Here is a 55722-nt window from a genome sequence, read left to right as displayed (position 1 = left end):
AGGGGCTTGAAGTAAAGCGAAAGCGTGTCAGCTTAGTACTGCAGGCCGTTCACGTAGCCGCGCCAGTAGATGGGTTCTTCCGAGTGGCGGGCATTGTAGGCGGCGCGGTCAATGGCGGCATCGATGGCATCCTGATATTCTTGGGTGCCGCGACCATATACCGAGGCGTAGTAGGCTTCCTCATCCGCTCCGTCAGCCATGCCCTGCTCATAAGTGAGAGCAAAGGAGAAAGTAGCGGCCTGCTGGGTTGCTACGGTGTGGGGGGCACCCTGTACGGCCTGAGTGGTGCTCAGCAACAGAGTTGAGGCAGCGAGAACACGAAAGATCGATTTCATACGAATGAAAGAAATAGAGTGAATGGATGCCCACAAGCTAGGCTGTAGGAGTGGTCATGCTCAAGTCCTATTTGCTTCAAATTGTGACATAGGTTGCCGACCTAGGCAGCGTATCCCACTGCGAGCATCCTGTGGCGCTATCACGAAGTGCTACCGTAGACCCGGAGGCTCCTCATGGTCACAAATACCGCAAAAGTGCTCTTTAAGGGCGCCGAGCATTTAGGCACTTTGGGGCTCGATCCTACATCTATTCTGTATTTCTATGAAAAGTGTTGTGCGTAATCTCACTTTATCTATGCTGCTACTCGGCAGCTTTGGCTCAGCGGATGCGACCGACATTAATCCTACTCACCCCAAGCTTTGGTCGCTGGGGAGATTAATATAGTGGCCTAGCCACGGGCACGGAGCACAAGGATTATTACGCCAACCTGTATGAAGCCGGCACGTCTGCGTACAAGAAGGCCATCGACCAAGACTATAAAGTGACCATTCAGAATTTACGTAGCGCCGAGCAGGAGCACGGCCAGAATAACATTGATTTTTAGACCGGATTCATCGATGGTCTGGGCCGGCGGAGGAAGAATGCTAGCCGCGTGGCACGCAACTATTATTAACAAATAAGCCCTGTGCTCCATGGATAGGGCTATTTCCTATTCAATGCAGGGTAATTGAATATTTACGCTGTCCAGGGGTAATTGAGTGTACTCCGGATTGTCGGCCTCTCGACTATTAGTGTACGCACGGCCGTTGTAGCCACAATCTGGCACATAGCTAGCTGGCCTAGGGGCGATGCAGGACATATCTGGCTCGGCTGAGGCAGTGCCGCCGGCGCCTGGGTCTGATAGTAACAGCAGATAGAAGATGTGGCGGGCACGCATGGCTATGTGGGTAGCTCACAGCCAAGTGGAGCTGCCTTGTAATCAATAGGTAGCACTTCTAATAGGGTAGCCTGTCAGAGCTGGGCGGCCGCGGTTTCGTCCTCAAAGGAAGCGTGCCGGACTGAGCCTTCAGTTAGCTGGTGACCCTGCCAGTGCTGCAGAATCAAGGCCCGTTCTTCGTCCGTGAAGGGCGAGAGCTAGCGCAGGTCACTCAGAAACCTCGCCCAGCCGCGCTGTTTGAGCAACCTGCTCATGTGCATCAGGATGTGTTACACGTTCTGTATACTACGCGGCCCAGGGCGGTAGCGAAACAGTGCATATCCATCCGGGTGTGCATGGTGGCTAGTCATAAGGTTTTATGGTACAGCTTGGACGGGCGCACGGAGAAAAGGCATTGCTGGGAGCGCGCGGCTAGAGGGAGCGTAGCCAGGCGGTGGCCGGCTCAACCTGCGTAAACAAGTGGTAGGTCAGTTCACCCACGCGCATGGGGTGCGGCGTCTGCTGCTCGGCCGGTAACTGCGCGAGCGGCTCATCAGGAATCAGCACGGCTGAGAACATACCCTTTTGTACGGTGTGGGAAAGCAGCAGCCAGTGCTCGTGCAGAAAGGTTTGCTCTTCCTGAGTGAAGGGTGTCATCTGCCGATGGTCGGCCAGGATTTTGTTCCAGCCGTGGCGCTTAAGCAGGTTTTCTAAATGCTGCAGAAAGGCTTGGAAGGTGGCCAGCTGGCGAGGGGCGCGGTTGTATGTAAGGATGGCGTAGCCATCGGGGTGTTCGTACAAGCGCCCGGTGGGATTCTCAAAGTACAGGGGCAGGCCTGCAAGTTGTGGCATAGAGAGAGGAGAAGAGCGGAAAGGGGGATATAACTACCATATATGGGAGTTGTTCCGCAAAGTTGCCATCAGAATTGGTATTTGTGCAAATATGCGTAGCAACATGAGTAGAGCAATAGCCAGTTGGGCGAATCAGCGGAACAAAACGCGTTGCAGGCCCGCGCCACGATATGGGCCTTCTGGTGGTGGCGTCGTACGCGCCTGACAGCTATCTTGCTGCGTGCACAGAATTTTAATGCGGCTATGCTCACTGCCGTCTAGGACCGCGAAAAACCGTAAACCACCGCCGGCTAGCCTCCAACCTACAGCAACAGCCAGATCGGTATCGGTGTCAAGGTCTGGTAGAAACAGGAACTGTGTTTGAAGACCAGTACACGCAGGCCCTGCTATCCCCATGTGCCTTGTCCATTCGGGAAACCAGGCAACGAGCTGCATGTACAAGGATGACCCTACGCTTATGTTGGTGATTGAGGACCTGTGGGTGGAGCAAGTGCGCAGCTTGACCGAGGTCGAAGCCTAAGCGGAAGGTATCCGCTCCTAAGAGAAGGCGGGGCGGGTGTATGGGATAGAGCCCGACCAAGAGGGATGCTTCCGCTGGTATGACAGCCCCCAGGTTGCCTTTCAGAACCTACTTAACTCAATTTATCCAAGTGCCTGGGCCCGTAATGAATGGATGTGGGTCGTGTCCTTACACCTGGTATGAGTCATAAGCAGGAGGAAGGCAGAAAGGTGATGTATAAGCAAGAGGCCTAGTGGCCTAGAAAATACACAGCCCTGACCTACTAAAGACCAGGGCTGTGTTGTGGTAGCGAGACTACCGCGCTTCTGTTACTGCGCGGCGACTTCGGGGGAGGTCGGCTGCTCGAAAGTCCGGGTCCATATAAGGACTGTTTCAGAGGTGGCCTTCGATGTCCTGAAAGTTGCGGTCACACATGAGCTCCATCTCGTTTTGCGGCTGCTGAGGCACAGAGTGTCCGTCGGCGGCTAAGTCAAAAAAACCTAAGTGCGGGGGAACAATGCTGATATTTTTGCTTGGAACAAATCTGGTTATATGGAAGCAGAACGGATCCGTTTACACGGTGAAGTACGCACCAAGCGCTTTCAGAATGAGGGGCAGTTCGCAGTTCAATTCCCGGGGCAAACTGGCAACAGCAAGAAATGGGCAAGCCCCACTGAGCCAAACAATGAGACTGCTTGGAAAGCTGCTTGAAGCGCTTTGATTACAGATTTTATCAATAAACGCACCGCGTTTAATACTACTGGTATGCGAGGGAATGCAGCCTGGATAGATTGCTTCTATAAAGATATTTTAGCGGATGCTGAAGCCAATAGCCCCCTTGCTCAAGGCACCTATAAAGCTTATCTACTAGCCGAGCAGCAGATAAAACAGATTCTTTCGCCCAACTGGCCTGAGATGGACCAGGTGGAGGAAAATGCATTTATTAGAGAGAGCTTACAGGCCAATTTAGAAAGATACCTACAAGTGCGCTACCGGCAAGATGCCTATCGAAAGTATAAGGAAAGTCTAGCCGTTTATGATACTATTCAAGCCAAGCCCATTTGGTCGCATTGCTACCGCACTTGGTTTAGCTTAAAGGCTTCCTACAACAATGCTAAGCAACCCTTGTTCGACCCGACGCTACCGGATAAAGCCTATAAGCGCACGTATGACTATGAGGTAGGAGAGTTTCAGATAGCCATTAACCACCTAGACATTCATACCTAGAGCAAGAATTATGTTTCGGGGATTTGGCATCAGCAATCCACTTGACTTTATAAGAGTCAACCAGCGCACGTACCAGGTCACTACGCAGCAGCACAACTGCACGGGCTTCATCGAGGTCGTCAAGCAAAGCACGGCGCAACCGGAACTACTCAACGAGGTTGCCATCAAAACGGTGCAGTTGCAGGCTGCCACCTATTGGACGAAAACAATAGGAATCGACTTGAGCTACAAGCTCAAATTCGCAAAGGACTACACGGATAAGAACAAAGCCTACTTGGGGATATTTTTCCCGATCAATGCCCGTAAATCTATGTTGCTGTTCATGCCGCAGCTGAAGTGGACGGATGTTAAGTAAACGAAGCCATGGTCGTTCGGGTTCAACCTTTCGGCTTAGCTACCCGGTTTTGTGACAAAGGATAAGTAACCAATCACGCAGAAGGCATCATAAGTAAAGGCGCACGTAACATGGAAACCGCCCCGCCTGCAGTAGGTCGGGGCAATTATGTTGATGATGAGATGGTTCTACCGCAGCGCCCGCCGTTTCAGCTGCTCGAACTCCTGGCCGGACGTGGAAACCAAACAGAGAGTAACGGGCTTCTGAGTAGGAGATAGTTAGTGCACTTATTTGCTGGCTCCTGACGTTAGCTATTATATGTCTACATCAGTTAAACGTCCCCGTCCCCGGAAGCCCAGCGAAGAAGCGGTGCCCGTACTATCCCATGCCGATCAGCTCCAAGCTTTGCATAAGCGGGAGGAAGGCAAAACGGTGATGTACAAGCAAGATGCCTGGGGGCATATTGAAACGCGCTTCGTGCGCACCCAGAATGTAAAAGCGTGGGAAGAGAAAGGTTTTTTCGTGCGCTAACTCCGGAAAGCCCCGCCCACTGGCCTACTACAGAACTGCCCCGACCTACTTCAGGCCGGGGCAGTTGTGTGTTAACGGTGATATCGTGCTACTGCTTACTGTGCGGCGGCTTCAACAGAGGCCGGCTGTTCGGCGAAGGCGGGATCCATGTAGAGGATATTCCAGAGGTGGCCGTCGAGGTCCTGGAAGTTGCGGTCGTACATAAACTCCGCTTCGTTTTGCGGCTGCTGGGGTACGGATGTTCCGCCGGCGGCCAGGGCCGCGTCGGCAATGCGGTCCACCTCAGTGCGACTGTCAACCGAGAGGCAGAGGATGGCCTCGTTGGCTTGGTGAGCATTGACCAAGGGCTTCGACGTGAACGTCTGAAAAAACGGCTCTACCAGCAGCATCACGTAGATGGTTTCGCTGATGATCATACAGGTGCCTCGTTCGTCGGTCATCTGCGCGTTGAACTGAAAGCCGAGCTGGTTAAAGAATGCTACAGAAGCGCTTAATTCCTTAACGGGCAGGTCGATAAAAATGGAAGTTGCCATGTGCGGGTTGGGTTAGTGGGTACAAGGCAAAAATAGACGAGGGGCCAGCCCGAGAGGGTCGCTGAATGCGACAACCTGCGGGGGTGTCTGCGACAGATACCTAAAGGCCCTGACTACTTGGGGTAGCCAGGGCCTTCGGTGTCGTTATGGAAATAGGGAGAGCCGAATATACGAAGCTCGACATTGCCATTTGGGATACGCGTAGTATTGCCGCGGAGATGGTGGGAGAGGAGCTGGCTAGAGCTTCTCCCATCGAAGAAACTACCTACCAGCGGACCCTGCCCCTTGCAAGCATGAGAAGAAGGGCCGCCCCGCCGCCGGACCGGACGTCCCCCTGGCCGTGCTCACCGACGCCGAGCGCGCGGTCTGGGACCGGTTCCTGGCTTGGGAGGAGAACAACCCCTTGCCTAAGCTCTTCCGCATGAAGGAGCCGCTGACCCCAGTTCAGCTCGTGGCCCTGATCGACAAGCACGGGGCCGGCTCCGTCACCAGCGTGCTGCTGGACATGCAAAACAAGCCCAAGCTGCTCACCGACCACGATTCGGCCAACCTCACGGCCCAGAGCTGGCTGCGCCGCCGCCAGCAGCGCGAAGTCCCCGTCACCGCCTAACTCTCCCCGCCATGAACTACGAAGTCTGCCTCGGCGGCCCCCACGTATGGGGCACCGTCCAGCCCAAATCCGACATCCGCCGGGAGCCCACCGACGAGTAGTTCTACCTCTCCATGTTCGGCTTCGACAACACGATCTACGAGCACCTGCAGGTCAACCGCGACCCGCAAACCGGCAAGACCAGCGTAGCCGGCTTTCCCGGCAGCTACTACGCCGAGTACCTGCACTTCGACATTGACCGCCAGGGTGATTTGCCCGGCTCACTGGCCTCGTCCCGCGATCTAGTGCAGCGCCTCTACCGCTGCTTCCAGCTCTCGCCCTCCAATCTGCTGATCTGCTTTTCCGGCAGCAAGGGCTTTCACATCGGCCTGCACCAGAGCCACTTCGGCGGATCCGCCCCCTCGCCCCAGCTGCCCACGCAGATCAACGTGCTGGCCGCCCGCCTGCTGGCCGAGTGCTACGAGCTCTCGCAAGAGCAGCTGCAGGTGAAATCCCGCGAGGCCCGCGCTCAAAAGCCCGCCCAGGAGTTCGCCGACGTGGATTTGAGCATCTACAACAACCGCATTTTCTGGGTCCTGAACTCGCGCAACAAGAAGGGCCGCTATAAGGTGGGGCTCACCAGCACCGAGCTGCTGACCCTGCCGCTGGAAGACATCCTGGCCCAGGCCGACGCGCCCCGCCCGGACTACCGGCCCGAGGGGCGGCTGATCGTGGCGGCCCCGAGCCCCGAGCAGCAGGCCATGTGGGAATACGCCCGCACCTTCGACACGCAGGCATTCGACCGGGCCAACCGCCCGGGCAAGGGCAGTACCGGCACCACGGGCGGTATCGACCGAGACTTCTTCGCCCCGCCGCAGGAAGGATCCCGCGACAACACCCTCTTCAAGCAGACCTGCCACCTGTTCGACCACTCCGACCTCTACGAAACCCAGATCCTGCAACTGATCGATCTGATCAACCGCGGCAGCGAGCGGCCCCTGCCCGACGAGGACATCCGACGCATCGTGCGCTCGGCCTTCACCCGCACCCAGCGCAACAAAGCCCAGGCCGCCGCCTCCGTGCTAACCGACGGCAACTCGAAAGGCGAGGTAGAAATCTGGGGCGACTGGACCGAGGAGTGGCTGGACTATTACACCCAGAAGTCGGAGCCAATGACCTGCCTGCTGCCGGAAATCGACGCCGACCAGGAGGGCAGCCTCAAGGGCAAGCTCGGGGTTTTCATCGGCTCGGGCGGCACCCGCAAGAGCTTCTTCGTGCAGAACCTGATCGTGGCCAACGTACTCGGCTACTCCCACCGGTTCATCCCACCGGTTCATCTACTCCAGTATGGTGATGGGCAAGCCCGAGGCCGTGAACCGCTTTCTCGACATGTTCTTTCCGCCGCAGGAGAACGTGCCTGCCAGCCGCTTCCTGCAGCAGCAGGCCCGCCAGAGCAAGGAGCTCACCCGCCAGCTCCTGCAGCAAGCGCGCCCATCGGCGACCAGCGGTGCTGTGCAGCCGCGGGGGCAAAATCACCCAGGACTACGAGCAGGACATTCAGAACACCATCTGCCTCTACGGCTCGGTGGATGCGCTGGTCATCGACGGGCTGTCGGCAATTGGAGGGAAGGTTGAGGAAACCGAGAAGTTCAGCCGCAACACGCTTGAATTGAAAAAGCTGGTCAAGCGCTACAACATCTTCATCGCCCTGATCTGCCACACCACTAAGCAGTGCGCTGCCCACACCCGCGACGCCCGCCCCTTCGTGCGGGGCTCGGAGAAGATCCTCGACAACTCCGACTTCTCCATCAGCTTCTCCAACGTCATCGACGCGACCGAGTCCACGCCGAGCAACCTCGTCTACGTGAAGTTTTTGGCTCACATCAAATACTACAACAAGCGGGGCTCGGGGCTGATGCTCAACAAGCTGCTCGAATTCAACAGCCGCACCAGGCAGTTTACCGAATCATCCGTGCCCCTGCACACCTATCCCGACCACGACACCTTCGTGCGGGAGTACAACAAAAAGGCCCGCCAGGCCGCCCAGGACGACCCCTTCTAAGCCCATACTCCCATGAAAATCCTTCTCAATCGCACCGTCTACCAGTGCGAGCATTGTACGGCCAAGCGCTTGACCAAGCAGTCCATGGTGCGCCACGAGCAGTTCTGCAAGCGCAACCCCAAGAACCGCCACGCCTGCTTCGACTGCCAGCACCTCGTGCGCGCCACCGAGGAAGCGGCCGTGGACGAGCACGGAAACCTCGTCACGGCCAAACGCACGGTCTTCACCTGCGCCGCCCTCGGCAAAGACCTCTACAGCTACGTGGCCGAGCGCAAGAATATGCTCGCCTACGTCGGCGACGCCGAGCGCGTGCCCTTACAGTGTCCCAGCTACGAACTGGAAAATCTTTTCCCTGACGCGCCCTTCGGCACGCCCAGCCTTCCCGATTCCTTCGACTCTTCTCCCTTTTAAGCCATGCGTTTCATTACGGGCTTACGGGCCATCACGCCTCATCTAAAGTTCGTCAGCCACACCATCGTGCTGCGCGGCTGGCCCCCCAGGGCATTGGTATGGACACGGTCACCTACGAGCAGAACCTGCTGCAAGCCGGGCAGGTAGCCGTCTGAATTGCCGAGTTGGAAGACCACTTGTTCTACCTGAGCCAGCTGCTGCGGGCGGACGACCACGGCCAGCAGGGTACCGTGCCCACCTACGAGGACATGCGGTTGCTGCTAAGTACTACCGGTTCATTCGGCACGCTCTCGCTCAGCGCTGGCCTGCTGCACTACATCGAGCGCATGCCCGAGCAGCATCGGCGCACGACCGTGCAAGCCCAGGACGGAGAAATCCTGATGACCACAACCGAGAGCGGAGAGATTCGCCCCATGACGCCGGATGAAATCGGCGCCTCGGCGATACGGTATTCGTCGGGGCCGTGGAGGAGCTGCTGTTCGTGGAAAGCTACGCCCCGGACTTAGCCCGCCTGAAAGCTCTGGTAGAGCAGCGTGCCGACTGGCATCAGATCAACGCTTTAGAGTAGTCATGCCATCCAGTAGGCGAACGGCCGCTGACTGGAAATCCTCAGGCGTCATGTGGAGCCCGTAGTCAATTAGCTCCCTGGACGGGTCCAAGCCCAGCCGAACGAGTAGCCGCAGCTCCCGGTGGCGCCTGAGCCAGGCCTGACGGCCCTCGACCGGCAACCCGCGCCACCAGTTATCCCACTCCGCCAACTCTTCTACCGTGAAGTAGCAGGCATTTGCGTCCTGATCATCTCTAGGGTCCGCTTCCATAGCTCAACCGTACTGCGTCCTCCCATGTACGGTAAGCTCCACCATTCGGCTACAACAGTCCCATAACAGGCAACATGGCCACACTCCGCACGGCTTCCCGAGTCGATGCCAATCAGCCCGCAGTCGTGAAAGCGCTGCGTGCCATTGGTGCTTCTATCCTGCATGTACACCAGCTCAAGAATTGCTTTAATCTGCTCGTCGGCTACCGCGGCCGCACCTTCCTGATCGAGGTGAAGGACCCGAGCCAGCCCCCGAGCAAACGCCAGCTCACGGCAGGGAAGGAGCGCTTCCGGGCCCAGTAGCTGGGCTCCCCCTACCACTTGGTCGAAACGCCGGCCGAGGCAATCTGCATCGTCACCACACCCCCGCATTCCCTCTGCTGATGCTCACTGCCAGCCCACCATTTACCCCCATAGTGCCGGCCCACCACCGGGGAGCATAAAAGAAAACCCCTGGTCTTGCAAAAGACCAGGGGTTCCTCGACAACCATCCTTTGGAAAGCCAGCGCTTACAGGTCGCTTACTTTCAGCTCTTCCATAACGCTCACCTTGTTGCTGGACACAGTTGAAAACTTATCCAAACGTATCGTTCGGGCCACGTTGTTGTTGAGCAGGATCTCCACCGTTACCTGCGTATTGTCAGGCAATTGTTTGGCTTCCACCTGGGAGCTCACATTGGTAAAGCTCAAGTCCACCTTGATATTATCGGTGGGGACCAGCTCCGTAGCGCTATTTATGCCCGAATCAGTCTCCCGGCCTGTTAGCGTGGCCTCCAAACGACTCTTCACGGCTTCCTTCTTCGCATCGGTAATGAGTACGTTGATGGTGGCGCCTACGTCCTGCTTGTTGGGCATCAGGTTCGTCGCTGTGTACCGCACTTGCACTTCGTAATGCTTTGGAGTGGGGTCCGTGTGCTTTTCGTCATCCTCGCCGCACGCCGTTAGCAGACTGATGAAAAATAGAGAGCTAAGTAGTAAACGAATTACTCGTAAGGTGTTGAACATGTATGGTTTAATAAAAAGATTAAGTGGCAAATATACAGCACAACAGCACTCTTCTCTACATAGTTGCTTAGTCCTCAGCGCAACCTTCGAACCTGCGCCACCCCTATGCTTGGTTACGGCTTCGGGGCCTTGACGAAGACGAACGTACTGTTGGCGTATGCTTGGCTCGTCATACTCTGCAGCACAAAGCCTTGCTGCAGATAGGAGTCAATGAGCTGTTGGTATTTGGCCGTCACCTGCTCGGAGTAATTCTTGCCAGCAAATTTGAGCTCTTCCCTCGCGTGTGTTGCCCCACCCCGAGCGGTAATGATAATGAGATTCAGATTCGACTCTATTGCGCGCACTACTACCACATTCGGTTGATCACCCTGCGCCATCATGGGTGAGCTGCTTAATATCAGTAAGCAACCCATTAAATAGAATAGTCTTTTCATAAGGGTTATGGCTTTGGGGCCTTAATGAAGATAAGTGTGCTGTAGCTCTTGATCGACGGATCCTGATAGCCCTGCACCGTGCTTTGTAAGACATAGCCTTGGGCATAGAGGTTTGCAATCACCTTCTGGTACCCATCTGCAGCGCGGGTCAGATACTTATCATTGTCACCATTGTCAAATCGGGCCATTTCGGCTGGACCTGCACCCTTTGAAATGGCGATGGATATTCCGCCTGCGTGTTCGGATACGCGCACCACGACCACCGCCGGATCACCTACCACCGCCATCACCGGAGAACTGCTCAGCACCAGCAGGCAGCCCACCATATAGAATAGTTTTTTCATAGGCCCCCAAGATACGGGCCAACTTGACTTCCTATCTATGGCTCTCTCGTTACCTAGAAACAACAAGGCCCGCCACGGGGGCAGGCCTTGTACCGGTCAATTAGTTAGGATTGTAGGGCTCGGGCTCAAACGGCCCCGTGCCACCCCCGCCACCCCCACAGAGCGCAGGCAGATTGTAGCCTTCTTGCAGCCCATCATAGTAGCCACTCCAATACTCATAGGCCGCCGCATCACCCGTTCGGCTTGCCTCATCACGGTAATAGGCGGCGTACGAGCGCCAGCTGTAATACCAATCATTATAGCCGGCTTCGCTTCCTCTAAAGCTGCACTTGGCATCCCGTGCGTCATCCGACCCATCGGTATAGCCCGAGATATAATCGGGCGTCGACTGAGTTCGCGTTGCCTGCGCAGCCTGTGCACGCTGCGTGGCAGGCATTGCCGCCATCGAACCCAGGCTCAGTAGGCCCAGGCTTAGGTGTAAGAGTTTCTTCTTCATGTAGATGGAAAGGTGAAGTGGATATCCAAACAACGCCAATTCCTTTAAGCACGACCAGGAAACAACCACTGGTTTTGTGACCAGAATATAATCCTATCAGAATAGTCTAACATCCCCAAGCGACCTGCTTCCCCGCTATGTGTACGACTCCTGTCTTCTATCCCATTACCGCCCAGGCTCCCGCTAGCCCCGCCTGGCAATCCCATGCCGAAACCCTCCGGCAAGTGCTGGCCCAGCTCGACCCCAAGGAGCGCCGCAAGATTCTCGACTACATCAGCCTGCCACCCGAGCCGCAGAAGCCCAAGCCCTACCCGATTGGTGAGTGCATGCAAGCGGCCCGCCTCGTCGCCGAACTACTCCACAGCCACCCCAGTTGGCCCCAGGCCAGAGCCCGGGCAACCGTGGCCCGGCAGCTTGGGGTGAGCACGGTACAACTGCGGCGCATGCTACGCCACGTCAACCAGTAAACTGCGCGACGCTTTTTGCAGCTGCGCGACGTTTCCGCGCCTAGGCGGTTGCGGGCCTCTTCGCTGTGGGGCAACTTGCCTGCATGGACGTATTTACCCAGCCCTTTGTCTTGCAACTACAACCCGCTTGCCCAGGCCAGGGCGTGTACCTGCGCTGGCTGTCACCCCTAGGCAACTGGGAAGGCTGGTTGTTCGAAGGTGACACCGACCACACCACGACGCCCGAGGCGGGCAGCGTGTTCCGCCCCGCAGGCAGTGCGGCCCAGGTGCTGCAGCGGCCCGGCATACAGAAGCATCTGCTCCGGGCGGGCAACCTGCTGCCTGGTCAGTGGGATGGACTGAGTACGCTGCTCACCAGCCCGCAGGTGTACGTGCAAGATGAAGCCGGCACGCTGACACCCGTAACCGTCCTAGCGGGCCCTGCTACGCGCAGCTCAGCGGAGACGCGCACCGAGTTCGATGTAGAGCTTGACCTAGGAGCACTCAACCCGCTAACGCGCATCTGATGGCGGCTTCTTTGAAATTAGCCGATGGCCAGCGCTTGCCAGTTGCCGCGGATAGCCGGGTAGGCTTGACGGTGCAGGCCAATGATATTCTGAAAACTAGCTCGGTACAGTCGGACTACAGCAACACGCTCACCCTGGCTGACACGCCTGAAGTGCGCGCGGCAATGGAGCAAGCCCAGCACGGCATGAGCCTATCGGAGGTGCCCTATGCTCAACTGCCTTGTACCTTGGAAACCAGCGCCACCGAGGTGCTGCCCAACGCGGTGGCCATCGTGGAGCAGCATGAAACCGGCAAGGGCTTCGAAGCGCAGGTACTAGGGGGCAATAAGAATTTCTACGCGGCCATCGAGGGCAAGAAGCTGCGGGAGCTGGCTTTCAACTACAACACCGAGCATGACTGGGTGCTGAAAGTCGCGGTAGCCGGCGCTGGCCATAATGATTACAGCCAGGCCTACGTGTACGACCTCTACGACCGGGGCAAGGGTGGCACTGCCGACAGCGATACCGTGCGCCTGTGGGAGGATGAGTTGCTGCCCAGCGTGTACGTGCGGGCCGTGTGGCAGCAGATATTTGATGAAGCCCGCTTCAAATGGACTGGCCCGATGCCCAGCCTGTTTGATCGGCTGCTGCTGCCTACCAGCTCCGCACTAGGCTACAGTGAAGACTTCCGAAAGTCGCGTAGGCTGCTGGCGGGCATCGATCACGCCGGCGGCAAGAATACGGACAGCGGCCGGCCCTACGAAGGCCGGCCCGAGGTGCAACGGGTGGTGCCGTTTGATTACACGGCCGCCCGCTACGGCTACGTGGCGCCCACGGCTGCCTTAGTGTGGAATCCGGAAGCCCATAGTTGGAAGGCCTTGGAGCCCTGCTACGTGAACATGTCGGGCTCCGTGACGGTGAACCTGCAAAACCCCTATGGCAGCTCCCAGGCCCAGCTCTTTACCTACGTCAATGGCCAGGAGATTGGCGGCGTACCCATCGTGGAGAGCAAGAAGGGCGCGGACAGCACCTACGTCACGGCGACCACCAACGCCAGCAAGCTGCTACTCAAGGCGGGCGACACGATTACGCTCAAGATCAAGCTCAACAAAGCCAAAGCGGGCATCTACGGTACCCATAAGTGGGGCTACGAGATGTTTACGGGAGCCATTTACACGATTGAGGGCAATACGTTGCCACTTGATTCTTTCAGCGTAGAGGTGCTGGCTGACTTTCCACCTGGGGGCCGGGTGCGGGTGCAGAATTTGCTGCCCGATATGACCCAAAAGGACTTCGTGAAAGGCCTCATTGGCCTGTTTGGCCTGACCCAGCAGACCGACCCGTACACGCGCCTCATCACATTCACGCCTATGGGCCCCGCGTTGCAGCAGAATGCCGCTAATGCGCCCGACTGGAGCCATAAAGTAGACAGCAGTCAGCCCGCGCCGCGGCTGTTCCACCTTTCCGGACAGGCCCAGCAGAACTGGTTCCGCTGGAAAGAGGATGATACCAACCCCGAATCGGCCAAAGAGCTAGGTGATGGCATGCTGCCGTGTGCAGATAGTACTCTGGAAGCCAAGCGGGATGCGCTGGCACTGCCGTGGGCAGCTACCATCGTCGGCACCAATGGGCTGCTCTTGTTGCCCGTGTACAAAGCTCGGGCGGGCACTGTGTCGGTGGAGCAGCAATTCGATAAGCAGAGCCCGCGCCTCGGCTCGTGGTGCAGACTGGCCAAACCCGGCTGGTGAAGCTCACCGACGGGAAGACTACCGAAACCATCCGGCCGCTCATTACCACGTTCGGCGGGCTGGATTTTGCCACCTCACTGCTGCCCGCCTACTACACGCACTTGGCTGCGGCCTACCGTCGGCCCCTGGTGCTCAAGCCTTCCGTGCACCTACTGCCCACTGAGGTAACGGACTTCAACCAACTGCAGCCCGTGTGGCTGGAAGCCGAGGGTGCCATTTTTTACGCCAACAAACTCGATAACTGGGAGGAGGATCAACCCTCTACGGTGGTCGAACTCATTCGCCTTATTTTTTGAATGAAATATGCTTGTTTTAATAAATAATATGAATATATTGGTGTAAGCAATTCGCTTTATCTTGTAATACTCTATAGACTGTGGATAAACAACCTACTGTATGGCTAAAGCTGAAGACCTTAACAGTAATGATGGACAGCATCCTCAAACAGGTGCCGAGCCAAGGGTCGCATCTCTATATGACTATTTTGAAATTACACTAAAAACTATCTCAGCGGTAGTTCCAGCTCTTGTATTTCTATTTGGTATTATCCAATATAGAGCACAAAAAGAGGTGGAAGCGCGCCAAGCGGAAAAGGATTTTAGAAGAACAATATATGAAAAACAATTTGACTATTATACAGCGTTGTCTGATACAATATCTAGACTTATGGTAATTATCATGCGGCCACAGCGCGCCGTGGAATTATTTAATTCCAGAGATTATATACGCACAAAGGAAAATTTTTTCCATATGTATTATGGTAAAATAAATTTAATAGAGTCTCCTGAGGTAGAAAGAGCAATAATAAGATTTAGATATAACCTAGAAAAATATCAACAAGGTGATGACATACCCGAATCAAAGTTAAGGCAGATGGGGTTAGCGGTTTCAGCAGAATGCTCCAAATCTCTTCAAAAAACCTGGGGCCTTGATTCAACTCAATTTAAAGCAAAGATTATAAAGTAGGAGCAAATGGCACATCTACTGCTTTCACTTCTTTTACTGGCAAATAGGGCAATAATGCCAATTCAAGATGACAAATCAGTCAAGCTTGAAGTCTTCGTAGGAAATACCGCCTATACAAATAGAGTGTCGGTATCAGAAAAGGATACGCTGTTCTTTTTATTGCAAAAAGTAGATTGTGTTGATTGTACGTTTTATGTTATAAACAATGATAAGGCAAAGTTTAATTCATGGAATAGTGACCATGAGATTTCCAATAACGACACGAAGGCTACAACTAGGGGGTTATATCAAGTAAGAACTCACGAGAATGAGTTCGCGTTGCCAGTAGGCTCAAAAAAATATAATAAAAGAGACAAATACACTATTTTCTATATTCCGGTTAGATCAGTATTAGCATCTGTTAAGCCCGCTGATAATTGCTTTGCGTTAACGCTGCCTACTATATACAATTCCAAGTCGGATATTCCCTTAAGCATTCATCCGCGCGATAAGCATTTTGAGTTCGTTTTAAGACGAAATATGTAGCCCTGTCGTCGTAGCTGTTTGCTCGGTTCATTACTCCGCGACGCTTTTTACAGGTTCTCGACGTTTTCAAGTCTTGGCGTTTGCCAAGGCTTTTTTTGTAGGTCAACTTGCCTATATGGCACAAGACCAAACCGAAAAGCTACTGTTTCAGATAACTCTCAATGCTGAGCAGCTCAAAGCCGAGAGTGATGCCGTCCGGAAGAAACAAGCAGAGCTGGCTACGGCTATTGCCGCTACCCGTGCTGAGCAGAAGCAGCTGGTGCAAGACTTTAAGACGGGCACCAAGAGCGAACAGGAGTACGGCGTAGCTGCCCAGGCGCTGAGTGAGAAGCTACACGCCCAGACCAAAGAGCAGGCCGCCGCTACCAAGCAGCTCGAAAGCCTAACCAAGGTGGGTAGCGAAGCCGAGGGCTCAATCAACCAGCTTCGCGCCGAGTTGGCCCTTACGACGGCTGCCTATAATGCGCTGAGCAAAGAGGAACGCGAAAACTCCGAAGCCGGCAAAGCCCTGCAACTGCGCACCCGTGCCATCAGTGATGAGTTAAAAGCACTTGAGGGGCGCGTTTGCGACAATCGACGTTCAGTAGGCTCCTACAAAGAATCGTTTAGCGAACTGGTGAAGGAGATGGTCAAGCTCCAGGCTCAGGAAAAGAACCTAGCTGGTAGCACCGAGGCACTCGCTCAGAATCAACAGCGGCAAATCGGCTTCCAGATTGCCGCCCAGAAGGCAGCGGCTCAGGCGGGCCTGACCTATGAAGAGGCCACCGAAACTATTGAGAACTACGCCAAGAGCATTCAGCCCGTCGTAGAAAACCTAGTGGCCTTAGAGGCTGAGCAGGCGCGCATTGTCGAATCCGGAGAGGAAGCTACGGAGGCCTACCGCAAGATCGGCTTCCAGATTGCCGCTACATCGAAGGCCTTGAATGGTACGATCCGTCTCTGAGGATGACCACCCCATACAGTCAAGACATGAATTATGCAGTGGATGACATTCGGCTGGTGCCAGCAGCCCAGGAGCCTCTCGCCTGCGCGGAGCCTCAAGCAGAAGGGCCTTACTTTCTGTGCACGAATTCGGCAGAAACGAAGTATTTCAACGTTCTAAATCCGCAGAACAACGTTACTTACAACTGGAAAGTGTACAATCTCAATGGAACGTTACGTATGTCAGGCACTGGCGCTAGCTGGGGCGTGCGTGGTAGCCAATTCGTAGCAGGAACTTATTTGTTCAGGGTCACAGCCACCTATCCTTGGGGATGTACAAGTGGGTATCTCGAAATTGAGTATGATATAATTTATTGCGACGAAGGAGCTCGTACAGCCTCTACATTGAGCGCCTATCCGAACCCAGCTACGGACGAATTAATCCTACCCCAGGATGCTACTGACGCTACGCTGGTCAATAGCAAAGGAAAGAGCCTGCTGCAGCAAAGTTCGGGGCAGAGTCGCCTGGACGTGCGCAACTTGCCGGATGGGCTCTATGAGCTTCGGTGGAAGCAAAAAGACGCTGCCAAATCGCAACGTATCCAGATCAAGCACTAGGGTAGACGCCCTCCGTTCGTAAAACAAACCGCCCCAGCCTGCAGTAGGCCGGGGCGGTTTTCTATTCTAGGGCAGCGCTAGGTCTACTGTAGCTAGCACCCGCCGCATCTATATAACCTTGTTGAATTGCACTCGCTGTCGTATCATTCAGCATGAAACAATTAACTATCCCTCGTTATCAAGTATGCATGCTACTCCTTGTCACCGCTACGGCCTGTGGGAAGGAGGAAAAGCAAGATGATCCACAGCCTGCTCCGACCATGCATCAGGTCGAAGTACGCTACTCAGGGGCCGGCCTGACCGATTTAGGGGCCTTTATCAATGTATTTACGAACACGCCAGCGGGCAGCGACTCCAGCAAAGTATTCAGTCATGCCATTACGAACCCCACGATTCAAGCGCGGGCAGTGCCACGAGACATGTTTTCTTCTGCGCGCGATTTTACCGTGATCGTGGCCTTCAAAAAAGTGCAAGGTGCGACCCAGGCTCCTGCAGGCAGCTACTTAATGGCAGAAATTCTTGTGGATAGCCAGGTCAAGAAGACGGTGCGAATTGACAACACGACGACTCCGAAAGGAAGCTACGTTACAGCTAAAGCAACCGTCCAAGGCACAGAATGGCATTAAGGCCTCTATTTTAGGTTGGATTCAAACTTGACTATTCGTAACCGCCCTGGCCTGCTTAGGGCGGGGCGGTTCTGTTAACGAGAACACTGTTCTAGCGCAGCACCCGCCGCTTCTGCTGCTCGAACTCCTGGGTCGAGAGCACGCCTAATTACGGGGCAGTCACACGCTCCGTTCGGGCTATGTAAGTTTCGGGCTTGTGCGTATCCACGGCAAACAGGCCGGGGCCAGCCAGGGCCGTGTAAGAGACATAGAGGAAGCCGGGGTACGCGAGCAGGGTATAAAGCAGGAATGACGTGCGGCGGCGTTTATCCACTTGGTGCAGAATGAACAAAGCCACCAGTGGGATGAGCAGCAGGATTGCGTGGTAGTTTCCCTCGCCGACGAACTCGGGTTCAAACGTGTACTCGCCGGTGGGGTCCATGAACCCGATTTCTGTTTTGTTCCAGTAGTCGATAACGCGGTGCAGGTAGGTTTCCGAAAGCGAGTGATAGGCCCATAAAAACAGCAGGAAATAGCCGCCCAAGATCAGCGCCACGTGTTGGAGCTGGTAACCTTTGCGCCATACAAGCAGGAAGAGAGGAATAAAGAGCGCGATGTGGCCCCAGAAGGATTCCCAAGCGGTGATAGGATGGTTTGGCATAGCTTTTAAAGTTCTTTGAAATTCAAAGTAAATAGATCCATAGGAAATTCGCTACTAGTTGGTACCGAAATGTGGTAGTTGGCTACTTCTTGTCGGCCGGCTTTATCTCAATGGAGTCGAAGAAGCGGCGGCGCTGCGCATTCCCGCTGATGCCGGCCGTGTCGGCCAGGTCGCGGGGAATAAAGTTGAAGGCATACCCTACGCCATTGGCCAGTAGGCTCCGAGAATATTTCACTACAAGCTTTCCCGTGCCCTTGTGGCGGGCTCTGGTCTTTACTTCTATGCCAGTACCTGCGGACGTTGGGAACGTGGCGCGCTCTAACAGGACCCCATCGGTCTGGGCATCGAGTATGCCCTTGACTACTCCATCATAGTAGCTCTCCCGGCTTTCTGCTCGGGCCAAATTGGCCGCCTGCGCCGGGGGCATCTTTACCAGCATAATCTGGTACACACCCACTGAGTCGGAGGTCATCAGCAACCGGGTATTGGGGATGCTGCGCCCGGTCAACTTCTTCATGTCCACTTCCTCGGCCGGGTGCGGAAGCAGTACCTGCAGTTGCTCATCCACGGTAAAGGGTGCCCAATCGGGAGCGATAAACGAAGTAAGGGGCAGGCTCAGTAGCACCAGAGCCCGAAAGAGGTAGCCGTGTTTCATGCTGCAAGATAGAGGGTGGTGCCTGCGTAGCCTACCGCAGCACCCGCTTCTTCTGCTCCTCGAACTCCTGGGCCGTGAGTACGCCCTGCTCGTAGAGTTGCTGGAGCTTAAGCAGTTCGTCGGCCAAGGATACTGGCGCGCTAGGCTGCTGTACAATAACGGTATGCTTCGCTGGGCGGAGTAGGCGCCAGATGCCAGCTAGGATCAGGGCCAGCAACAGCACGGTAATAATGAGCAGCTCGGCGCCACCGATGTTGCCCATGAGAAGAAGTAGAGTTGAGAGCATAGAGAGGGGCATTAACTATTTATAGGAGAGCAGCCTTTGTAGAGTCAGCCATGGACAGATGGGGCTGCTGTATGTACCCAGGTACGCCAGGGTCACCATACATGCGCCGGTCTCGCAGCACGACTTTGCACCAGCCATCTGCCTGGATGGTCTGTACATCAAGTGTGTCACCAATCGTGACAGTTCCCACGATATGGGAAGCTGTATCCGTGGTGCTGGCCTTGGAGTAGAGGGGAACCGTAGGCGAACTCACGGCAGCGGCATGCCGAAGTTGGTTGCTGGGTACGGGCTGACCGAAGTAGTTCACTGCCACCAAGATGGCGAGGGAGAACAGTACAATTAGGCCAAGTATAATTCGCCAATTGACGTGCCGGCTCTCATCATCAAAGCCATAGATGTCGTTGCGAAGCGGGTCGTGATTGTAGAGGGACATAAAACGAAGGATACGCGTTAGAATTGCCGAAATATACCGCTGTAAGTACACAAATCCGTACTGGCACGGATAGTACAGGAGCGGGAAGAACAGCAGATTTGCTCTAGAAACGTAGCAATTATCCTAGCTACCTATCCTTATCCATGAAGTCTATCCTTTTCCTGGGCCTGATGACGGCCAGCCTCACCGCATTGGGAGGCCACGATGACCTTATTCTGCTTGACTTGCTAATTTTTAGATAATGAGTTGTGGATGGCCAGCCAGTTCCTATTAATACTATAACAGGTGTTAATTATATGGGGATGTTTAGTTCTGCTGCTGAACTTCTAAGCGCTTCATCTCGGCAATTAGCGGCTCAATGGCCCCGCCGTAGTTGCCCACATTTCGCACGAATAATCCCATGCCCGCATCGGTAGTCTTCAAGGTGCCGCGCAGCTCATCAATGACTTTGGCCAGCGCCTGGGTTTCCTCGGTGCTGTTGTTGGCTGAGCCCGCTAGCTGCTGGTACTGCCGCTGGGCCAAGCTGAGCTGCGCTTGCTGGGCCTGATAGGAATCGGCTACGCCCTGGCTGGCCGTACGATACAAGTCCAGATTCTTGACTAGCGCTCTTTGCTCAGTGCGCTGGGTTTTAAGCTGCTGTTGCAGCTTCACATTCTGGGCCGCGTACTGCTCATCGGTCAGCTCTCCAACCTTGCGCGCTTGGTTAAGCGTCTTCTGCGCTTCGCGCGATTTCTCAATTTCGAGCACCAGCTGCTTGAGCCGGTCGGTGGTTTTGCCCTCGTCAAGCTGAACTCTTAGAAGAATATAATTATTTAAGTCAGTCACGCTTAGTCAAAAACAGTTACAGTTCGGAGCAGTTCGAAATCAAGCCTTTCTAAGTTTAAAAAATATTGGCTCAATTAATTTACTATAAATCAATTGAGCCAATATTTTCGCATATTATATAATTTTGATATAGAATCCATCTTAATATTAAATTCTCGTATTTGATTATTATCGCAACTATCACAAACACCCACCAGGCGTATTGTTTCATTATCAGGACTTACTGAAAATAAGCCAATAACTTTATCATCTTCTGTGTAACCATAGCTTTTAGGTCTCTCAATACATAAATTTGACTCACCTTTCTTATATGCCCTGCATCCATGAAACAATAAGATATCATCCCAATTAGTGTTTTCCATTTTTTTGAAGTTGTTATGTATACCATACTTGTTAATTTCTCTAGATATTTCTAATTTATTATTCTGTATTGATTTTATACTTGCGGATGTAAATGCAATCCTGTTTTCCATCACCTTGATAGCAACCCTCGATTTAACGAGTACATATACTGATAATGCTGCTACAATGATAGTAGAAAGCATTAGTAGAGCTATTACTCTAGGTCGCGTTTCACTCGCGGGTTTAAAGTCCATATACAATTAATTTAATCAATCTTTTTTGTTCAAACTAGATATTTGACCTTTCATTTCCCCTGTTTGGACTTTAAGGCTTACTAGCTCGTTTGATATAGTCTCAAGCTTAGTGGTTACCTTTTCAAGATCATTTGTCACCTTCATATAACCTCCGATAGTAACACCAAGTGTTATTAGAAAAATACAAAGGGCTATAAACTCCTTCACGGTTAATGTGACCTTTGAATCTGGAGTTACACTGTATCCGCTGTTAACTGTGTCTACTGACATAACCTATGTGGCATGAATGAGCTAAAAGTCAAGCTCTGTGAGACATTATATGCGATTACATTAATATATAATAAATTTTTATATTAATAAAAATTATCAATATAATTAAATTACATAATGAATATTCAAGTGCCACCTCAGAAGTTCTACTTTGGACGCATCAGCCATTAGGGCTATGATTTAGCAGGAGCCGGGTAATGGGGTACGCGCACGAGGCGCCCCTGGGCAATGTCGTTGAGAAACGGCGTCAGGAAAGAGTTGAGCGGAATGCCTTCCGCAGCAGCTGGTTCCTTGAGGCGTTTGACCGTGTTTTTCGGCGGATTGACTTCCATAGAAAAATAATCCCGGCACCCTGCCGGTGGTATGCCGGTGAAGTTCCGGCCTTATTTGCACTGCCCCAAGAAGTGGAGATTCCTTTGTTGCAGCGTCCCCAATGGGTGCTAAGCAACATGCCCGAACTCGTCATTCCAGTAGGTGAAAACATCGGCCCCGGCTACATAGACTGGGATGAGTATGATTACATACCTGGCTTCACAGTCGATGACATTAAGATGCGGATTGAGTGGGAGGCCTACCAGGGTCGCACTATTGACAGCATCCTGCTAGAGTTCGGCATTTGCTATGGCGGTTCCGTGCGCCACGCTATGGATATCTACAATTACCTGCAAGGCCTGAAGCTCCCGATACGGGCGCACATCATGAGCCTGTGTGCCAGCTCGGGCACCATTGTAGCCTTATCCGCGGACGAAGTAGACATGGAGCATACGGCGCAGTGGATGACCCACCGGCCCCTGTATCCCGAGGGGACGTACTCTCAGCGTAGTGAAGGCCTGCGTGCTGATGCTGACCGGTTAGACCGCGAAGAGCAGGCGGTGCGTGATGTATACATGGCCCGCACTGGTAAACCTGAGGCGGATATCATCACGCTCATGAGCACTGACCGCTTCATGACGGCCCAAGAAGCGAAAGACTTTGGCTTCGCCACTAAGGTGATACCCCTCAATAGCAAGGCCCCTTCTACGGTAGAAGCGAAGGCCCGCCTCTCTCAGTTCAAACTTGCCGTGGCCCGCGTGAACCGCCGGGCTACTCAGGCCCGCCTTAAGCCGGCCCCCAAAGCGGCCCTTCACAAGCCTACTAATTCAACACGTCCTATGGCTACAAACGCCACCAAGACTGCCCCCAAAGCCGGGGCCAGAAAGCCTGCGCCCTCGGCTCAGGACAAAGCCAACGCGCAAGCCGTTGCCGCCTTCGCCAAGCAGTTGGGGGTAAAAGCCACTATCGAAGGAGTGGAGGAAGAGCCCGTGGCGGAAGTGCAGAGCACGGAAACCGACCAGGATGGGGCTCTGCTCTATCATGATGGCCCGCTGGCTCAGGGCGTAGCCGTATTCTATGACGAGGCCTTGACGGAAGCCGCCGAGGATGGTGACTATGGCTTAGCTGATGGCCGCACCATCACGGTGGCTGGCGGCGTGGTAGAGAACATTACCGATGCAGAAGCGGAGGATACCACCACTGAAAACAGTGCTGACCTGACAGAGGTGATGAACCGCTTGAAGCAATTGGAGGATGGTCGCCAAAAAGACCAGGAGACCATTGCGAGCCTCAACGACGAACTCAAGAAGTTCAAAGGCACGGTGCCGCCTACACCCTCGGCGACGACCAAGCGCCCCAGCCCCCAAACGGATGTGAAGAACGGTGCTGCAAAGAAGCCGCACCCGATGGATAAGGCCAAATCTGCCTAGGCCTACCACACTCCCTTATCCTGTTTTGTCTGCCGCCCGCCGGCATTTCTTCACCTGCCTAATTCATTTCTGAAATGGCCTATTTCGTTAACCCGATCACCTACGGCGGCAAACAACCCACTGTAGAAGACTTCAAAGCCAAGATGTTGCTGGAGCCCCCAGTGGAGCAGTTGGATTTGAAAACCCTGGGCTTCCAGATTCAAGAGGGCGTCAAGTCCTCGACCGTTGACTACTCCATGACTGCGGCCCGCAAGGTGACGCGCCGGGATACGGGCTGCGGTCCCTTCGTGCCCACGGGCGACCTGCTGACCATGGGCAGCAACACGATAACCGTTTTTCCGCTCATGATTCAGTTGCAGGAGTGCGCGGACCGCTATGATGGTACCATCCTGGAACTGGCCAAGAAAAAGGGTCACGCCACTGATAACGATCTGACCGGCACCGTGCTGGAAGAAATTGTTCGGGAAGCCCTTTCGCCAGTAGTGTACGAAGACATGCTGCGCATCCTGTTCCTCGGAGACCGCACCAGCGCCGATGTGAACTACAACCAGATCGATGGTTTGCGGAAGTTCCTACTGGCTAAGGCCACGGCAGGTAAGGTGAAGCGCGGTGCGGCTATTGATGCGGCGGCGCTGGAGGCTGACCCTAAAGCAGCCCTGGCTGTGCTGGAAGATCTCTATAAAGGCCAGTCGGCTCAACTGAAGAACGTGGCCAAAACTACGAAGGTGTTCTACGTCGATGAGGTGCTCTACGACGTGATTGAGGACGCCTACATCCAGTATGGTGCCGGCACTACGGTACTGGAGTCGGGTAAAACCAACCTCTTCGCCGGGGTCCAGGAGCTGCGCTACCGTGGCATCCTCATCAAGAAGCTACCTCAGTACCACCAGTACATGAGCGTGGACTTCGCAGGCCAGAGTGCCCACATTGCCATCCTGACCGTGCCCACCAACATCATCGTGGCCATGGACCAGGAAAGCGACCTGTCGGAAATCACCATGTGGTACGACATCAAGGACCGCTTCAACTATACCCGCGTGCTCTACCGCCTGGGTGTAGGCTTTGGCTTTGACTCGCTGGTCACCTTCGCGATCTAGTCTACTGCTACTGAATCATTCGTGAAACCCGCCCTAGGTGCTGCAGCACCTAGGGCCATTTCGAAAGGAGAACCGAACTCATGGCAGAAGATATCTGCAACCGCATTTCCAAGGCCGTGAAGTCCACGGCATGCCCCAAGTCTGGCGGTATCAATCGCAACTGCTGGGTGTTCCAGCGTGACCAGTTTAGTGGGGCTGAAACCAAGAGCGGCACCACGGGCGCGCTGTCGGGCTTCACGCTCAACGGCACCGAAAAAGGCATTAGGGCCGTAGGCCGGCCGAAGAAGGGCAACGGCTCGCACAAGTCCACTACCAACGAAAACGGTAGCATGGAGGTAGAGCAGACCTTGATTCAGCAGTATTCCTATAAAGACCAGAAGGGTCTGGAAGCCTTGGAGGAATTCCTGGCTGCTGGCAGCAAGGTCGTGTTTCAGGAGCTAGCCTCGGGTGATATCCGCGTGTACTTCAAGGAATTCGGCAACGAAACCAGCACCGGTGAAGACGGTACGGGTACGGCGCAGACCGATGACAACAACGTCATGAAGACCACGCTCACCGGCAAGGAGCCCAAGTTCCCCATGTTCTTCGAAGTCCCTGTCACCGGGGGTGAAACGCAGCTCGCTGCCAGCCGCGCCTACCTAGACGCACTGGTAGTACTGCCCGCCTAAGCCGTGGCTGTCGCTTACACTGAGGAAATAGCTAGCCGGGCCCAGGCCTGGCTAGACGCCTCCTACTCGAAGCGCCACACCAACGAGTACAAAGCCGAGTTGCATGCGCTTTACGCGCTGATCACCGGAAACCCGGCCGCCGGCTGCACCAACTGCAATTTTCAAGGCTACGTGGACATTCTTTCCGCCTACGTGCGCCACTACCAACGCCAGTCAACCCCTGAACTCATGGCAAACGCCACGTACAGCTTAGCTCCCGGCTTTGAAAACGAGCAATTCGTGCACGAGTCCTACTCGGAAGTAGTAACCGCTGACAACCTAACGGATAAGTCGGCTGAATTCTTCATCTCGAAAGGCTTCAAGCATGCCTTCCTGAAGAATGGCAAGGCCATCGAAGACGAGGCCGCTAAGGAAGATGCTCCCAAGCTGACTGAAAAGCAGAAAAAGCAGGCCGAGTACAAAGAAGTACTCGGCACTGATGCGGATGACAAGCTGACCATTGCGCAGCTTACCGAAGCCATCGACGCGAAACGCGCTGAGCACGATAAGCAGGACTAAGCTTGTCCCTTCTCAACCACTAAAAAGGGCCGCTGCTACTAGGTAGCGGCCCTTTTCTTTCCCCACTGCCAGACGACTTCCCCCATGGCTAAGCGCCGCCGCACTTCTACCGTTTCCCTGCTTCGCGTTGGCGCTCCTTCCTCGGTTCTGAATGCGCCGGCTATCCCTGCGGGTAGCACCGGCGAAAAGCTCAAGCTCGTGAGTTGGGGCGCTAGTGACCAGTTGCCCCAGGAGTGCCTGCGTATCCTCTATGATTCGGGCACAGCAGAAGCCTGCGTGACGCGCATTGCCCAGTTCATCGGCGGCAAGGGCTTTGCCTCGGAAGCTACAGCTACCATGCGGGCCAACGATGAGCAGACGCTCAATGATTTGCTGGCCGAGGCGAAGCACTACGCCGGCGCTGGCCTGGGCGTCGCCGTAGTGGTGCGCTACACGTATGGTGGCCAGCGCGGAGATGTATTTGTAGAGCCATCGGACTGCCTGCGGCGGGAAAAGGATGGACTAGGGCGCTTCGTAGTCAACTACGGGCTGAGCGAGGGGAAACGCTCAGCTGCTGATAACCGGGTATACCTGCCCTTCAACCCGCTGGCTTCGGAGGAGGAGATTGCGGAGGAGGTGCTGGCGGCGGTGCAGTCCGAGACCGGTTATTGGGGGCACCTAGTCTTTTCCTTCGAGGCCCGGCCTGGCCGCACCCAGTACCCGGTGCCGAGCTACTACGCCGCTAAAGAAGACTTGGAGACGGATGCCGCCCTGGCCCGCTTCGTAAAAAGCAGGCCAAGAACGGCTTCTTTCCCGATGCCGTGATGACAGTTATCGGCGCCAAGTACAGCCCCGAGGCTGACCCGGACTTTGTGCCTGGGGAAGGCCAGACCATGGATGATGCGCCCGATGTGGAGTCGCCGGACCTGCTCGATATCAAGAAGGGCGTGAAGGCCATGAAGGGCTCCGAGTCGGAATCGTCGGTGCTGGTGCTGGCTGTCGAGAAAGAGGAAGAGGCCCCTAAGATTGACTTCATCGATAAGGGCCCGAATAGCAAAGGCCTGACCGACATGCGCAACCGCATTACCAATTCGGTGTGTCGGCACATGGGCGTGCCGCCGGTACTCATTGGCGTGGCTGAAGCGGGCATGCTGGGCAACAATCAGCAGATCGTCAACAGTATCAAGCTCTTCAACCTGACTGTAGAGCCGGCCCGCGCGTCCATCATTGCCCCGTTGGCTAAGCTGTATCCGGAGCTTTCCGACTGGAGTGTGAAGCCCCTGAACCCCGTGGACTACCTCGATCCCACGGTAGCGCAGAAAATGACGGATGATGAAATCCGCGCCTTTGGGGGATTACCCGAGCTGGAGAAGCCACAATCTACCGATGCTGAGCGCACGCTGCAGGCCTTGGCTGGTTTGCCTGCCCTAGTAGCCAACCAGGTGCTGGCCGACATGACGGAAGACGAGCGCCGCGGCCTTATTGGCCTAGGCCCGAAAACTACTACGCCCACGCCCGCCACATGAGCCAGCTGTTACTAATCACCGTCGCCGACTTCCTGGAGTTCTGGCCGCTGTCGCGCAACACGGCTCCTGAGCTGGTAGATCCTTACATCCGCAAAGCTCAACTCTTCGACGTGCGCCCACTGCTCACCGCCGAGGAATGGGCGGGCTTCGAGCGGAACCTGGGCAACGGCAGTAGTGAATTTCCCGGGGTAGAGTTCGACCCCGCTGAGTTCTTGGCTACGCCCCCGACCTCGGGCTGGGACAACCCTACGCTAGCCGCGCTTTGGACGGGCTTTGTGCGGCCCTTACTGGTTACCGAAGCCTTCCGCCGGCTGCTGCTCTGGCACGGCACCCACATGACGGGCAACGGTGCCGAGACCTTCTCGGATGGCAGCAACCAGCCCATCAGCGCTTCCCGCCGGGCCGAGCTGAAGGCCGATGTGGAAGCCGAACGCAACCTCTATGCGGGTCGCCTGCAGGCTGCCCTGCGCGCCTACCGCGGGCCTCAGCCTACTACCACCTGCGGCAACAGCCGCCGTCGCCCCGGTCGGGGTAGTGTGACTTTCCACGCTATTTAAGTATCCGCCCTCTATGGCATCCCGCGCCCAGCACAAGCAACGTATTCGACTTGTATTCAAAGTAAAAGAGGGTGGCCCGTCCGATGTGACGCGTAGCGCGCCAGTCATCAATGCCCTAGATGGCATTATCGACGACTACGCACTGAAAACCGAGATACCGCAGGCGGCTGGCTTTACGCCCATCACCGAGGGACAGTACGGCACTCATCCGGAGTTCACGAGTCAGAATGACGTGAATGCGTTTCTGCTGCAGCAAGTGGCCAATGGGGTAGCCGTTACGGTGCCATCGGCCCCGAAGGGCGCGCAGGTTGATGATGTGGGCAATATCTTCTCGCACCTGGCCGTGCCAGGCTATGCCTCCGCTTCGGATTACGAGCTGGAGAAAGCTGATGTTGCCGCGGGCTTCTCGACACCAGCCGATATCTACTCGCAGGGTGGACGCATTTACTACCCCGGTATCACGGGTCCGCACAGCGTGGGCTCGGTGCGGGCGCGCGTGAAGGCCAGCGGCGGCCGGCCGGCGGGTGAGTTTGTGAGCAATGCCACGGCCTTTACGGGGCCAGTGGTGGTACCCGTAACAGTTCCAAGCCAGGTTACAGATATCACCTCTACGCCAGGAAACACGCAGGTAGTACTCGGCTGGGCAGAGCCCGCTAACGGGGGGGCTGCCATCACGAGCTACACCGTGCGCTACCGTCCAGTAGGTGCCAGCACCTACAGCGTTTTCGGTACGACGGGCAATACTGCCATTACGGTAACTGGCTTGGCGAATGCACAGCCGTATGAATTCACAGTAACTGCAACAAATTCTGTGGGCTCTGGCCTAGCCTCAGCCCCCATTACCGTTACCCCTGTAGCAGGGCCTGCTACGCTGGCAGCCGGCTTAACGCTTCCTTCTGGCAACTCGACCACCGTAGGGGCAACGCTGGCGTTCACCGCTACTGCCAGCGGTGGCTCGGCGCCCTATCAACTGCTGGTACAGGCTGAAAACACTACCAGTGGCGTAATCACGCAGGTCTATAGTGGTAGTGGTGCTTCGTATTCTGGTACCTGGGTGCCAACAAACGCGGGAAGCTACGCCCTGACCAACACGGTAACGGATGTCAGTGGCGCGACGAAAATATCCGCCGTTCGCACGGTCACTGTCACGGCACCAGTACCGGGCAGCAGCATCAATCTTTCAGACCAGCCGGGCGTGTATAGTAATGCCAACGCCGATTACGGCAGCAAGCAATACGGCACCGACTCTACGGCAGGACTGACCGCACTATTTGCCAATAGCTCGGGCGCTCCGCTGGTCGTCAACTGGGATTGCGACGTGTCGCTGTCGCACATCATCATTGGCAGCAACGTCACCATTAACGCGGTAGCCAAGCCGGGCACCAATCGCAACTACGGCTTTATCCTGCGCGAGCAGAGCAACGGCTTTGCCGTGCGCAATGCCAACCCGGTGGGCATGAATGGCAGCAGCCTAGGTGTCATCATCGATAGTAATATCAACATCGGCCGCATCTACGCCAACCTCAATGCTTTTGATGTAGCCACAGGGGCGGAACTGCAGCAGCGCGAAGCAGCGGTCGGGCCGAACGGTGAGATTATCTGGACTATTGGGTTCCGGCTGGCGGGTATTAAGAACTCCAGCATCAACATGGAGGTGGTGAACCAGCGCACCTTCAGCTCCTACATTTCCAACTTCCAGAACGTCTCTTGCCCGACCATTTCGGCCTTTGCGTACGTCAACTCCAATGGGGAATTGGCCCGCAACTCGGATGGGTTCAAGTTCCACGCGGGTACGGGCCTGACAGTCGGCACCGTGTTTGGTCAGACCGGTGACGATTTGATCTCGCTGGTGGCGCACGATATCTTCTTCCCAACCTATCCGGCACCCGTTGCCGGGCCTAATGGGCAGACCGGCTATAACCCCTGGGCCGTGTACGGGAAGATCAGCAATGTGCGGATTGATACCATTGATTCGCGCAACTGCAAATACCTGCTGCGCTTGCTGGCTTCTGGTGGACTAGAAGGGGCGGTGGATGATATCGTTATCAAGCGTATCATCGGCACGGTGCAGCAGCAGGGTTCGCTATTTGATAACTATGCTGAGTCGCCCAATGACATCTTCACGGGTGGCAGCAATAAAATGGGCATCATTGGCTCGGTGAGGATTGACGAGTACACCGTCGAGATGACGACTACCGGCTCCTATAAGCCCGCCAACATGATGCTAGACTGCACCGTGCGCAACCTAAGTGTGGGCCTGCTGCGGCGCAATAACTATTCGGGCAGTGCTCACCCCACGGTGCTGTATGGCCCGACTGCAGTAATCGACAATGCGACGTTCGACCTGATTATGGCCACGCCGGATAGTTCCGATAACCGTTCCATTATCGACATCCAAGGCTCCGGCACGACCTTGCGAATCAAGGCAGGCACGATGAACCGCAGTGCCCATAACCGGGCTGCTGCCCCGATTACCCGCTTTGCCCGCAACCCAAAAACCGGGCAGGACGTGGGGCACCTGGTCAATCTGCAAATTGATAGCTTCTCCGCCACCAACCTCTACAACATTGTAGAGAACTTCTATGGCAAGCTAGACAACTTTAATTTTGCCAGCATCAACGCTCCAGGCACCTCGACCATCTATGTCGGCGCGGGCAAGACGGTAACCAATGGCACCTCTAATAACTCCGTAGGCATTGCGCGGGTGCAGGATGAGGCCGGAATCGGGACGGTAACCAATAAAATCGGTAACGACTGGGGCATGACTCCACCTCCACCAGATGGCTCCACAGAAGGCTTCGAGGCTTGGGCAACCCGTGTAGCCGCCGATGGGGGCAGCGTGCCTGCCAGTCACAAGAATGCTGGTGTGGCGCTGGAAAATACGCTACGCAATGCAGGTATCTGGAGCCGCCTGCGCACGCTCTATGCCTTCGCTGGCGGCACACTGGCAGCGGCTAAATACAACATTCTCAACCACCAAGACTCGGACGCTGCTTACCGGTTGTTGTTCTCGGGCAACTGGACGGTGGATAGCGTAGGCGTCAAGCCAGACGGGCAGGTGGGCACCCAGGCCCGCACCTTTTACCTGCCCTATGGTAAAACACCTGATGCGACGGGGGCCCGTCACTTTGCATTCTTCTCGTGTGAGGACATTGCCACTGGGCGGGACTTCGGCTACCTAACGCCTGGCACTTTCGGGGGTGACGGCATCAACCGGGGCGACAACCTGCACCTGGAATATACGGATGGCAACACCTACTGGGCCAGCGGTAAAGGCTCCAGCTCGGTAGCGGCGGGCAACACGAAGGCGTTGTATATCGTCAACCGCACCCCTGATTATAAGGTAGCTATCTGGCGTTCCGTAGCTGGCCAGCCCGCGGTATTCCTCAAAGACTACCTGGAGCAGGAGGATAACAGCAACGGGGAGTACTTCTTCGGTGACATCAACATTGTGGGCGGGGAAACGCCGGAAGTAACGCACCTGCCTTCTAGCCGAAAAGTAGGCTTTAGCACCACGGGAGAGCACTTTCGCACCGAGGCCGAACTCAACACCTATTGCACGGCCGTGCATGAGTTTATGGCCGCCAAGGGATACCAGCCTTAATCCGATCTATCTAACACCAGTGCCCGCCTAAACCGCCTGCACCCATGACCTATTCTGTTTGCCTGCCTCGCTACGTTCCTCGCTACTCGCTACTCTGGCCACCGCCGAGCTGGCAACAGGTGGTAGCCGGCTTACCGCTTCTCCCTAATCATTTCCTAGCTGTCTGTATCGCCGTGCTGCCCTCTTATACCTTCCTCGTTGTGCTGTTGGATGTGGGTTCTGTTATGCCTACGCCTGTGCTTGCGGGCTTGGTGGGTGCTGTCATCGGGGTGGCCGCGTGGCTGCTCAATCGTACCGTGGCCGGCTTCGATGCCAGCACCAAGGAAACCAAGGATGCCGTGCACCAGCTACGGGAATTGGTGACAGAAATGCGGCTGGAGCGCAAGGATGATCGGCAGCTCGTGAACTACCTCAAAGAGCGTCAGGATAAGCTGGAAGACGAAAATACTAGTCTACGCAAGAGCGTAACTGCCTTCGATGTCTTTCTAGAAGTGCAAAAAGCCAGTGGGAAAGTCAAACCCTAATCACTAATACCCTTATGGAAAACACCCCCAACACCTGTACGCCTTGGCAGAAAGCCGCGGCCTATATCCGCCGACATGTGCCCTTTCTGCTAGGAATCCTCATTGCCCTCGTCTATGTGTTCACCCCGGAGCTGCTGCCCAAGCTCACTTTCTGGCTGTACGACGCCGAGCCCATTACACCCGGTAGTGCGGATCCGGACGGGGCACAGGTAACTGCGTTACACCAGGCCAGCGGTGCCAAACAGTTCGGGGCGGTGGTCAGCATCTTCCTGGCAGGCAGCGGCTACTTCTGTGGCATTATCGTGCTGGTCTGGTCGCTCATGCACTACATCACGCCGGGCTTGCCTGTCTGGGCAAAGCGTCACTTCACCGCCGGCTTTGTCATCGAGGATTCCACCGTTCAACTTTCGGAAGAATGTCAGTACAACATCTACTTAAAAGTCTGGTTTGGCTTGCTCTCGCTGTATGCGGCCTGCCTGCTGGTAGCCGCGCTCAGTCAGTAGCCCAACGCTCCAACGCCGCCTGTGTCCTTGACTGGGCCGGGCGGCAAACGGGAGTGCGAGAGCTGACCGGCAGCAACGATGGGCCGCAAATCAATGCCTGGCAGAAGGCGGCGGGTGCTGCTTTATATGGTCCGTGGTGTGGCGTGTACCAAGCGGCCAACCAACGGGCCTGTGGCCTGCCAGTACCTAAAGGCGCCGCGGGCTCCTATAACTGGTTTACCGATAAAACGCGCACCTACTATTTCACTGGTAAGCGTGGCTCCATCGATAGCCTAAAGCCTGGGCATGTAGTCGGCTTCTACTACGCCAGTCTAGGCCGCATTGGGCACATTGGCCGGGCGGTAGAGATGGGCCGCAGTATCCGCAAGGGCCGGCCCGCACGCGGCTGGTACGTGAATGCAGGCAACACCGGACGTGGTGGGGGCCGGGATGGTGGGGGCGTGCGTGTGGTGTTTTACCCTAGCTCGGACATATCCGCAGCTGCTAACTGGCTTTATTAACAGTGGGTACTCCTAAACTAAATGGCTATGGCCGTTTGCTGCTGCTGATCGTGGCGGGCATCCTTCTACTAGGCTTCGGCCTAGGTATGACAATTGGTCTGAGCAGTTGCGCTTCCTCCAAAAATGTAGCAAGCGACAGCCTGTCAGTAGCAAGCTCGGAGGATACAAGCCAGTACGTGCGTGACCAGCCGTACAAGGCTGTGAACTACGCTAATCAGGTGCCCATGGTACAGGCTAGCCAGCCTAAGGGCACAGGCTTTCTAGGCCTAGGCAAGCGCTCAGGCAAGCAGAAGATTAAGAACAGCACCATTATCCTGCAGCAGGGAACAGGCAACACGGCAGCCGTGCCAACTAAGACAGAAGCCCCAGTGCAGGTAGGGCCCGGCAACAAGGCCACCGATAACCGAGAAGCCGGCGCCGATGGTGGGGCCGCGGGCATTGGCAAGAACAATACGCTTAGTGTCAGCACTAATAAAGCCGGTACCCCCTGGTATGTGTTTGTCGTGCTGGTGCTAGTCAGTGTAGGCGGTGGCTGGGTGCTACGTAGTCAGGCCGCCTCAATTGGGTCATTTAAATAGTTGTTTAATGCGTGGTTGAATTATTTTTTCCAGTATGTAGGCTAGGATCACCGTAACGATGAAAAACAAAACCGTACGTACCCAGAAGGTTTGGGCGCTACCACTAAACATTTCCAAGCACTGGAAAGCGTGCATCACAGGGAAGTGAATAATGTAGATGCCATAGGAAATAGCTCCGGTTGCCGATAACCAGTTGATGAATCTACTGGATATGCGCCGCAGCTGGTTCTGAAATACATAGCAAAACACGGCCGCCCAATAAAACAGTACGGGAAATGCCCAATAGCCAAAGTCTATGTGAGCACGGTCCTGGAATAAGTATTTGAATTTATAGGCTGGCAATGCCAGTAGCAACCAGGTAAGTGGTTTGCGGCCTAAAAAGTCCTTGGATGTGAAAATGATAATGGTCAACAGTGCGTAGGGTAGCCACGAAAAGTCGGCCAATTTAATAATCCGGTCAAGCCAGAATACGCTATCCGGATAAATCAGCTTCCCCTCTGTTACTTGGATAACTTTGCTTATTACCACTTCCAGCAGATTGAACATCGGTAGCGCCAGCCAGAGAAACATCAGGCTCAGCATCTGGCCAGGGTGAGGTTGTGTCTTGTGCGGCATGTATCTGGCCAGCACCACCCCCACCATCCAAAACGTGAAGCCGTACAGGTACGAGGTTAGTTGAGGCGCTGTGCCCAGCAGGCTATTTATAAGCCCAGTTAGTAGACACAAGGCTGTTACCAGCAGTGCATTGAGACGGAAGTATGAAAGAGGAATGAATAATAAGTAAAACAGCACTTCATAGTGTAAGGACCATGCAGGAGAGTTCTGGCTAATAAGCTCAGATGTCATTCCCTGCAGCAGTAGGAGGTGACTGAATATAGTCCACCCTGGATAGGCCTGCTTTGCAAGCAGTAGGGCGATCAGTATGCTGATTAAGTAGATCGGGTAAATCCGAACAAACCGCTTTTTTAGATACGTTGGTATCGTTGCTCGGGTAAGTGGCTCCCTAGTGTTTAGAGCAATGACGTAGCCGCTCAGTACGAAGAAGATTAGCACGCTCTCATGTCCGGGTGCTAGATACACCCAGATGCCTTCGGGCTGAAAGTGAGGGTCAATGAAGTGGCCGAAAAGAATGATGTGATACCAGACGACCACTAGCGCCGCAAAGCCACGGAGAGCCTCTAGATTAAGGTCTAGAGACTTGGCTGTGAACGAAGGTGCCAGACGAGTAGGGGTAAGCGGCATGCAGGTTAGGTAAGCCTTGAGAAATTAGTAGGTAATGTACCTTTCTGCCACCGGTAATGAGAGCCAAGCAGGGACTATTAATTCGCCAGCTTCAACACCTGATTCGCACGTAATAGGGGAGGGGGAACGGAAAAAGGGCACACCAACGGGCACACCAATAAAAAACGCCTTGCAAATCATTGATTTACAAGGCGTTATTTTACCTATGAGCCCCCTGCCGGGATCGAACCAGCGACCTACTGATTACAAGTCAGTTGCTCTACCAGCTGAGCTAAGGAGGCGTTAAGTGGTGCAAAACTACGTACGGAAATGATATTGTCAAATTTGATTTCGAAAAAAATGAGCCTGTTCAGATGCTTTAAGTACTGTGCATGTTGGAAGATTCTGATTATCTGTAATGTGTGTTTAAGCTAGAATGTGAAATTTTTTTAGTGTTGCTGCAACATATAGGTCTTGTTGGATGATGGGTATAGCTTAAAATAGGGAGCCCGGCTGAAACAAATGCTTCAGCCGGGCTCTTCGAAGACGGGTAGTATTTAGCTTAGCTGCGTACTTGGCGCAACTGTTTTTTTAAAATGTCAATTCGCGTTTGTGCTTCATCAATGCGACCTTGGTACTCCTCCCGGAGTTGCCCGGCGTTTTTAGAACGAGCAAAAAACTCTAGGTTAGTTTTAAGAGTTGAAATGTCATTTTCTAGCTCGTTAATTTCTCGCCGCAGTAATTGCTCTTTTTTGTAAAGCTGCTGCTGGGCATCGGGAGCAGACTTCAAGCGCTCAATTTGTAGGTTGAACAGCAACTCCGTGCGTTCTGCGTAGGACAAACCAGGAACCGCATCTAGGTATTTAGCCATTAGGGCTTGAAACTTATCCTCGCTGCGCTCATTACCGCGCGAGGATCCGGTGTCAAACTGACGCCACTCATTTACGTGTTGACGGAAGCCTTCTACCGTACCTGGAGTATCTGCTGAGAGGGCAGCAACCGCTTCCGCTACCTTATCTAGGTGCTGAAGCTGCTCCCGACTTGCTTGCTGAACTTGCTGTTCACGCTGTTTTACTTCTTCCTTCTTCCGGTCAAAGAAGGTGTCGCAGGCAGTGCGGAAGCGGTTCCACACTTTATCCGACTGTTTCTCGGGTACCCGGCCAATGAGCTTCCATTCTTTCTGCAGACGAATCACGATTTCTCGTGCTTCCTCCCAGTTTGGATTTTGCAGTGCCGCTTCGGCTTGCTCGCATAGGTCGAGCTTACGCTTTAAATTGGTGTTCTTCTCCTCGTCAAGCGCTTTAAAGAACTGGTTTTTGCGCTGGAAAAAGCCTTTGTAAGCCCCCCAGAACTGCTTGTTCATCTGCTCGGCTTTCTCCCGAGGAACTAGCCCTGCCGCATCCCATTCTTCCTTCAGCTTCTGCAACTCATCGGTTTTAGAGCGCCACTCATTTACCCGCTCCGTTTGGAACTCACCGAAAGGTTGTAGTTGAGCTAAAAGAGCAGTTTTCCGCTCCAGATTCGCATTTTCCTGAGCGGAACGCGTAGAAAGAAATTCCTTTTTCCGGTCGTGAACCTTTTCTGATGCCTGCAAAAAACGCTGCCATAAGGCCTCGCGCTGCTCGTTCGGCACGGGGCCGATGTGTTTCCATTCTTCATGGAGCTGACGAAGCTCTTGCAGAGCCTTATTAATGCTAGGCTGCTGCTGTAATGCCTCGGCCCGCGTAATAAGTCCCTCTTTAGCTTCTTGATTACGACGGCGGTCGAGTTCTTTCATTTCGAAGAACAGTCCGCGGTTGTTATAGAAGATATCTAGTAGTGCGTGGTAGCTGTTCCACAACTCCTGCGTGTCCTTTTGAGGAACGGGGCCTGTGGCTTTCCAATCATTTTGAAGAGCCTTGATGCGAGCAGAGCTGTCCTTGGTTTCTGCGGACTCGACTAGTTGGCGGAGCTGAGAAAGCAGGTATTGCTTGTGAGCTAGGTTCTTCGCCCGCTGCTCGTCCTCGGCTTTGGCGTCGCGGACGCGACTATCCCTAAACTCCTGGTATGCTTTGGTCAGCTCTTGGTGTCCGGCGGGGCCTGCGTACGCAAAGTCGTCGTTACCTGAAGTCTCCGTTGACTGCTGCCGGGCCGCGGCGCGGTCGGCTTGAATTGAAGCGTCGTACTGGCGGTACAGGTCAAAAATTTGCTTACGGTTCTGACGAGCATCTGGCCGCTGTAACAGGGAGTGCAGATAGCTGGTTTGTGCGGTCAGGTCGAGGCTGGCAAAGTCTGGGGCCGTTGCATCTGGTACGTATTCTTCATCTTCTTCCGTGGCAGCGGCATCGGAGGAGGTGTGCAGGGAAGCTACGGAGGGGGCTTGTTCCAGGGCCGCGTCCAGGTTTTGTCCGGGTGTAACATCCACGACTGGTTTCACGTGCGGATCCTCGGGGCTATCTGTTGCGGCAGATGAACTACTGGTTTCAGATTCAGCAGGGGCTGCGCCGGGTTCAGTAGTGCCGTAATGAGCTAGAGCACGGGCCTCCCCGGCCGAATGCGCAACGCCAGGTACTTGCGAGGGAATGTGAGTGGCTGATTCTGCTGCGGCCTCGGCTTCGGGCGAGGCGGGTACTTCTGCGGTACCCGCTCCGCTAGGTCCGGGTGCTACCGAAGGTACTCCCTCGTTCGGCCGCTCCGTTATGTCTTCGGGGGCTACAGGAGAGGCCGGCGCATTGTTTACCGCACCAGAGGACTCGGCGGGGGGAGTAGTAGTTTCGTTTGCCGGATCCTGCTTGGCATTGATTTCGGCCAGGCGACGCTCCAGAATGCTCATTGGCGATTCAGAAGCCTCGTTGGCGTTGGAAGGGGCGGTGTTATCGTTTTCAGGTAGCATAAGGTTCAAAGGAGATAGGCCCGAAGGCGGGCAGTGGGCGCGATTAGTTCAGACGTGGGTCTGTGGGGTAGTTGGACAACATACGGAAGCGGCCCCCTTTTTCACGCAAAATCGACTGCCAGAAGGCATCGTTATCCAAAGTAAATACTTTACCAGCAGCATTGGGGTGCACAATCCAAACATTTTCCTTCACTTCCTCGGCCAGTTGGCCCGCCGTCCAGCCTGAGTAGCCTACGTACATACGCACATCTTCCTCTGGTGTCGAAGCTGATTGCAGCTCGTCAATCAGCTGGCGAAAATCACCTCCCCAGTACACGTCCTGGCCTAGCGCCACGGCGTTTGGCAAGTTGGCATGCCGGTGTAAGTAGTGCAGCGTGTCGGGCTGGACTGGCCCCCCCAGGCCTAACGGAATGCGGGACAGCGGCAGCGCATCGCCCCCGGGTAGCTCCAGCACATCGCCGAGCTGCAACGAAGCCGGCCGGTTGAGCACCAAGCCAAATGAGCCTTCTTCTTCGGAGTGGCTGCAGATGAGCACTACAGTTCGCTCGAAGTTAGGGTCGCCGAGGAAGGGCTGAGAAATAAGCAGACTACCAGATCGAATGCGTGGCATCAGAGAAGGTGATTGGTTGGAAGGAAGGTAGAGGGGAACGAGGAGCAGGAACAGAAAGTACGGAAAAAGACGGGTATTTTGGGCGTTTCTTCCCGACAGGCCTACGTAGGGCAGTATTCTTTGGGGATTACGTTGGGCAGGGGGGCACAGGTTCCGTTTGCCGGTGTTATTGCACTACCTTGCGGCTAGGCCACTGGTTGGCTCAAGCTGGCTGAGGCCCTAATTGCGCGGGTACTTTGCTCCCGACGCGTATTTTTGCCCCAGTTGTTGAGCCAACCAGTGGCCTAGCGGCCCGGCTTGCGGGCTTATTTTAGATTGCTTCCACCCCTCTGATCAGTTGTGTGTATGATTGACCCCCAGCTTGCTGATTTACGCAAAACGTATGCGCAACGTACGCTTACTGAGGCCGATGTGCAGCCGAACGCCGTGCGCCAGTTTCGGGCCTGGCTGGATGAGGCTCTCAGCGCCCAGGTAGATGAGCCCACGGCCCTCACACTAGCAACGGTTAGTGAAGCCGGGCAGCCTTCTGCCCGGGTAGTCCTGCTCAAGGGCCTGCCTGATGACGCGGGCTTCCTGTTCTTTACTAATTATGATTCGCGCAAGGGTCAGGAGCTGGCCACCGGCGCGTTGGCGGCCATGACGTTTTTCTGGCCTGCGCTGGAGCGGCAGGTGCGCGTGGAAGGCCGCGTAGAAAAAGCTCCCGAAGCACTGTCAACAGAGTATTTTCAAAGCCGGCCCCGGGCTAGTCAGATCGGGGCCTGGGCGTCGCCGCAAAGCCAGCCTATTCAGAGCCGGGAGGAGTTGGAGCAGCGCGAGCACGATGTGGAAGCGCGCTTTGCCGGGCAGGAGCCCTTGCCGCGCCCTCCACACTGGGGAGGCTATATTCTACGTCCGCAGCGCATCGAATTCTGGCAGGGCCGGCCTAGTCGCCTGCACGACCGAATTGTGTATGAGCGGCAGGGAGAAAGCTGGAGTGTCTCGCGCCTGGCACCTTGAGGAAGGCACCAGGCCTAGCTAGGCCACTGCTTTTCTCCCTTCACCTTACGACCCTCTTTACGTGGCCGAAATACAACCTGTGCGCGGCTGGCGCTATAACACTGAGCTAAGTCAGCAGATTGATACGTACGTTTCGCCGCTCTTCGATGTAGTATCTACGAAGCAGCGGGAAGCTCTGTACCAGAACCCCTTTAACAGCATCCATTTGTCGGTGCCGCGCGGTGAGGATGCCGCGGGTGCCGCGCGCCAGCGCCTGCAAGAGTGGCAGCAGCAGGGCGTGTTGCGCCAGGATGAGTTGCCGGGCATCTACGTATACTATCAGTATTTCCGGCTGCCGGGGAGCTCGCGCGAGTATTGCCGCAAGGGGTTTATGTGTCACATTCGGGCGTATGACTGGGCTGAGAATGTGGTACTGCGTCACGAAAACACGTTACCCGCATCGGTTAATGACCGCGCCGAGCTGCTCAGCCGCATGGAGTTCCAAACCAGCGCCACCCACGGGCTGTACCGGGATGATGCCTTTGAATTGGAGCAGTACATGGATGAGGCCATGCAAAACCCGCTCTACCAGACGGAGGAGGATTACCAGGGCGCCCGCGACGTGCTGGCCGTCATTCAGGATGTGCACGTCATTCGGCGCTTTCAGCAGGTGCTGGCTGCGCGGGAAGTGATTCTGGCCGATGGGCACCACCGGTACGAGGGTTCCCTTACGTACCGGCAAGCCCGCCGCATAGCGGCCGGAGAGGCCTACACGGGCGCCGAAGCCTGGAACTTCCACTTGATGTACCTCACCAACGCCGCTGCTGATGACCTGCGGATTCTGCCCACGCACCGCCTCATACTCGAGTTGCCCGAGGGGCTGTCGGCCGACGAGTTGCTGGCCCGCCTGACGCCGTACTTTACAGTGTTAACCCTGGACGACCCCTACGATTTACCCGAGCGAATTGCTGGTAAGCCCTGGGCGTTTGGCTTGTACTTGGGCGAAGGGCAGGTGTACAAAATCCGGTTACGGCCGGAAGTCCACGCCCTGCTCGATTGGCCTACCACGCCAGAAGTAAAAGCCCTAGATCTAACGGTGCTCCACTTCTTTGTGCTGGAAAAAGCATTGGGCATTGTGGGACCGGAGGCGCAACGGCAGTGGACGGGGGTGGCCTACGTGCGTAATTTCCCGGAGTGCCTGTCGCGGGTGGACCGCGGGGAGGCGCGGGCCGCCTTCATTACCAATGAAGTAACCATGGACGAGGTGGAGCGGGTGTGCCATTCTGGAGCCGTTATGCCACCTAAATCCACGTTCTTCTACCCTAAAACCATTGGCGGCTTCCTGTTTACCAGCATCCGCGACTCCGAAACTGAACACCCTTTTTATGCCACTTTCCGCTCCTAATTCTTCGCTGGCCCGGCCGCGCCTCGTGCTGGCATCTAACTCGCCCCGGCGGCGGCAACTGCTGACTGATCTGGGAGTGGCCTACGAGGTACGGCTGCGAGAAGTAGCCGAGGATTTTCCGCCTCACTTAGTGCGGGCCGAGGTGGCCGAGTATCTGGCCGCGCACAAAGCCGCTGCCTACGCCCCCGACCTAGCTCCAGACGAACTCGTGTTAACGGCCGACACTATTGTGTGTCTCGAGGACGATGTACTTAACAAACCCGCTGATGCGACGGAGGCCGTGCGGATGTTGCAGCGCCTGCAGGGCCGCGCCCACGATGTGTACACGGGCGTGTGTTTGCTGGCCGGCGACGGACGGCGTGTGGTGTTTTCTGACCAAACCCGCGTCCATTTCCGGCCCTTATCGCTGGCCGAGATTGAGCACTATGTTACCCAGTACCAACCCCTGGATAAAGCCGGAGCCTACGGCGCCCAAGACTGGATTGGCATGGTAGCCGTGACGCGCCTAGAGGGCTCTTACTTCAACGTAATGGGCCTGCCAGTGCACCGGGTATGGGAGGAACTGGAGAAGCTGGGCGCCGTAGGATTCTGACCCTTACTTCTAGGCCTATTCCAGCCGCTTCAGCAAGTCTTGCTGAGTTTGTTGCCACTGGGGTAGCTCATTTGAGGCCTTCCACAATTCCAACAGTTCTGAGCGATTTACTACCGATGCCACGGCGCGGCGGGCCAACTCCGTTAGCTCATCTTCGTCGCTCACGTCTAACTCGTCGGCCAACTCGCGTAGGTCCTCCGGAAAGTCGGGGGCGGGCTGTCCTTGCCAAGCGGCTACAATCTCGGCGGCCGCCAGCGCTTGGGCGGCTACATCGGCATCCAAGTCACCTTCTTCCTCCGCGGCAGTAATGAGGGCTTCCAGCAGCAGCACTTCGCTAGGGTCGTCGGCAAAGTCGGCCAGAAAATCAGCGGCGTCATCGTTATCAAAATTGCGGAAGCCAGAGGTGCCCATAGGAAGAAGGTTACTGCGTGAGCAGGCAAAGATAGGAGTGAAGCGTGAAGAGAGGTGGCCTAGCGCAAGTACCCTGCCTCTAGGCCAGGGGCAGTTCCGGCACGGGTTGGTCGGGGCGGGCGTAGCCGTAACGGGCCTGTGCGGTGGCGGTGTGATAGGTGTCGAGGCCGGACAGGCAGATGCTGTCAGCGGCGGGTAAGTTCAGGGAGCCGTCGGGCCGCATCACCTCGTCGGCCAGATACAGGTGTACTACGCGGCCAATCAGTAGAATTGTCCCGTTTATTTCAATGGGCAACTCCTGGGCTAACTCCAGGCCCAGCTGAATCCGGCTGCCTTGCACGTACGGGGCCGAAAAATCGTCGCGGTACTCGGGCGTGAGGCCGCAGGTGGCGAATTCTGAAACTTCGCGGGGAAAGTTGGCCGAGGTGTAATGGGCCTCGCGCATGATGCCGCTGTGCACGTGGTTGATAGTATAGCGGCGCGTGGCCTGAATGTTCTCGTACGTGTGGCGGGGCACGCTGGCGGGGCGCATCACGAAGCCAACGAGGGCGGGGTTGGACCCCAGATGCACCACCGAGCTGATTATGGCCACATTCGTGGCCCCGTCGGGGGCGGCGGTGCCTACCAAATTGGCAGGTTTATAGCCGGTTATCGAGTTGATGAGGTTGAGACGAAATACTTTTTCCAGACCAGCAAGGTCGTCGGCAGTGAAATGCGGCATACGGACAGAAATAAAAGAGACAGAGATATAAGCAAGTCCCGACCTTTGCCAGATGTTTCGATTTTTGTTTCGTCGTCGGGCCTGGCTTGAGCCGGTAGTGTACGTGGCCATAGTCCTAGGCCTCTACGTAAGCGGCTGGCATACCGAAGTACTTGGCCGGGCGCAGCAGGCCCTGCTCAGTACGGGGTTATGGCAGCCGCGCCTCTCCGCACCCCAGCCTGCCACCGCTCATACCACTTCTCCAGCGGCGGATGGCACCTTTCTGCTGCTTCCCCTAAACCAGGCGGGGCCAGCTGTGCCATTCTCGCAGCTGCGAGGCAAGGTGATTTTTTTGAATGTGTGGGCCAGTTGGTGCCCGCCTTGCGTGGCTGAAATGCCGGCTATTGTGCGGCTGGCGAAGCGCACCAACCCCGATAGCGTAGCGTTTGTGCTGCTTTCTCTGGACCAGAATCCAGACAAAGCCCGCCGCTTTTTAGCTCGTCGGGGTATTACGGTGCCGGCATATTCTCCGGGGTCTCCCTTACCAGCGGCCTTTCAAACTCAGGCTATTCCGGCCACTTTCATCATCTCCCCAACTGGCACTATCATCGGCTCCCACGAGGGAATGGCGGAATACGACACGCCGGAAATGCTAGGCCTGTTACGCCGCTGGCAGAAACGAAAGTAGCGTAGCTTCTAAACGGAGCTACTGCCGGGCGTGGTACCAGATGGCTAGCGAGAGAGCAACTATGGCGGCCACCACCATCAGCACGTAGATCACCCGGTTTTGCCGAGGCTCAATCTCATTCCGTTTCATTGTTGAGGCGTTGGGTTACCCAGAAGTGGGTTGGCAGTACAACAGCAGCAGGGTATTATAGTTATAATGCCTTAGTATATAAAAATTACATTGATGGGTGATTATCAATTTATCATGCTGTAAAAAATAAATAGTCCACCCTGAGTTATTAAATATTTAATAACTCAGGGTGGACTATTTATTTTATATTTACTGATTAGGGCATCAACACTTTGTCAATAACGTGAATTACGCCATTGCTCTGCGTAACGTCGTAAGTTGAAATTGTCGATACTCCTCCTTTCTCGTCAACTAGCACAATGTTTTTCGGGCCGTTCATCATGGCCTTGAGGGTGCCGCCGCTTACGGTCTTGAGTGAGGCAGTGCCTTTGCCCGCTTTAATAGCTGCCATAATCTTGTCGGCCGTCATGTTGCCGGCTACCACGTGGTAGGTCAGGATTTTGGTTAGCGTGGCTTTGTTCTCAGGCTTCACCAGCGTTTCAACCGTGCCAGCTGGTAGGGCATTAAACGCCGCATTGGTTGGAGCAAATACGGTAAATGGGCCTTTGCCCTGCAGGGTTTCTACTAGGCCTGCTGCTTTCACAGCGGCAACTAGTGTGGTGTGGTCTTTGGAGTTTACGGCGTTTTCAACAATGTTTTTCGTGGGATACATTGCCTCGCCACCAACCGAAACGGTGCCGGCAACCATTTTAGCCTGAGCGGAGGCTGAGGTAGCGGTGGCGGCGCCCATCAGGGCTACTACTGCGAGAGAAAGCAGGTGTTTTTTCATGTGTTGTAAGGAGTAAGGGGAAGGTAGATTAAGGTTATGTGAGGGCATCTACGCCACCTAACTCTTTACTGGATTTACAGCTGATGAAATATTTTTTGTTGCTTAAATATTTTTGCAGCTAAGTATTTGCAAAGTATGGTTTTAATAAAAAAACTGAGCTAAATATTTTATAAAACAACGTGCTAGAACTAGATTATTTGCTCAAGTGATTATTCGTTTTAAATAATGCTGCTGTAACCAACGGATCTAAATTATAGATATCTGGCAGGAAGTGGAGCTGGCCCTGATCGGTAGCGCAGGTGTAGTAGCGCAGATGGATAGGTAAGCCGTTAGTAAGCTCAAACCGCTGCTTTTCGTGAGCCTGCACGCTGGCGTAAAATTCTTTGATGCGCTTCGGTTGATCTTCGCGGCGAAGCAGGTACTCGGCCAGCTTCAAGGGCTTTTCCATCCGCACGCAGCCGTGACTAAGGGCGCGCTCCGAACGGGTGAAGGCTGCCCGACCCGGGGTATCGTGCAAAAATACCCGTTGCTGGTTCGGAAAGTAGAACACCACGTTTCCCAGCGCATTGAATGAGCCCGCCCGTTGCCGGATAGTATATGCAAACGAAGCAGGTGTAACGCGGGCCCAGTTCACCTGCCACGGACTCACGCGCCGGCCTAGGCCATCATACAGCCGATAATGATTGTCATACAAGTAACTTGGGTCGCGCTGCATCTCCGGCAAAAACTCCCGCACGGCAATGCTGTGGGGCACCCGCCACTCCGGGGCCGTAACAAAAACAGTGATGCGGCTGCTGAGCACGGGGGTAGGAAGCTCGGGCTTGCCCACAATCACGCGGTAGGTTTGCAGTACCTGGCCTTGCCTGATGATCTGCAGCTGATACGCCGGAATGTTTACCTCAGCATATTCTGAGTCGGCGGCCGCTTCCCACCGCATCCGCTCCAGGTTGATGGCTACCCGCCGAAACCCGGCCACCGTATCCTGCATCAGGCGAGCGGAGTCGGTGGGCGAAGTGTGCAGGGCTTGGCTCCAGATGGTTTGTAGGCGCCGGTAAGCCAGGTGGGCGGGTTGCTGTGCCAGCACCGCGGCCGTAAGGGCTGGGCTGGCTAGGGCCTGGTGCAGGCGCTGGGCTAGTTGTTGGCTGGTTAAGCTGTCGGGGGTAGTGGGTTGCAGGGTGGTAGGTGCCACATGCCCCTGGCGCAAGTGGTATAGGTAGCTGACCAGCGCATCGGTGAGGCGCAGCTCAAATGTTGCCAGCTGCCGCCCTTTCGCTTTGCCGGATGCTGGTCGATGCAACGAGTCGGGGAGGGTGGTAAGGTGTTGCCAGCCGTAGGCCTCTCGTACCAACCCAAACTCAGCGGCCCGCCCCAGCAGTTGCAGGGCTTCCCGGGCCTGCGGTGTCCAGCCCGACGCCTGGGTCCAGCGGGCGGAATAATCTGTGGTGTGGTAGAAGCTCTGTACGGCAGGGCCCATCCGGAGGCCGAGGCGCTGGTAGGTAGCCGTTGGGCCCAGGGCTCTGGTGTCGAGCAGTTGCTGGAGCGTAGCTCGCACAATGGCCGTTTCGGGGGAGGTGGCCACCGTGGCAGGGGGGAGACCTTCGCTTTTCTCCCGGGCCTGGGCCCCTTGGGAGAATGCGCAGCCAGCGAAAGTCAGGAAAATGTAGGCAGACCGCACGGTGCTTCTTAACCAGTCCATGAGCACAGGAGTAAGAAGTGACGGAAAATGCTGGGCAGAGTAAAGGTGTTACGATAGGCGAAAGTGCAACAGGTGAAGCCGAGAAGCCGACCAAGGAGGACAGATATAATTTCCGAAATTCTGGCGGCTAATCCTATTAAAAATAGATAAGGTGCAAGTGTGAACTAAACAAAAAATCCTCCTTACATGTGCAGGGAGGATTCTTTGCTTTATGCGGTATGCAGCGGCGGGCGTGTTAGGGCTTGAGCCGAGGATCAAAGGGATGCGGCTCCAGGACCACCGTGCGGAGTTGGTGGTGGTCAGGATGCAGGGGGTTGAGCAGGTAGTTCCACTCGTGCGGGGCGTGGGCGGAGGGCACTCGCATTAGCCATTCCCGACCCTCGTCAATCCAAGCCCGCGTGAGTTGCGCCAGCTCCAGCGGATAGGGTAGCTGCTGCCAGCTGCTGGGCAACTCCTCAAGTGTAACGTGACGGATGGAAGCCGTGTCCGGAACCTCCAGGGTCAGGGAGAAATAGTTACGGGGTAACGATGGAGAGTTAGCCAATACCTCTAGCTTGGCCAAGGATAAGTGCTCGGAGGTGTAAAGAATCAGGGTCCCGACTTCGTGCCAGCGCCCCCCGTAGTAGAGACCCCCCTGCCCAGATGTATCTGAAATATACGGGGCCTTGCCCAGGCGGTACAGCAGCATAGAGTGGCCTAGGAGTAGTGTCCGTACTGAATACGGCCCAGAATATCGCAGATCTGCTCGCGCCCAATGGCCGACGACAATAAGGCTTTGGGCTTGATGCCCCCTAGGGCGGGGTTAGCCGTTGCCAGCCAGTGCTGAAAATCATCCTGGTCTTCGAACACCTCTAGGCCCTTAGCTAGCACGCCGGAAAGCTGAATGGTTTTCTCGCCTTCATCCAGGGTGAGTGCGCGTTGCGCTTGCTCACGGCGGGCCAGCGTGCTTTCAGAAATGCCCAGCACAGCGCTGATTTCTTTGTTGGAGAATTGCAGCCGCTGCTGCAGAGCCCGTACAGCCTGCACCGAGATGCCCTTGATGGCCACCCCCAACAGGTCGAGTTCGTTGCGCACAAGCTGTGGAATTACGGCTTGGCCACCCATTAGGTCTACCATGCTGGCTACGGAAGTTTTACGAACGACTGTCATTTGCGTATTTTTAAACCGTCATTTGACGGCAATATACGTAGGAACGAATAATTACCGCGAAAAGATTCCGTCCACCGAGCTCTAGGCCTGCTCAACGCGCGTTCTTACTCCATGAATCAAGCCCAGCAAACCCGCATTAGCAAGTTCCTGAGTCTTCATTTACGCCACCGACCTGAACTGTTGGGACTGGTCCTGGATGCCGAAGGCTGGGTAGGAGTGGAGGCGCTCCTGACGGCCTGTTCCCGCCGGGGTTTCCCACTCACTCGGCCGCAGTTAGAGGAAGTTGTAGGAAGTAATGATAAGCAGCGCTTCGCTTTTGATGCCTCTGGAACCCGCATTCGGGCTCAGCAGGGGCATAGCGTGCCGGTTGAGCTAGGCCTGGTAGTACAGACACCACCGCCTGAACTATACCACGGTACCGTAGCCGCAGCACTGCCGGCTATTTGGCAACACGGCTTGCGGAAAATGCAGCGCCACCACGTGCACTTGTCACCCGACGAGGAAACGGCCCGCCGCGTCGGAAGTCGGCGGGGGCAGCCCGTGCTGCTGGCCGTACATGCGGCGGCTATGCAGGCGGACGGGATGACCTTTTACCAGTCAGGTAACGGGGTGTGGCTCACTGAGCAGGTGCCACCGCAGTACCTACGGGAACTGCCTAGCTGAATAGTAGGACTGTTTGCGTAGTAGTTGAGCCACCGGCAGAGTGATACCTTTGCCCCGTTTACACTCCCTGGCCTAGGCCACTGCTAGTATGCTCAACGCGCAACAACTCATTACTCAAACGGCAGATTTCGTCCGTGATAAATTTCTAAATGAAGGCTCTGGCCATGACTGGGCCCACATCCGGCGGGTGTGGCACGTGGCCCGGGCGCTGGCCGAGCAAACCCCCGGGGCCGACCCGCTGGTGACGGAACTGGGCGCTTTGCTGCACGATGTGGCCGACTGGAAGTTTCACGACGGCGACGAAGAGGCCGGCCCGCAGGCGGCCCGCCAGTGGTTGGAAAGCCAGCAGGCCGAGGAGGAAGTTATTCAGCGCGTGGTAGCCATTATCCGCGAGATTAGCTTCAAGGGCCTGGGCGTGGCCACGCCCATGAGCACAGTAGAAGGGGAGCTGGTGCAGGATGCCGACCGCCTCGATGCCATTGGGGCCATTGGGGTAGCACGAGCCTTCGCCTACGGGGGCCATAAGGGCCGTCCCCTGCACGATCCGGCCGTGCCCCCGGTGCAGCACGCTTCGTTTGAAAGCTATAAGAAGAACACGGCCCCGACCATCAACCACTTTTATGAGAAGCTGCTGCACCTGCGGGAGCGGCTGAATACGCCGGCAGCCCGGCGAGTGGCCGAAGAGCGTCATCAGTTTATGGAGCAATTTCTGGAGCAGTTTCTGCGGGAGTGGAACAGTCAGGATGTAGGCGCTAGGCCTGCTTCGATATCCTAACCAGGCCTAGCGCTAGGCCACCTGTTACTGCATCTGTAGTCCGGAACTAAATACCTTTACCCGCATGACTTTACGCGTACTCTTCTCCCGTCTCTTAGTGCCCCTGGTGGGGCTGTTATTAGTGGCCTCGTGCCGTACTTGTCCCATGGTGGCCTGCCACACCCGCAAGGTGCATTTGCACAACGGAACCAAGTACCGTGGGCAGCCCTGGTTTAAAAAACAGAACCCCGCAATCGGCGAAAAAATCAAGGTGCACAGCCAGCAGCAGGGCCAGCATCATAACGACCGTAAGAAGACCCTCTAGGAGTGCTAAAGATGGCGCTAGATTAGGTAAAATGGCCTTTTTTGCCTATCTTGCAGGCTTAAGAAAGTACACACTCACGGGCCGAAAAAGCTCCCGTTTTTCACGGGTTTCTAGGCCACTTAGATCTCCCTATGGCGGAAGGCGAAAAGATCATTCCGATAAACATTGAAGATGAGATGCGCGGCGCCTACATCGACTACTCGATGTCGGTCATCATCTCCCGGGCCCTGCCGGACGTACGTGACGGCCTGAAGCCTGTGCACCGGCGCGTGCTCTATGGCATGAGCGAGCTGGGCGTTTCCTACAACAAATCATACAAGAAGAGCGCCCGTATCGTGGGCGAGGTGCTCGGTAAATACCACCCCCACGGTGACTCCTCCGTGTACGACACGATGGTGCGCATGGCCCAGGACTGGAGCTTGCGTTACCCGCTCGTAGACGGCCAGGGGAACTTCGGTAGCATCGACGGCGACTCGCCGGCGGCTATGCGTTATACCGAGGCTCGCCTTAAGCGCCTGGCTGATGAAATGCTCGGCGACCTGGACAAGGAAACGGTGGACTTCCAGCCTAACTTCGACGACTCCCTGGAGGAGCCGTCGGTGATGCCGGCCAAGTTCCCGAACCTGCTGGTGAACGGCACTACGGGTATTGCCGTGGGTATGGCCACCAACATGGCTCCCCACAACCTGACGGAGGTAGTAGACGGCATCATTGCGTATTTAGCCAATGAGGATATCACCGTGGCGGAACTGATGGAGCACGTTACCGCTCCCGATTTTCCCACCGGCGGTATTATCTACGGCTACGACGGGGTGAAGCAAGCCTTCGAAACCGGCCGGGGCCGCGTAGTGATGCGCGCCAAAGCCCACTTCGAGACCTTGCCTTCGGGTAAGGAGCAAATCATTGTGACCGAGATTCCCTACATGGTGAATAAGGCCTCAATGATTGAGAAGACGGCCGCTCTCATCAATGAGAAGAAGATTGAAGGCATTGCCGACCTGCGCGACGAGTCGGACCGCGACGGTATGCGCATTGTGTATGACCTGAAGCGGGATGCCATGCCCACGGTGGTACTGAACAACCTGTTCAAGTACACGCAGCTGCAGTCTTCGTTCGGTGTCAACAACGTGGCCTTGGTGAAGGGCCGCCCCATGACGTTGAACCTGAAGGATCTGATCATGTACTTCGTAGAGCATCGCGCCGACGTTATCGTGCGCCGGACGCGCTACGAACTGGCCGAGGCACAAAAGCGGGCCCACATCCTGGAGGGCTTGCTGATTGCGCTGGATCACCTGGATGAGGTAATTGCTCTGATCCGGGCTTCACGCGATGGGGATGTGGCCCGCGCCCAGCTCATCGAGCGTTTCTCGCTGAGTGAAGTACAGGCTCGCGCCATCCTAGACATGCGTCTGCAGCGCCTTACGGGCCTGGAGCGCGACAAGCTGGTGCAGGAGTATAATGATCTGATGAAGCTGATCGACCACCTGAAGGCCGTGCTGGCTTCGGACGAGATGCAGCGTCAGATTATCCGCGACGAACTTCTCGAAATCAAGGAGCGCTACGGCGATGCCCGCCGGACCAGCATTGAGTACGCCGGTGGCGACTTCTCAATGGAGGATATGATTGCCGACGAGAGCATGGTAATTACCATCTCCAGCGAAGGCTACATCAAGCGTACCCCCCTGGACGAGTACCGGGCGCAGGGCCGCGGGGGCGTAGGTGCCCGCGGGGCCGCATCCAAGCAGGACGACTTCACGGAGCACCTGTTTGTGGCTACCACGCACGAGTACCTGCTGTTCTTCACGGAGGCTGGCCGCGTGTTCTGGCTCAAAGTATACGAGGTACCAGAAGGAGGGAAGGCAACCAAAGGCCGTCCTATTCAGAACCTGATTGAGATTCCGCGGGAAGACAGCGTACGTTCCGTTCTTAACGTGCGTGGCCTACGCGACCCAGATTATCTGGAGAACACCTACCTGATGTTCTGCACCGAGCAGGGTACCGTGAAAAAGACGCCGTTGGAGGCCTACTCGCGTCCCCGCACCGCAGGTATCAACGCTATTACCATCAACGAAGGCGACCGGCTGCTTGACGTACAGCTGACCACCGGCTCATCCGAAGTAGTGGTAGCGCTGCGCTCGGGCCGGGCAGTGCGTTTCCCCGAGGAGAAAGTACGCTCCATGGGTCGTACGGCCGCCGGTGTGCGAGGTATTACCCTGGCCGACGAATCGGACCGGGTGGTAGGCATGGTCTGCATCGAAAAAGACAGTGAAGACGAACTGCTGGTAGTATCCGAAAATGGGTACGGCAAGCGCAGCCCACTGGATGAGTACCGTATCACGAACCGTGGTGGCAAAGGGGTCCGGGCGATGAAGATCACCGAGAAAACGGGCGCACTGGTAACCATCAAGGCCGTTAGCGACTCCGATGACCTGATGATCATCAACAAGTCAGGTATTACCATCCGTCTGCGTATGGCGGAACTACGGAGCATTGGTCGCGCCACCCAGGGGGTGCGTCTGCTGAAAATCAGCCAAGGTGACGAAATTTCTTCCGTAGCTAAAGTGGCAGCGGAAGAGGAGAAAGACGTGGAAGCAGGCAGTGGGGACGGCTTAACCGGAAACGGCGACGGCTCAGCCACTACGCCCGACTCCGACCTGACCTCGCTCACTGACCCAGATTCACTCAGCGCTAATTAACTTGCAACGGCAGAACTCAACCTTGGGTTCTGCCGTTTGCTTTGCAATTCCTTTCTTTCAACCTGATCATTCTTCGACAAACTCCCATGAAGAAGACAATTTTGACGCTCGTTGCAGCGGCCGCTCTTCATACTGCTTCGGCCCAGAATTCAGCCGTAACAAATGCTGTTCTTTTTCAGCGCCAAGGCACCTTAGATAAAGCCCGCACTGAAATCGACAAGGCTATAACAAACGAGAAAACCTCAAACAAAGCCAAAACCTGGTATACCCGTGGCGAGATCTACGACGCGATGGTATCGAGCCCAATTTATGGCAAGGCGCTGCCGGCTGGTGAAGGTGCCAAAATAGCCTTCGAGTCGTATCAGAAAGCTATTGAGCTTGATGGCAAAGATGGCGAGTTTGGTAAGCAGGCTTCGGCTAAGCTTGATGGCTTGTATGGTCTAGCGCTGAACGCTGGTGTAGAAAGCTACAATGGTAAGAACTACGACGAGGCATTGAAGCAGTATCGTATGGCTCAGCAGATCCGTCCGCAAGACACGACGGCTTACCTGTACGCTGCTTACGCCGCTGCTGCAAAGGAAGATTTCCCAGCCGCGAAGGAGCAGTACACCAAGCTCCAGGGCATCGGGTATAAGTCGCCGCAGATGTACACGGCAATGCTGCAGATGGCTCGTCAGGAGAAAAACGATGCTGAAGCCTCTAAAGTATTACAGCAGGCGCTGCAGGCTTATCCAAATAACAAGACCTTTATGCTGGAAGACCTGAACGCTGATTTGAGCTCGGGTCGTGGTAAAGAAGCTTTGGCCAAAATCGACAAGGCCATTGCAGCTGATCCTAAAAACGCCAACTTGTACGCTGTAAAGGGCTCGTTGTTGGACCAGGCTAAGCAGCCAGCTCAAGCGCTAGAGGCCTACAAGAAGGCGGTGGAGATTGAGCCCGATAACTTCGATGCTAACTTCAACCTCGGCGTGTACAACTACAACAAAGCTGCTGACCTGTACACGAGGGCCAGCAAAATGAGCTTGGCCGAGTATCAGAAGTCAGGTAAGAAGTATGAAGCCGATGGTAAGAAATACTTCCAGGATTCACTGCCATATTTCGAGAAGGCTCTGCAGGTACAGCCCAATGATCGGGCAACCATTTCTTCATTGCAGAAAGCATATCTGCGCGTAGGACGTACCGCTGATTCGGAGCGTATGTCCGCTAAGCTAGACGCTGCCAAATAAATTAGAATACTTTCCTCGTAAGTAGGGGGAGCGTAAAATCAGCCCGGATACTTGATTGTAAGTGTCCGGGCTGTTATTTATAAACACTACTTAACATAATATAAATTATAAGACAAATAAATATTTTAGATCTGTAGTTCAACCAACCAGTGATTCATGTAAACATGTACAATTAATCTAACTAAATAATACCAAACTCGACTTGCTTGTAAGCTGAATGAAATAGCATACCGGAATGCTTAAAGACAGCTGTCTACTACATTAAACCTATGTAATAAACTTGAAAGTAATTAGAAAAGAATCAATCGCTGTTTTCTGATCAGAAACTTTATTTGACGCGTCATAGGGATTCAGATAATTGATAATCAGGACGAATTAGAGCTCCAAGTTCATGTGAACGCGCGTTGTAGATATAAGCTGATAGTATGTTGTGTGGAGTTGGCAACGCAGGCCTAGGTAAGCATCAACAAGGTGTGTGTTGATGATAGGTAAAAAGCTCAGCTCTGAGTTAAGAACCTAGGGGATTAGGCACTGACACCAGCAACCGGAAAGTATAGGTGGTAAAATGCACAGGGAACAAAAATGTGTTGCTACAACATACGCCAATAATTTTGTTGCTGTCCGTATTCTTGAACGGCAGTGTTCAGCTCGGTCTGCACCTGGGTCGCACACTTGCGTCAGTATGGTTTCGTAATTAGTCCGGCTTATACTTCCAGGGGCTTTCTTAGTTTATAGCCCTAAGCAAAGGTGTATGAATCTGAAGCAGTGTAGAATCAAGTTTGCTTCCCTCCTATTTGTAATGGATTTGAAACTCGAAAGTCAGATGAATTACTCAGATATGGCTAATGAACATGCGGTCACAGATTGGGTATACAATGCCCCCTGTTACTAGTGATAAGATGATGGCAATGGCTATCATTTAAAAACTAATAGTAGTGTGAAGAGCCTAGGAATAGCTGAATTTAACCTGTGCCCCATTTCGTTCAACGCCCCGCCCACTTGTTAGAGGGTATTAAAATTAGTTAGGTATTTTGAGAGGTTAATAATCTAACAATCTATATAAAAGCAATACATAGTAATAAATAGTAAAAAATCGCAAAAAAATTATATATTTTAACCATTTTGTACTTTATACTACTGTTATATACTTTGATTATACATGCTATCTTTTTACCTTACCGCCACGTAGTATATACCAACCCTTTTTTTATTCCCATGCCCAAGACTATAGACTACCCTCGCACCAGTTATACTAGTGCATGGGAAGTAGCTGAAGTAGTTGATGATACTGGTGGTAAGTGTGCCATCGAAACAGCTGCTCGTAAACTCAATAGAAAGGTTAGTGGCTCCTTTAAAGCCATTATTGGTTCTGCAGTCAAGTTTGGGCTCTTAACAAGCAAGAGAGAGTTCCTAACCACTACAAACTTGTTTCGGCGTATTAAGCACGCATATGACAAGCAGGAAGAGAGAATCTATCATCGCGAAGCATTCCTTCATCCGCCCTTGTTCACACAGATATGCCGTAAGTTCAGAAACAGGGAGCTACCAGTACACATGCTGGATGTGATGCTACTGCGTGAATTCGGTGTAGAAGAAATAAATGCTCAGGGAGTGGCCAAGGCATTTATAGACGGCGCACGAATGGTTTCAATCCTAGATGAGAGAAACATCATTGCTGACATAGATCAACTCGATGCTCGGCAAGGCCCACGCAAAGAGCTTAGCAGTTCTGAAATGCCCTTGAATCTATTTAAGGGTGCCGTTAGGTCAACGACAAACAATGAGGCCACCTCACCGCAATCAGAGCCAACAATAGATAGAATAGATAGTAATCCTGCACAGGCCCCAGTTGTACCAGCACAGCGCACAAATGACCCCGTATCTAGACTATTTGGACTAGACCCCGATGATTTGGATGACGAGCAGGAGGATGACGATAGTACAATCGGTGAGTCTGAGGCAGAGTATGTACCTACCGAGCCAACGGCTGACTCCATACGGAGCAACCACAAAGATTCCAATACTGGCGCTAGTCCTACAACCAGTAATACTCCTTCTATTGAACCACTACATCCAGCTCCACAGAGACAGCCTACACCTCAGCCATCAGTGCCGGTAGCATATACTACAACAGCAGTTGCACCCACCACTGGATACAGTATTAGCATCAGCGGCCCTGGCCTAGACACTCAACTTGTAATTCAGGATGCAGAAGACTTAGTACTTGTAAGTGCCTTACTAGATAAGATAAGGCGGCAGCTACGCTGAATAAAAAAGGCCGCGGATTAACTCCGCGGCCTTTTTTGTAGGAGAGGCATGGCCCCTACTCTAACTATCAAGATAAAGCAACCCAGGTTGTTTTAACATTATGTTAAGGCTTTTTGGTGCCTAACCGGTTTAGAATCCCTACCATCCAGTAGCCTGACTCCTTCTTGCCTCCCAAATAAAAGCTGTCGACTTGAGTGATGCGGAAGCCAGCCTGACGCCAGGCAAGTGGCAGCCGAGACTGTAGAGGCGCCGCGGAGAAAACCGCTACCGGACCCGCCGTAACGGCCCCTTGCGGAGATGAAATGGGGCTAGTAGGCGGCAGATGCCAAATGGGTACTGCCCTACCCGCAGCCCATACCTGCTTAACATGCAAGGTATCGAGGCTCACCCAACGCATACTTTGCAAGGCCACGTGCCGCCGGATATCCCGCATCTGCCGAAGCCCGACAGTATCGCGCCTGCGTTCCCAAACGGGATAAAAAGGTAACAGTAATATAAGCAAGGCAGCCATGCCCGTTAAGGACGCTCCAGTAAGAGCTGTAGGCCTAGGTAGTCGTACTAACTGTCGCAGCACATACGCTCCTACCACCCCAAATACTACTACCGAAGCCCATAGCCTAGCCCCTTTCGTACCGGGTAGATCAATAACGAATAGCGCAACAGGTACGGCCAGGCAGACTACCAGCAGAATACCTCCCCAAACCCGAAGCAAGGTTAGGTCGGAGCGGGTAGATCGTTTGGCAGCGACAGCAGCCTCCCAGTACCGTATTAAGCCCGCAACCAACAAGGCCAGCGGTGGCATCAGGGGTAACATATACCGTTCCTTCTTTTCAGGAACCAGACTTAATAGCAGTAGGCTGATTAACACCCACCCCAAGGCTAATGCATAGGGTATATACCGCTGGACGCGGGGTCGAGCATACGGCCACACCAACGAAACCAAGGCTACTAAAGCCCAGATTCCGGTAAACGCAGCAAAGGGAGCATAAAACCAGAAGGGTTTAACGTGTCGTTCACCCCAAGAAGATATTTCCGTTCTAGCTACGGTAACCGCCGCTGGGGCCACATGCTGATAAATGTACCAAGGCCAGCTGCAGCCGATACCCAACAAGAGGCCTAGCCCAAGCAATGTCCCGGGCAAGTGGCGGCGAACGTGCTGCCTATGCTGGGGGTACCCTACCAGGTAAATCAGCAAGAAGGGGAATAAAACAGTATAGAGAGCTACCGGCCCTTTACTCAGCAGTGACAAACCTCCCAGTACGCCCGCGCCAGCCAGCCAACCCCAGGCTTGACCTGCGCGTTGCCACCCTTTTACAAGCAACCAGAGAGCCCCAACCATCATACTAACGGC

64 protein-coding genes and 1 tRNA gene (1 of these 65 only partly in view) are annotated in these 55722 nt (G+C 54.9%); 39 read left to right on the top strand and 26 right to left on the bottom strand.

Going from position 1 to position 55722, the window contains the following annotated elements; all coding sequences use genetic code 11:
* Positions 1-32: 32 nt before the first annotated feature.
* Together EU556_RS21605 and EU556_RS21600 are read right to left on the bottom strand one after the other, a co-directional pair.
* Positions 33-335 (bottom strand): hypothetical protein, encoded by a 303-nt coding sequence (locus tag EU556_RS21605; protein WP_135436251.1) that lies wholly within the window; start codon positions 333-335, stop codon positions 33-35.
* 1289 nt (positions 336-1624) lie between these two features.
* Entirely contained in the window at positions 1625-2044 is a 420-nt protein-coding gene (locus EU556_RS21600; RefSeq protein WP_135436250.1) for a hypothetical protein, read from the bottom strand.
* Between the two features lie 1216 nt (positions 2045-3260).
* Here EU556_RS21600 and EU556_RS21595 point away from each other — a divergent pair.
* The 3 genes from EU556_RS21595 to EU556_RS21585 all read left to right on the top strand — a co-directional run bounded on the left by EU556_RS21595 (position 3261) and on the right by EU556_RS21585 (position 4635).
* Positions 3261-3770: a hypothetical protein gene (locus EU556_RS21595; RefSeq protein ID WP_135436249.1), complete on the top strand. Its 510-nt coding sequence runs from the start codon at positions 3261-3263 to the stop codon at positions 3768-3770.
* Positions 3771-3780: 10 nt separating this feature from the next.
* The gene (locus EU556_RS21590) at positions 3781-4125 is read left to right on the top strand and encodes a hypothetical protein (protein WP_135436248.1); all 345 of its coding nucleotides are present in this window, start codon (positions 3781-3783) and stop codon (positions 4123-4125) included.
* A gap of 297 nt (positions 4126-4422) precedes the next feature.
* Positions 4423-4635: a hypothetical protein gene (locus tag EU556_RS21585; RefSeq protein WP_135436247.1), complete on the top strand. Its 213-nt coding sequence runs from the start codon at positions 4423-4425 to the stop codon at positions 4633-4635.
* Positions 4636-4730: 95 nt separating this feature from the next.
* Here EU556_RS21585 and EU556_RS21580 read toward each other — a convergent pair whose 3' ends face one another.
* Entirely contained in the window at positions 4731-5168 is a 438-nt protein-coding gene (locus tag EU556_RS21580) for a VOC family protein (protein WP_135436246.1), read from the bottom strand.
* 403 nt (positions 5169-5571) lie between these two features.
* Between EU556_RS21580 and EU556_RS21575 the strand changes: the two genes are divergently transcribed.
* From EU556_RS21575 to EU556_RS21560, 5 genes are all read left to right on the top strand, one after another.
* On the top strand, positions 5572-5778 hold the full coding sequence (locus EU556_RS21575; RefSeq protein WP_167855676.1) for a hypothetical protein: 207 nt from the start codon (positions 5572-5574) through the stop codon (positions 5776-5778).
* 113 nt (positions 5779-5891) lie between these two features.
* Positions 5892-7430: a primase alpha helix C-terminal domain-containing protein gene (locus EU556_RS21570; protein ID WP_135436244.1), complete on the top strand. Its 1539-nt coding sequence runs from the start codon at positions 5892-5894 to the stop codon at positions 7428-7430.
* Positions 7427-7819 (top strand): P-loop NTPase family protein, encoded by a 393-nt coding sequence (locus EU556_RS26175; RefSeq protein ID WP_167855675.1) that lies wholly within the window; start codon positions 7427-7429, stop codon positions 7817-7819. Before EU556_RS21570 ends, EU556_RS26175 begins: the two co-directional genes overlap by 4 nt.
* A gap of 69 nt (positions 7820-7888) precedes the next feature.
* Positions 7889-8230 carry a hypothetical protein gene (locus EU556_RS21565; protein ID WP_167855656.1) on the top strand — a complete coding sequence of 114 codons (342 nt, stop codon included), beginning with the start codon at positions 7889-7891 and terminating at the stop codon, positions 8228-8230.
* A gap of 164 nt (positions 8231-8394) precedes the next feature.
* Complete coding sequence (locus tag EU556_RS21560) at positions 8395-8736, top strand: hypothetical protein (protein WP_135436242.1); 342 nt, start codon at positions 8395-8397, stop codon at positions 8734-8736.
* Positions 8737-8781: 45 nt separating this feature from the next.
* On the opposite strand, the gene EU556_RS21555 is transcribed toward EU556_RS21560, so the two are convergent.
* Positions 8782-9048, bottom strand: a complete 267-nt coding sequence (locus tag EU556_RS21555; RefSeq protein WP_135436241.1) for a hypothetical protein — start codon at positions 9046-9048, stop codon at positions 8782-8784.
* A gap of 74 nt (positions 9049-9122) precedes the next feature.
* Between EU556_RS21555 and EU556_RS21550 the strand changes: the two genes are divergently transcribed.
* Positions 9123-9350: a hypothetical protein gene (locus tag EU556_RS21550; protein WP_135436240.1), complete on the top strand. Its 228-nt coding sequence runs from the start codon at positions 9123-9125 to the stop codon at positions 9348-9350.
* Between the two features lie 206 nt (positions 9351-9556).
* Here the strand turns inward: EU556_RS21550 and EU556_RS21545 are convergent, their stop codons facing one another.
* The 4 genes from EU556_RS21545 to EU556_RS21530 all read right to left on the bottom strand — a co-directional run bounded on the left by EU556_RS21545 (position 9557) and on the right by EU556_RS21530 (position 11325).
* Positions 9557-10051, bottom strand: coding sequence for a hypothetical protein (locus tag EU556_RS21545; RefSeq protein WP_135436239.1), 495 nt, complete (start codon positions 10049-10051; stop codon positions 9557-9559).
* Positions 10052-10164: 113 nt separating this feature from the next.
* Entirely contained in the window at positions 10165-10485 is a 321-nt protein-coding gene (locus tag EU556_RS21540) for a hypothetical protein (RefSeq protein ID WP_135436238.1), read from the bottom strand.
* 5 nt (positions 10486-10490) lie between these two features.
* Entirely contained in the window at positions 10491-10829 is a 339-nt protein-coding gene (locus tag EU556_RS21535) for a hypothetical protein (protein ID WP_135436237.1), read from the bottom strand.
* 100 nt (positions 10830-10929) lie between these two features.
* Complete coding sequence (locus tag EU556_RS21530) at positions 10930-11325, bottom strand: hypothetical protein (protein WP_135436236.1); 396 nt, start codon at positions 11323-11325, stop codon at positions 10930-10932.
* A 137-nt stretch (positions 11326-11462) separates the two neighbouring features.
* Between EU556_RS21530 and EU556_RS21525 the strand changes: the two genes are divergently transcribed.
* From EU556_RS21525 to EU556_RS21490, 8 genes are all read left to right on the top strand, one after another.
* Positions 11463-11792, top strand: coding sequence for a hypothetical protein (locus EU556_RS21525; protein WP_135436235.1), 330 nt, complete (start codon positions 11463-11465; stop codon positions 11790-11792).
* Positions 11793-11875: 83 nt separating this feature from the next.
* Entirely contained in the window at positions 11876-12298 is a 423-nt protein-coding gene (locus tag EU556_RS21520; protein WP_135436234.1) for a hypothetical protein, read from the top strand.
* On the top strand, positions 12298-14025 hold the full coding sequence (locus tag EU556_RS21515; protein WP_135436232.1) for a hypothetical protein: 1728 nt from the start codon (positions 12298-12300) through the stop codon (positions 14023-14025). Before EU556_RS21520 ends, EU556_RS21515 begins: the two co-directional genes overlap by 1 nt.
* Complete coding sequence (locus EU556_RS21510) at positions 13995-14321, top strand: hypothetical protein (RefSeq protein WP_135436230.1); 327 nt, start codon at positions 13995-13997, stop codon at positions 14319-14321. The genes EU556_RS21515 and EU556_RS21510 overlap by 31 nt, the downstream gene beginning before the upstream one ends.
* A gap of 100 nt (positions 14322-14421) precedes the next feature.
* On the top strand, positions 14422-14991 hold the full coding sequence (locus EU556_RS21505) for a hypothetical protein (RefSeq protein ID WP_135436229.1): 570 nt from the start codon (positions 14422-14424) through the stop codon (positions 14989-14991).
* Positions 14992-15631: 640 nt separating this feature from the next.
* On the top strand, positions 15632-16459 hold the full coding sequence (locus EU556_RS21500; protein WP_135436227.1) for a coiled-coil domain-containing protein: 828 nt from the start codon (positions 15632-15634) through the stop codon (positions 16457-16459).
* Positions 16460-16461: 2 nt separating this feature from the next.
* A complete protein-coding gene (locus EU556_RS21495; RefSeq protein ID WP_135436225.1) occupies positions 16462-17055 on the top strand; it encodes a T9SS type A sorting domain-containing protein in 594 nt (197 codons plus the stop codon).
* Positions 17056-17207: 152 nt separating this feature from the next.
* Positions 17208-17681 (top strand): hypothetical protein, encoded by a 474-nt coding sequence (locus EU556_RS21490; RefSeq protein ID WP_135436222.1) that lies wholly within the window; start codon positions 17208-17210, stop codon positions 17679-17681.
* A 148-nt stretch (positions 17682-17829) separates the two neighbouring features.
* On the opposite strand, the gene EU556_RS21485 is transcribed toward EU556_RS21490, so the two are convergent.
* From EU556_RS21485 to EU556_RS26170, 7 genes are all read right to left on the bottom strand, one after another.
* A complete protein-coding gene (locus EU556_RS21485) occupies positions 17830-18321 on the bottom strand; it encodes a hypothetical protein (protein WP_135436220.1) in 492 nt (163 codons plus the stop codon).
* 82 nt (positions 18322-18403) lie between these two features.
* Complete coding sequence (locus tag EU556_RS21480) at positions 18404-18976, bottom strand: hypothetical protein (protein ID WP_135436218.1); 573 nt, start codon at positions 18974-18976, stop codon at positions 18404-18406.
* A gap of 31 nt (positions 18977-19007) precedes the next feature.
* Entirely contained in the window at positions 19008-19262 is a 255-nt protein-coding gene (locus EU556_RS21475) for an SHOCT domain-containing protein (protein ID WP_210116345.1), read from the bottom strand.
* Positions 19263-19281: 19 nt separating this feature from the next.
* Positions 19282-19695 (bottom strand): SH3 domain-containing protein, encoded by a 414-nt coding sequence (locus EU556_RS21470; protein WP_135436215.1) that lies wholly within the window; start codon positions 19693-19695, stop codon positions 19282-19284.
* Positions 19696-20001: 306 nt separating this feature from the next.
* The gene (locus EU556_RS21465) at positions 20002-20520 is read right to left on the bottom strand and encodes a hypothetical protein (RefSeq protein WP_135436213.1); all 519 of its coding nucleotides are present in this window, start codon (positions 20518-20520) and stop codon (positions 20002-20004) included.
* A gap of 89 nt (positions 20521-20609) precedes the next feature.
* Positions 20610-21116: a hypothetical protein gene (locus EU556_RS21460; RefSeq protein ID WP_135436212.1), complete on the bottom strand. Its 507-nt coding sequence runs from the start codon at positions 21114-21116 to the stop codon at positions 20610-20612.
* A 443-nt stretch (positions 21117-21559) separates the two neighbouring features.
* Positions 21560-21718 (bottom strand): hypothetical protein, encoded by a 159-nt coding sequence (locus EU556_RS26170; protein WP_167855673.1) that lies wholly within the window; start codon positions 21716-21718, stop codon positions 21560-21562.
* A gap of 117 nt (positions 21719-21835) precedes the next feature.
* On the opposite strand from EU556_RS26170, the gene EU556_RS21455 reads away from it, so the two are divergent.
* The 12 genes from EU556_RS21455 (at position 21836) to EU556_RS21400 (ending at position 33222) form a co-directional block, all read left to right on the top strand.
* Positions 21836-23128, top strand: a complete 1293-nt coding sequence (locus EU556_RS21455) for a Clp protease ClpP (RefSeq protein ID WP_167855672.1) — start codon at positions 21836-21838, stop codon at positions 23126-23128.
* A gap of 74 nt (positions 23129-23202) precedes the next feature.
* A complete protein-coding gene (locus EU556_RS21450) occupies positions 23203-24225 on the top strand; it encodes a hypothetical protein (protein ID WP_135436209.1) in 1023 nt (340 codons plus the stop codon).
* Positions 24226-24305: 80 nt separating this feature from the next.
* On the top strand, positions 24306-24893 hold the full coding sequence (locus EU556_RS21445) for a hypothetical protein (protein WP_135436207.1): 588 nt from the start codon (positions 24306-24308) through the stop codon (positions 24891-24893).
* A 3-nt stretch (positions 24894-24896) separates the two neighbouring features.
* Entirely contained in the window at positions 24897-25451 is a 555-nt protein-coding gene (locus EU556_RS21440; protein WP_135436206.1) for a hypothetical protein, read from the top strand.
* Positions 25452-25535: 84 nt separating this feature from the next.
* Complete coding sequence (locus EU556_RS21435; RefSeq protein WP_135436204.1) at positions 25536-26255, top strand: hypothetical protein; 720 nt, start codon at positions 25536-25538, stop codon at positions 26253-26255.
* Positions 26252-26956, top strand: coding sequence for a phage portal family protein (locus EU556_RS21430; protein ID WP_167855671.1), 705 nt, complete (start codon positions 26252-26254; stop codon positions 26954-26956). Before EU556_RS21435 ends, EU556_RS21430 begins: the two co-directional genes overlap by 4 nt.
* Positions 26953-27513, top strand: coding sequence for a DUF6712 family protein (locus EU556_RS21425; RefSeq protein WP_135436202.1), 561 nt, complete (start codon positions 26953-26955; stop codon positions 27511-27513). The genes EU556_RS21430 and EU556_RS21425 overlap by 4 nt, the downstream gene beginning before the upstream one ends.
* A gap of 13 nt (positions 27514-27526) precedes the next feature.
* Positions 27527-31117: a fibronectin type III domain-containing protein gene (locus EU556_RS21420; protein WP_135436201.1), complete on the top strand. Its 3591-nt coding sequence runs from the start codon at positions 27527-27529 to the stop codon at positions 31115-31117.
* Positions 31118-31290: 173 nt separating this feature from the next.
* Positions 31291-31641 (top strand): hypothetical protein, encoded by a 351-nt coding sequence (locus tag EU556_RS21415; protein WP_135436199.1) that lies wholly within the window; start codon positions 31291-31293, stop codon positions 31639-31641.
* Positions 31642-31655: 14 nt separating this feature from the next.
* Positions 31656-32144, top strand: a complete 489-nt coding sequence (locus EU556_RS21410) for a hypothetical protein (protein ID WP_135436198.1) — start codon at positions 31656-31658, stop codon at positions 32142-32144.
* Positions 32057-32644, top strand: a complete 588-nt coding sequence (locus EU556_RS21405) for a hypothetical protein (protein WP_167855670.1) — start codon at positions 32057-32059, stop codon at positions 32642-32644. The genes EU556_RS21410 and EU556_RS21405 overlap by 88 nt, the downstream gene beginning before the upstream one ends.
* A 2-nt stretch (positions 32645-32646) precedes the next feature.
* Positions 32647-33222, top strand: coding sequence for a hypothetical protein (locus tag EU556_RS21400; protein ID WP_135436195.1), 576 nt, complete (start codon positions 32647-32649; stop codon positions 33220-33222).
* On the opposite strand, the gene EU556_RS21395 is transcribed toward EU556_RS21400, so the two are convergent.
* The 4 genes from EU556_RS21395 to EU556_RS21380 all read right to left on the bottom strand — a co-directional run bounded on the left by EU556_RS21395 (position 33211) and on the right by EU556_RS21380 (position 37925).
* Entirely contained in the window at positions 33211-34464 is a 1254-nt protein-coding gene (locus tag EU556_RS21395; RefSeq protein WP_135436194.1) for an acyltransferase family protein, read from the bottom strand. The two genes, EU556_RS21400 and EU556_RS21395, sit on opposite strands and share 12 nt — an antisense overlap.
* A 208-nt stretch (positions 34465-34672) precedes the next feature.
* Positions 34673-34745 (bottom strand) — tRNA-Thr (locus EU556_RS21390).
* 260 nt (positions 34746-35005) lie between these two features.
* Positions 35006-37315, bottom strand: coding sequence for a DUF349 domain-containing protein (locus EU556_RS21385; RefSeq protein ID WP_135436193.1), 2310 nt, complete (start codon positions 37313-37315; stop codon positions 35006-35008).
* Between the two features lie 43 nt (positions 37316-37358).
* Positions 37359-37925, bottom strand: a complete 567-nt coding sequence (locus EU556_RS21380; protein WP_135436191.1) for a YqgE/AlgH family protein — start codon at positions 37923-37925, stop codon at positions 37359-37361.
* A 345-nt stretch (positions 37926-38270) separates the two neighbouring features.
* On the opposite strand from EU556_RS21380, the gene pdxH reads away from it, so the two are divergent.
* From pdxH to EU556_RS21365, 3 genes are all read left to right on the top strand, one after another.
* On the top strand, positions 38271-38921 hold the full coding sequence (pdxH, locus tag EU556_RS21375; RefSeq protein WP_135436190.1) for a pyridoxamine 5'-phosphate oxidase: 651 nt from the start codon (positions 38271-38273) through the stop codon (positions 38919-38921).
* Positions 38922-38982: 61 nt separating this feature from the next.
* Entirely contained in the window at positions 38983-40305 is a 1323-nt protein-coding gene (locus EU556_RS21370) for a DUF1015 domain-containing protein (protein WP_135436188.1), read from the top strand.
* The gene (locus tag EU556_RS21365) at positions 40286-40897 is read left to right on the top strand and encodes a Maf family nucleotide pyrophosphatase (RefSeq protein ID WP_135436187.1); all 612 of its coding nucleotides are present in this window, start codon (positions 40286-40288) and stop codon (positions 40895-40897) included. The genes EU556_RS21370 and EU556_RS21365 overlap by 20 nt, the downstream gene beginning before the upstream one ends.
* Positions 40898-40912: 15 nt before the next feature.
* Here EU556_RS21365 and EU556_RS21360 read toward each other — a convergent pair whose 3' ends face one another.
* Both EU556_RS21360 and EU556_RS21355 read right to left on the bottom strand, forming a co-directional pair.
* Complete coding sequence (locus tag EU556_RS21360; protein ID WP_135436186.1) at positions 40913-41308, bottom strand: DUF4259 domain-containing protein; 396 nt, start codon at positions 41306-41308, stop codon at positions 40913-40915.
* A gap of 79 nt (positions 41309-41387) precedes the next feature.
* On the bottom strand, positions 41388-42029 hold the full coding sequence (locus EU556_RS21355; RefSeq protein WP_135436184.1) for a flavin reductase family protein: 642 nt from the start codon (positions 42027-42029) through the stop codon (positions 41388-41390).
* Positions 42030-42081: 52 nt separating this feature from the next.
* Between EU556_RS21355 and EU556_RS21350 the strand changes: the two genes are divergently transcribed.
* Entirely contained in the window at positions 42082-42696 is a 615-nt protein-coding gene (locus EU556_RS21350; protein ID WP_135436183.1) for a TlpA family protein disulfide reductase, read from the top strand.
* Between the two features lie 325 nt (positions 42697-43021).
* Here the strand turns inward: EU556_RS21350 and EU556_RS21345 are convergent, their stop codons facing one another.
* The 4 genes from EU556_RS21345 to parS all read right to left on the bottom strand — a co-directional run bounded on the left by EU556_RS21345 (position 43022) and on the right by parS (position 46439).
* Positions 43022-43594 carry a fasciclin domain-containing protein gene (locus tag EU556_RS21345; protein WP_135436182.1) on the bottom strand — a complete coding sequence of 191 codons (573 nt, stop codon included), beginning with the start codon at positions 43592-43594 and terminating at the stop codon, positions 43022-43024.
* Between the two features lie 193 nt (positions 43595-43787).
* The gene (locus EU556_RS21340; protein WP_135436180.1) at positions 43788-45290 is read right to left on the bottom strand and encodes a L,D-transpeptidase scaffold domain-containing protein; all 1503 of its coding nucleotides are present in this window, start codon (positions 45288-45290) and stop codon (positions 43788-43790) included.
* Positions 45291-45525: 235 nt separating this feature from the next.
* Positions 45526-45978, bottom strand: a complete 453-nt coding sequence (locus EU556_RS21335; RefSeq protein ID WP_135436178.1) for an RES family NAD+ phosphorylase — start codon at positions 45976-45978, stop codon at positions 45526-45528.
* Between the two features lie 8 nt (positions 45979-45986).
* Positions 45987-46439, bottom strand: coding sequence for a type II RES/Xre toxin-antitoxin system antitoxin (gene parS, locus EU556_RS21330; protein WP_135436177.1), 453 nt, complete (start codon positions 46437-46439; stop codon positions 45987-45989).
* Between the two features lie 111 nt (positions 46440-46550).
* On the opposite strand from parS, the gene EU556_RS21325 reads away from it, so the two are divergent.
* From EU556_RS21325 to EU556_RS21300, 6 genes are all read left to right on the top strand, one after another.
* Entirely contained in the window at positions 46551-47102 is a 552-nt protein-coding gene (locus EU556_RS21325) for an RNA 2'-phosphotransferase (protein WP_135436176.1), read from the top strand.
* A gap of 88 nt (positions 47103-47190) precedes the next feature.
* Positions 47191-47877: an HD domain-containing protein gene (locus EU556_RS21320; protein ID WP_135436175.1), complete on the top strand. Its 687-nt coding sequence runs from the start codon at positions 47191-47193 to the stop codon at positions 47875-47877.
* A gap of 64 nt (positions 47878-47941) precedes the next feature.
* Positions 47942-48181 (top strand): hypothetical protein, encoded by a 240-nt coding sequence (locus tag EU556_RS21315; RefSeq protein ID WP_135436174.1) that lies wholly within the window; start codon positions 47942-47944, stop codon positions 48179-48181.
* A gap of 131 nt (positions 48182-48312) precedes the next feature.
* Positions 48313-50877: a DNA gyrase subunit A gene (gene gyrA / locus EU556_RS21310; protein WP_135436173.1), complete on the top strand. Its 2565-nt coding sequence runs from the start codon at positions 48313-48315 to the stop codon at positions 50875-50877.
* A gap of 86 nt (positions 50878-50963) precedes the next feature.
* Positions 50964-52103: a tetratricopeptide repeat protein gene (locus tag EU556_RS21305; protein ID WP_135436172.1), complete on the top strand. Its 1140-nt coding sequence runs from the start codon at positions 50964-50966 to the stop codon at positions 52101-52103.
* Between the two features lie 1215 nt (positions 52104-53318).
* Positions 53319-54371: a hypothetical protein gene (locus EU556_RS21300; RefSeq protein ID WP_135436171.1), complete on the top strand. Its 1053-nt coding sequence runs from the start codon at positions 53319-53321 to the stop codon at positions 54369-54371.
* Between the two features lie 103 nt (positions 54372-54474).
* Here EU556_RS21300 and EU556_RS26865 read toward each other — a convergent pair whose 3' ends face one another.
* A protein-coding gene (locus EU556_RS26865; RefSeq protein WP_394346128.1) for an ArnT family glycosyltransferase crosses the window boundary here: on the bottom strand, positions 54475-55722 show its 3' portion. It continues 318 nt past the right edge of the window; only the last 1248 of its 1566 coding nucleotides appear in the window; its start codon lies off the right edge, out of view; the stop codon is at positions 54475-54477.

This window comes from Hymenobacter fodinae, from assembly GCF_004745825.1.
Taxonomy (GTDB): domain Bacteria; phylum Bacteroidota; class Bacteroidia; order Cytophagales; family Hymenobacteraceae; genus Hymenobacter; species Hymenobacter fodinae.
The sequence above is the reverse complement of the archived record's forward strand: the minus strand, read 5'-3'. Positions and strand labels throughout refer to the sequence as shown.

Bases quoted from the DNA above. Each gene is read 5' to 3' on its own strand.
- EU556_RS21605 (WP_135436251.1), bottom strand. From the start codon at position 335: ATGAAATCGATCTTTCGTGTTCTCGCTGCCTCAACTCTGTTGCTGAGC.
- EU556_RS21600 (WP_135436250.1), bottom strand. From the start codon at position 2,044: ATGCCACAACTTGCAGGCCTGCCCCTGTACTTTGAGAATCCCACCGGG.
- EU556_RS21590 (WP_135436248.1), top strand. From the start codon at position 3,781: ATGTTTCGGGGATTTGGCATCAGCAATCCACTTGACTTTATAAGAGTC.
- EU556_RS21585 (WP_135436247.1), top strand. From the start codon at position 4,423: ATGTCTACATCAGTTAAACGTCCCCGTCCCCGGAAGCCCAGCGAAGAA.
- EU556_RS21580 (WP_135436246.1), bottom strand. From the start codon at position 5,168: ATGGCAACTTCCATTTTTATCGACCTGCCCGTTAAGGAATTAAGCGCT.
- EU556_RS21570 (WP_135436244.1), top strand. From the start codon at position 5,892: ATGTTCGGCTTCGACAACACGATCTACGAGCACCTGCAGGTCAACCGC.
- EU556_RS21555 (WP_135436241.1), bottom strand. From the start codon at position 9,048: ATGGAAGCGGACCCTAGAGATGATCAGGACGCAAATGCCTGCTACTTC.
- EU556_RS21550 (WP_135436240.1), top strand. From the start codon at position 9,123: ATGGCCACACTCCGCACGGCTTCCCGAGTCGATGCCAATCAGCCCGCA.
- EU556_RS21545 (WP_135436239.1), bottom strand. From the start codon at position 10,051: ATGTTCAACACCTTACGAGTAATTCGTTTACTACTTAGCTCTCTATTT.
- EU556_RS21540 (WP_135436238.1), bottom strand. From the start codon at position 10,485: ATGAAAAGACTATTCTATTTAATGGGTTGCTTACTGATATTAAGCAGC.
- EU556_RS21535 (WP_135436237.1), bottom strand. From the start codon at position 10,829: ATGAAAAAACTATTCTATATGGTGGGCTGCCTGCTGGTGCTGAGCAGT.
- EU556_RS21530 (WP_135436236.1), bottom strand. From the start codon at position 11,325: ATGAAGAAGAAACTCTTACACCTAAGCCTGGGCCTACTGAGCCTGGGT.
- EU556_RS21525 (WP_135436235.1), top strand. From the start codon at position 11,463: ATGTGTACGACTCCTGTCTTCTATCCCATTACCGCCCAGGCTCCCGCT.
- EU556_RS21520 (WP_135436234.1), top strand. From the start codon at position 11,876: ATGGACGTATTTACCCAGCCCTTTGTCTTGCAACTACAACCCGCTTGC.
- EU556_RS21515 (WP_135436232.1), top strand. From the start codon at position 12,298: ATGGCGGCTTCTTTGAAATTAGCCGATGGCCAGCGCTTGCCAGTTGCC.
- EU556_RS21505 (WP_135436229.1), top strand. From the start codon at position 14,422: ATGGCTAAAGCTGAAGACCTTAACAGTAATGATGGACAGCATCCTCAA.
- EU556_RS21500 (WP_135436227.1), top strand. From the start codon at position 15,632: ATGGCACAAGACCAAACCGAAAAGCTACTGTTTCAGATAACTCTCAAT.
- EU556_RS21495 (WP_135436225.1), top strand. From the start codon at position 16,462: ATGACCACCCCATACAGTCAAGACATGAATTATGCAGTGGATGACATT.
- EU556_RS21490 (WP_135436222.1), top strand. From the start codon at position 17,208: ATGAAACAATTAACTATCCCTCGTTATCAAGTATGCATGCTACTCCTT.
- EU556_RS21485 (WP_135436220.1), bottom strand. From the start codon at position 18,321: ATGCCAAACCATCCTATCACCGCTTGGGAATCCTTCTGGGGCCACATC.
- EU556_RS21480 (WP_135436218.1), bottom strand. From the start codon at position 18,976: ATGAAACACGGCTACCTCTTTCGGGCTCTGGTGCTACTGAGCCTGCCC.
- EU556_RS21475 (WP_210116345.1), bottom strand. From the start codon at position 19,262: ATGCTCTCAACTCTACTTCTTCTCATGGGCAACATCGGTGGCGCCGAG.
- EU556_RS21470 (WP_135436215.1), bottom strand. From the start codon at position 19,695: ATGTCCCTCTACAATCACGACCCGCTTCGCAACGACATCTATGGCTTT.
- EU556_RS21460 (WP_135436212.1), bottom strand. From the start codon at position 21,116: ATGGACTTTAAACCCGCGAGTGAAACGCGACCTAGAGTAATAGCTCTA.
- EU556_RS26170 (WP_167855673.1), bottom strand. From the start codon at position 21,718: ATGGAAGTCAATCCGCCGAAAAACACGGTCAAACGCCTCAAGGAACCA.
- EU556_RS21455 (WP_167855672.1), top strand. From the start codon at position 21,836: ATGCCCGAACTCGTCATTCCAGTAGGTGAAAACATCGGCCCCGGCTAC.
- EU556_RS21450 (WP_135436209.1), top strand. From the start codon at position 23,203: ATGGCCTATTTCGTTAACCCGATCACCTACGGCGGCAAACAACCCACT.
- EU556_RS21445 (WP_135436207.1), top strand. From the start codon at position 24,306: ATGGCAGAAGATATCTGCAACCGCATTTCCAAGGCCGTGAAGTCCACG.
- EU556_RS21435 (WP_135436204.1), top strand. From the start codon at position 25,536: ATGGCTAAGCGCCGCCGCACTTCTACCGTTTCCCTGCTTCGCGTTGGC.
- EU556_RS21425 (WP_135436202.1), top strand. From the start codon at position 26,953: ATGAGCCAGCTGTTACTAATCACCGTCGCCGACTTCCTGGAGTTCTGG.
- EU556_RS21420 (WP_135436201.1), top strand. From the start codon at position 27,527: ATGGCATCCCGCGCCCAGCACAAGCAACGTATTCGACTTGTATTCAAA.
- EU556_RS21410 (WP_135436198.1), top strand. From the start codon at position 31,656: ATGGAAAACACCCCCAACACCTGTACGCCTTGGCAGAAAGCCGCGGCC.
- EU556_RS21405 (WP_167855670.1), top strand. From the start codon at position 32,057: ATGTCAGTACAACATCTACTTAAAAGTCTGGTTTGGCTTGCTCTCGCT.
- EU556_RS21395 (WP_135436194.1), bottom strand. From the start codon at position 34,464: ATGCCGCTTACCCCTACTCGTCTGGCACCTTCGTTCACAGCCAAGTCT.
- EU556_RS21385 (WP_135436193.1), bottom strand. From the start codon at position 37,315: ATGCTACCTGAAAACGATAACACCGCCCCTTCCAACGCCAACGAGGCT.
- EU556_RS21380 (WP_135436191.1), bottom strand. From the start codon at position 37,925: ATGCCACGCATTCGATCTGGTAGTCTGCTTATTTCTCAGCCCTTCCTC.
- pdxH (WP_135436190.1), top strand. From the start codon at position 38,271: ATGATTGACCCCCAGCTTGCTGATTTACGCAAAACGTATGCGCAACGT.
- EU556_RS21365 (WP_135436187.1), top strand. From the start codon at position 40,286: ATGCCACTTTCCGCTCCTAATTCTTCGCTGGCCCGGCCGCGCCTCGTG.
- EU556_RS21360 (WP_135436186.1), bottom strand. From the start codon at position 41,308: ATGGGCACCTCTGGCTTCCGCAATTTTGATAACGATGACGCCGCTGAT.
- EU556_RS21355 (WP_135436184.1), bottom strand. From the start codon at position 42,029: ATGCCGCATTTCACTGCCGACGACCTTGCTGGTCTGGAAAAAGTATTT.
- EU556_RS21350 (WP_135436183.1), top strand. From the start codon at position 42,082: ATGTTTCGATTTTTGTTTCGTCGTCGGGCCTGGCTTGAGCCGGTAGTG.
- EU556_RS21345 (WP_135436182.1), bottom strand. From the start codon at position 43,594: ATGAAAAAACACCTGCTTTCTCTCGCAGTAGTAGCCCTGATGGGCGCC.
- EU556_RS21340 (WP_135436180.1), bottom strand. From the start codon at position 45,290: ATGGACTGGTTAAGAAGCACCGTGCGGTCTGCCTACATTTTCCTGACT.
- EU556_RS21335 (WP_135436178.1), bottom strand. From the start codon at position 45,978: ATGCTGCTGTACCGCCTGGGCAAGGCCCCGTATATTTCAGATACATCT.
- parS (WP_135436177.1), bottom strand. From the start codon at position 46,439: ATGACAGTCGTTCGTAAAACTTCCGTAGCCAGCATGGTAGACCTAATG.
- EU556_RS21325 (WP_135436176.1), top strand. From the start codon at position 46,551: ATGAATCAAGCCCAGCAAACCCGCATTAGCAAGTTCCTGAGTCTTCAT.
- EU556_RS21320 (WP_135436175.1), top strand. From the start codon at position 47,191: ATGCTCAACGCGCAACAACTCATTACTCAAACGGCAGATTTCGTCCGT.
- EU556_RS21315 (WP_135436174.1), top strand. From the start codon at position 47,942: ATGACTTTACGCGTACTCTTCTCCCGTCTCTTAGTGCCCCTGGTGGGG.
- gyrA (WP_135436173.1), top strand. From the start codon at position 48,313: ATGGCGGAAGGCGAAAAGATCATTCCGATAAACATTGAAGATGAGATG.
- EU556_RS21305 (WP_135436172.1), top strand. From the start codon at position 50,964: ATGAAGAAGACAATTTTGACGCTCGTTGCAGCGGCCGCTCTTCATACT.
- EU556_RS21300 (WP_135436171.1), top strand. From the start codon at position 53,319: ATGCCCAAGACTATAGACTACCCTCGCACCAGTTATACTAGTGCATGG.